General features: G+C 70.3%; 55 protein-coding genes (2 of these 55 cut by a window edge). 36 read left to right on the forward strand and 19 right to left on the reverse strand.

What is annotated here, in order from left to right:
* The 5 genes in view from ABD211_RS14395 to ABD211_RS14415 are tightly spaced (at most 44 nt apart) and all read right to left on the reverse strand, a layout consistent with a single transcriptional unit that may run on beyond the window.
* On the reverse strand, window positions 1-948 hold the 5' portion of the coding sequence (locus ABD211_RS14395) for an alpha-ketoacid dehydrogenase subunit beta (protein ID WP_344130791.1). 21 nt of this gene lie to the left of the window's left edge; the window shows 948 of its 969 coding nt (coding positions 1-948); its start codon is at window positions 946-948; the stop codon falls past the left edge of the window.
* The gene (pdhA, locus tag ABD211_RS14400) at window positions 945-1955 is read right to left on the reverse strand and encodes a pyruvate dehydrogenase (acetyl-transferring) E1 component subunit alpha (protein WP_344130793.1); all 1011 of its coding nucleotides are present in this window, start codon (window positions 1953-1955) and stop codon (window positions 945-947) included. Before pdhA ends, ABD211_RS14395 begins: the two co-directional genes overlap by 4 nt.
* Window positions 1952-3709, reverse strand: coding sequence for an acetate--CoA ligase (gene acsA, locus ABD211_RS14405; RefSeq protein WP_344130796.1), 1758 nt, complete (start codon window positions 3707-3709; stop codon window positions 1952-1954). The genes pdhA and acsA overlap by 4 nt, the downstream gene beginning before the upstream one ends.
* A gap of 44 nt (window positions 3710-3753) precedes the next feature.
* On the reverse strand, window positions 3754-5100 hold the full coding sequence (locus tag ABD211_RS14410; protein WP_344130799.1) for a nicotinate phosphoribosyltransferase: 1347 nt from the start codon (window positions 5098-5100) through the stop codon (window positions 3754-3756).
* A gap of 14 nt (window positions 5101-5114) precedes the next feature.
* Window positions 5115-5453 carry a DUF5335 family protein gene (locus ABD211_RS14415; protein WP_344130802.1) on the reverse strand — a complete coding sequence of 113 codons (339 nt, stop codon included), beginning with the start codon at window positions 5451-5453 and terminating at the stop codon, window positions 5115-5117.
* Window positions 5454-5681: 228 nt separating this feature from the next.
* On the opposite strand from ABD211_RS14415, the gene ABD211_RS14420 reads away from it, so the two are divergent.
* On the forward strand, window positions 5682-6110 hold the full coding sequence (locus ABD211_RS14420; protein ID WP_344130805.1) for a universal stress protein: 429 nt from the start codon (window positions 5682-5684) through the stop codon (window positions 6108-6110).
* On the opposite strand, the gene ABD211_RS14425 is transcribed toward ABD211_RS14420, so the two are convergent.
* The gene (locus ABD211_RS14425; RefSeq protein ID WP_344130809.1) at window positions 6107-6940 is read right to left on the reverse strand and encodes a universal stress protein; all 834 of its coding nucleotides are present in this window, start codon (window positions 6938-6940) and stop codon (window positions 6107-6109) included. The two genes, ABD211_RS14420 and ABD211_RS14425, sit on opposite strands and share 4 nt — an antisense overlap.
* A gap of 258 nt (window positions 6941-7198) precedes the next feature.
* On the opposite strand from ABD211_RS14425, the gene ABD211_RS14430 reads away from it, so the two are divergent.
* The 19 genes from ABD211_RS14430 to ABD211_RS14520 all read left to right on the forward strand — a co-directional run bounded on the left by ABD211_RS14430 (window position 7199) and on the right by ABD211_RS14520 (window position 21875).
* Entirely contained in the window at window positions 7199-7597 is a 399-nt protein-coding gene (locus ABD211_RS14430; RefSeq protein ID WP_344130811.1) for an Hsp20/alpha crystallin family protein, read from the forward strand.
* Between the two features lie 6 nt (window positions 7598-7603).
* Window positions 7604-8296, forward strand: coding sequence for a hypothetical protein (locus tag ABD211_RS14435; protein ID WP_344130814.1), 693 nt, complete (start codon window positions 7604-7606; stop codon window positions 8294-8296).
* An 83-nt stretch (window positions 8297-8379) separates the two neighbouring features.
* Entirely contained in the window at window positions 8380-8823 is a 444-nt protein-coding gene (locus ABD211_RS14440) for a universal stress protein (protein ID WP_344130817.1), read from the forward strand.
* Window positions 8824-9027: 204 nt separating this feature from the next.
* A complete protein-coding gene (locus tag ABD211_RS14445; RefSeq protein ID WP_344130820.1) occupies window positions 9028-9504 on the forward strand; it encodes a hypothetical protein in 477 nt (158 codons plus the stop codon).
* On the forward strand, window positions 9501-10418 hold the full coding sequence (locus ABD211_RS14450) for a hypothetical protein (protein WP_344130823.1): 918 nt from the start codon (window positions 9501-9503) through the stop codon (window positions 10416-10418). The genes ABD211_RS14445 and ABD211_RS14450 overlap by 4 nt, the downstream gene beginning before the upstream one ends.
* Window positions 10405-11805 carry a V-type ATPase 116kDa subunit family protein gene (locus tag ABD211_RS14455; protein WP_344130825.1) on the forward strand — a complete coding sequence of 467 codons (1401 nt, stop codon included), beginning with the start codon at window positions 10405-10407 and terminating at the stop codon, window positions 11803-11805. Before ABD211_RS14450 ends, ABD211_RS14455 begins: the two co-directional genes overlap by 14 nt.
* A 3-nt stretch (window positions 11806-11808) precedes the next feature.
* A complete protein-coding gene (locus ABD211_RS14460) occupies window positions 11809-12240 on the forward strand; it encodes an ATP synthase subunit C (RefSeq protein ID WP_344130827.1) in 432 nt (143 codons plus the stop codon).
* 3 nt (window positions 12241-12243) lie between these two features.
* On the forward strand, window positions 12244-12528 hold the full coding sequence (locus ABD211_RS14465) for a hypothetical protein (protein ID WP_344130830.1): 285 nt from the start codon (window positions 12244-12246) through the stop codon (window positions 12526-12528).
* Window positions 12525-13094, forward strand: coding sequence for a hypothetical protein (locus ABD211_RS14470; protein WP_344130832.1), 570 nt, complete (start codon window positions 12525-12527; stop codon window positions 13092-13094). The genes ABD211_RS14465 and ABD211_RS14470 overlap by 4 nt, the downstream gene beginning before the upstream one ends.
* Window positions 13091-14806 (forward strand): V-type ATP synthase subunit A, encoded by a 1716-nt coding sequence (locus tag ABD211_RS14475; protein WP_344130835.1) that lies wholly within the window; start codon window positions 13091-13093, stop codon window positions 14804-14806. Before ABD211_RS14470 ends, ABD211_RS14475 begins: the two co-directional genes overlap by 4 nt.
* A complete protein-coding gene (locus ABD211_RS14480) occupies window positions 14803-16194 on the forward strand; it encodes a V-type ATP synthase subunit B (protein ID WP_344130838.1) in 1392 nt (463 codons plus the stop codon). Before ABD211_RS14475 ends, ABD211_RS14480 begins: the two co-directional genes overlap by 4 nt.
* The gene (locus ABD211_RS14485; RefSeq protein WP_344130841.1) at window positions 16187-16810 is read left to right on the forward strand and encodes a V-type ATP synthase subunit D; all 624 of its coding nucleotides are present in this window, start codon (window positions 16187-16189) and stop codon (window positions 16808-16810) included. The genes ABD211_RS14480 and ABD211_RS14485 overlap by 8 nt, the downstream gene beginning before the upstream one ends.
* Before the next feature lie 83 nt (window positions 16811-16893).
* Window positions 16894-17928: an Acg family FMN-binding oxidoreductase gene (locus ABD211_RS14490; RefSeq protein ID WP_344130844.1), complete on the forward strand. Its 1035-nt coding sequence runs from the start codon at window positions 16894-16896 to the stop codon at window positions 17926-17928.
* Between the two features lie 61 nt (window positions 17929-17989).
* Complete coding sequence (locus ABD211_RS14495; RefSeq protein WP_344130970.1) at window positions 17990-19123, forward strand: 4Fe-4S dicluster domain-containing protein; 1134 nt, start codon at window positions 17990-17992, stop codon at window positions 19121-19123.
* Window positions 19124-19262: 139 nt separating this feature from the next.
* On the forward strand, window positions 19263-19550 hold the full coding sequence (locus tag ABD211_RS14500; protein ID WP_344130847.1) for a hypothetical protein: 288 nt from the start codon (window positions 19263-19265) through the stop codon (window positions 19548-19550).
* Entirely contained in the window at window positions 19550-20362 is an 813-nt protein-coding gene (locus ABD211_RS14505) for an NADH-quinone oxidoreductase subunit B family protein (RefSeq protein WP_344130850.1), read from the forward strand. The genes ABD211_RS14500 and ABD211_RS14505 overlap by 1 nt, the downstream gene beginning before the upstream one ends.
* Window positions 20359-21114, forward strand: coding sequence for a hypothetical protein (locus ABD211_RS14510; RefSeq protein ID WP_344130853.1), 756 nt, complete (start codon window positions 20359-20361; stop codon window positions 21112-21114). Before ABD211_RS14505 ends, ABD211_RS14510 begins: the two co-directional genes overlap by 4 nt.
* Window positions 21114-21587: a hydrogenase maturation protease gene (locus tag ABD211_RS14515; protein ID WP_344130973.1), complete on the forward strand. Its 474-nt coding sequence runs from the start codon at window positions 21114-21116 to the stop codon at window positions 21585-21587. The genes ABD211_RS14510 and ABD211_RS14515 overlap by 1 nt, the downstream gene beginning before the upstream one ends.
* 21 nt (window positions 21588-21608) lie before the next feature.
* The gene (locus tag ABD211_RS14520) at window positions 21609-21875 is read left to right on the forward strand and encodes a hypothetical protein (RefSeq protein ID WP_344130976.1); all 267 of its coding nucleotides are present in this window, start codon (window positions 21609-21611) and stop codon (window positions 21873-21875) included.
* A 187-nt stretch (window positions 21876-22062) separates the two neighbouring features.
* Here ABD211_RS14520 and ABD211_RS14525 read toward each other — a convergent pair whose 3' ends face one another.
* Genes ABD211_RS14525 through ABD211_RS14540 form a run of 4 tightly spaced genes read right to left on the reverse strand, consistent with a single transcriptional unit; the run spans window position 22063 to window position 25886 of the window.
* Entirely contained in the window at window positions 22063-22332 is a 270-nt protein-coding gene (locus ABD211_RS14525; protein ID WP_344130856.1) for a DUF1876 domain-containing protein, read from the reverse strand.
* A complete protein-coding gene (locus tag ABD211_RS14530) occupies window positions 22329-22745 on the reverse strand; it encodes an acetate--CoA ligase family protein (protein WP_344130859.1) in 417 nt (138 codons plus the stop codon). Before ABD211_RS14530 ends, ABD211_RS14525 begins: the two co-directional genes overlap by 4 nt.
* Entirely contained in the window at window positions 22697-23095 is a 399-nt protein-coding gene (locus ABD211_RS14535; RefSeq protein WP_344130862.1) for a hypothetical protein, read from the reverse strand. The genes ABD211_RS14530 and ABD211_RS14535 overlap by 49 nt, the downstream gene beginning before the upstream one ends.
* 13 nt (window positions 23096-23108) lie before the next feature.
* Complete coding sequence (locus ABD211_RS14540; RefSeq protein ID WP_344130865.1) at window positions 23109-25886, reverse strand: cation-translocating P-type ATPase; 2778 nt, start codon at window positions 25884-25886, stop codon at window positions 23109-23111.
* A 252-nt stretch (window positions 25887-26138) separates the two neighbouring features.
* Here ABD211_RS14540 and ABD211_RS14545 point away from each other — a divergent pair, with 252 nt between their 5' ends.
* Entirely contained in the window at window positions 26139-26330 is a 192-nt protein-coding gene (locus ABD211_RS14545; protein ID WP_344130868.1) for a DUF1918 domain-containing protein, read from the forward strand.
* A gap of 168 nt (window positions 26331-26498) precedes the next feature.
* Here the strand turns inward: ABD211_RS14545 and ABD211_RS14550 are convergent, their stop codons facing one another.
* On the reverse strand, window positions 26499-28844 hold the full coding sequence (locus ABD211_RS14550) for a heavy metal translocating P-type ATPase (RefSeq protein WP_344130871.1): 2346 nt from the start codon (window positions 28842-28844) through the stop codon (window positions 26499-26501).
* Between the two features lie 59 nt (window positions 28845-28903).
* Here ABD211_RS14550 and ABD211_RS14555 point away from each other — a divergent pair, with 59 nt between their 5' ends.
* From ABD211_RS14555 to ABD211_RS14595, 9 genes are all read left to right on the forward strand, one after another.
* Window positions 28904-29092: a hypothetical protein gene (locus tag ABD211_RS14555; RefSeq protein ID WP_344130874.1), complete on the forward strand. Its 189-nt coding sequence runs from the start codon at window positions 28904-28906 to the stop codon at window positions 29090-29092.
* Window positions 29093-29396: 304 nt separating this feature from the next.
* Entirely contained in the window at window positions 29397-29840 is a 444-nt protein-coding gene (locus ABD211_RS14560; protein WP_344130877.1) for a CBS domain-containing protein, read from the forward strand.
* Window positions 29837-31135, forward strand: coding sequence for an ArsB/NhaD family transporter (locus ABD211_RS14565; protein WP_344130880.1), 1299 nt, complete (start codon window positions 29837-29839; stop codon window positions 31133-31135). Before ABD211_RS14560 ends, ABD211_RS14565 begins: the two co-directional genes overlap by 4 nt.
* 51 nt (window positions 31136-31186) lie before the next feature.
* Entirely contained in the window at window positions 31187-32110 is a 924-nt protein-coding gene (locus tag ABD211_RS14570; protein ID WP_344130883.1) for an ABC transporter ATP-binding protein, read from the forward strand.
* Window positions 32107-32883 carry an ABC transporter permease gene (locus tag ABD211_RS14575; protein ID WP_344130886.1) on the forward strand — a complete coding sequence of 259 codons (777 nt, stop codon included), beginning with the start codon at window positions 32107-32109 and terminating at the stop codon, window positions 32881-32883. The genes ABD211_RS14570 and ABD211_RS14575 overlap by 4 nt, the downstream gene beginning before the upstream one ends.
* 115 nt (window positions 32884-32998) lie before the next feature.
* The gene (locus tag ABD211_RS14580; RefSeq protein WP_344130889.1) at window positions 32999-34000 is read left to right on the forward strand and encodes a calcium/sodium antiporter; all 1002 of its coding nucleotides are present in this window, start codon (window positions 32999-33001) and stop codon (window positions 33998-34000) included.
* Between the two features lie 112 nt (window positions 34001-34112).
* A complete protein-coding gene (locus ABD211_RS14585; protein ID WP_344130892.1) occupies window positions 34113-35039 on the forward strand; it encodes an ABC transporter ATP-binding protein in 927 nt (308 codons plus the stop codon).
* Window positions 35017-35805, forward strand: coding sequence for an ABC transporter permease subunit (locus ABD211_RS14590; RefSeq protein WP_344130895.1), 789 nt, complete (start codon window positions 35017-35019; stop codon window positions 35803-35805). Before ABD211_RS14585 ends, ABD211_RS14590 begins: the two co-directional genes overlap by 23 nt.
* Before the next feature lie 59 nt (window positions 35806-35864).
* Window positions 35865-36920: a PucR family transcriptional regulator gene (locus tag ABD211_RS14595; protein WP_344130898.1), complete on the forward strand. Its 1056-nt coding sequence runs from the start codon at window positions 35865-35867 to the stop codon at window positions 36918-36920.
* Window positions 36921-37219: 299 nt separating this feature from the next.
* On the opposite strand, the gene ABD211_RS14600 is transcribed toward ABD211_RS14595, so the two are convergent.
* From ABD211_RS14600 to ABD211_RS14630, 7 genes are all read right to left on the reverse strand, one after another.
* Entirely contained in the window at window positions 37220-37960 is a 741-nt protein-coding gene (locus ABD211_RS14600; RefSeq protein WP_344130901.1) for a cellulose binding domain-containing protein, read from the reverse strand.
* Window positions 37961-38454: 494 nt separating this feature from the next.
* Window positions 38455-40485: a right-handed parallel beta-helix repeat-containing protein gene (locus tag ABD211_RS14605; protein WP_344130904.1), complete on the reverse strand. Its 2031-nt coding sequence runs from the start codon at window positions 40483-40485 to the stop codon at window positions 38455-38457.
* 59 nt (window positions 40486-40544) lie between these two features.
* The gene (locus ABD211_RS14610; RefSeq protein WP_344130907.1) at window positions 40545-40928 is read right to left on the reverse strand and encodes a hypothetical protein; all 384 of its coding nucleotides are present in this window, start codon (window positions 40926-40928) and stop codon (window positions 40545-40547) included.
* A gap of 159 nt (window positions 40929-41087) precedes the next feature.
* A complete protein-coding gene (locus ABD211_RS14615; protein ID WP_344130910.1) occupies window positions 41088-41642 on the reverse strand; it encodes a DUF624 domain-containing protein in 555 nt (184 codons plus the stop codon).
* A gap of 138 nt (window positions 41643-41780) precedes the next feature.
* A complete protein-coding gene (locus ABD211_RS14620; RefSeq protein WP_344130913.1) occupies window positions 41781-42740 on the reverse strand; it encodes a carbohydrate ABC transporter permease in 960 nt (319 codons plus the stop codon).
* A gap of 9 nt (window positions 42741-42749) precedes the next feature.
* Window positions 42750-43802 (reverse strand): ABC transporter permease, encoded by a 1053-nt coding sequence (locus ABD211_RS14625; protein ID WP_344130916.1) that lies wholly within the window; start codon window positions 43800-43802, stop codon window positions 42750-42752.
* Window positions 43803-43895: 93 nt separating this feature from the next.
* Window positions 43896-45590 (reverse strand): type 2 periplasmic-binding domain-containing protein, encoded by a 1695-nt coding sequence (locus tag ABD211_RS14630; protein WP_344130919.1) that lies wholly within the window; start codon window positions 45588-45590, stop codon window positions 43896-43898.
* A gap of 559 nt (window positions 45591-46149) precedes the next feature.
* Between ABD211_RS14630 and ABD211_RS14635 the strand changes: the two genes are divergently transcribed.
* The 6 genes from ABD211_RS14635 (at window position 46150) to ABD211_RS14660 (ending at window position 56447) form a co-directional block, all read left to right on the forward strand.
* Complete coding sequence (locus ABD211_RS14635; RefSeq protein WP_344130922.1) at window positions 46150-47145, forward strand: LacI family DNA-binding transcriptional regulator; 996 nt, start codon at window positions 46150-46152, stop codon at window positions 47143-47145.
* Between the two features lie 148 nt (window positions 47146-47293).
* A complete protein-coding gene (locus ABD211_RS14640) occupies window positions 47294-48820 on the forward strand; it encodes an alpha-N-arabinofuranosidase (protein ID WP_344130926.1) in 1527 nt (508 codons plus the stop codon).
* Window positions 48820-50436: a glycoside hydrolase family 43 protein gene (locus ABD211_RS14645; protein WP_344130928.1), complete on the forward strand. Its 1617-nt coding sequence runs from the start codon at window positions 48820-48822 to the stop codon at window positions 50434-50436. The genes ABD211_RS14640 and ABD211_RS14645 overlap by 1 nt, the downstream gene beginning before the upstream one ends.
* Window positions 50429-52087, forward strand: coding sequence for a GH39 family glycosyl hydrolase (locus ABD211_RS14650; protein ID WP_344130930.1), 1659 nt, complete (start codon window positions 50429-50431; stop codon window positions 52085-52087). Before ABD211_RS14645 ends, ABD211_RS14650 begins: the two co-directional genes overlap by 8 nt.
* Before the next feature lie 203 nt (window positions 52088-52290).
* Window positions 52291-53490, forward strand: a complete 1200-nt coding sequence (locus ABD211_RS14655) for an RCC1 domain-containing protein (protein ID WP_344130933.1) — start codon at window positions 52291-52293, stop codon at window positions 53488-53490.
* Window positions 53491-53579: 89 nt separating this feature from the next.
* Window positions 53580-56447, forward strand: a complete 2868-nt coding sequence (locus ABD211_RS14660; RefSeq protein ID WP_344130936.1) for a helix-turn-helix transcriptional regulator — start codon at window positions 53580-53582, stop codon at window positions 56445-56447.
* Here the strand turns inward: ABD211_RS14660 and ABD211_RS14665 are convergent.
* A protein-coding gene (locus ABD211_RS14665) for an aminotransferase-like domain-containing protein (RefSeq protein WP_344130939.1) crosses the window boundary here: on the reverse strand, window positions 56371-56627 show its 3' portion. Its footprint extends 1261 nt past the window's final position; 257 of the gene's 1518 nt are visible here — the last part of the coding sequence; the start codon falls outside the window, past its right edge — the gene reads right to left on this strand; its stop codon occupies window positions 56371-56373. The genes ABD211_RS14660 and ABD211_RS14665 overlap by 77 nt on opposite strands.

A 56627-nucleotide genomic window follows, 5' to 3' on the forward strand; every position in this document is an offset into this window, starting at 1 on the left:
CGCGGCAACGACGTCGTCGGGCTGCGGCAGCGCGGCTTGTTCGAGGTGGTGGGCGTACGGGACGGGTACCTCGGCCGAGCAGACCCGGGCGACGGGCGCGTCGAGGTCGTAGAGCGCCTGTTCGCTGATGCGGGCGCTGATCTCGGCGGCGATGCCTCCGGAGCGCCAACCCTCGTCGACGATGACGGCCCGGTGGGTGCGTCCGACCGAGCCGAGGATGGTGGCGTCGTCGAGCGGACGCAGGGTGCGGAGGTCGATGACCTCGGCGTCGACGCCCTCGGCGGCGAGGTCGTCGGCGGCCGCGAGCGCGGTGGCGAGCGTGCCGCCGTACGCGATGACGGTCACGTCGCGGCCGGTGCGCCGTACCGCGGCGGTGTCGATGTCCACGTCGGAGCCGTCCGTGTCGCCCGTGACGTTGTAGAGGCCGCCGTGTTCGAAGATGAGCACCGGGTCGGGGCACTGCAGTGCTGGCCACAGCATGCCGCGGGCGTCGTCGACGGTGGCCGGGGTGAGGATGCGCAGCCCGGGTATGTGCGCGTACCAGCCTTCGAGGCTGTGTGAGTGCTGGGCGGCGAGTTGCCGGCCCGCGCCGGTGGTCATGCGGATGACCAGGGGGACGTTGAACTGGCCGCCGGACATGTGCAGCAGGGTGGCGGCGTTGTTCATGATCTGGTCGAGCGCGAGCAGGCTGAAGTTGACCGTCATGATCTCGACGATGGGTCGCAGCCCGCCCAGCGCGGCGCCGATTCCGGCGCCGACGAACGCCGACTCCGACAGGGGAGTGTCGCGGACGCGGTCGGGCCCGAACTCCTCCAGTAGGCCCAGGCTGACGCCGAAGGCGCCGCCGTAGGGGCCGACGTCCTCGCCCATGAGGAAGACGCGCTCGTCGCGTCGCATGGCGTCGCGGATCGCCTCGCGCACCGCTTCCCGGTAGGTCAGTTGGGTCATCCGGTGGTTCCGTAGCCGGCGGGGTCGCGGTAGACGAATCGGGTCAGGTCGTCGACCTGTTCGACGGGCGCGCGGTCCGCGGCCTCGACAGCGGCGTCCAGCTCGTCGGCGAGTTCGGATTCCAGGCGGGCGACGGTGGCCTCGTCCAGCTCCCCGGCGTCGGTCAGGTGGGTGGTGAGGGCGTCGATGGGGTCGCGTTGCTGCCACTGCTCGATCTCGGCTTTGTCGCGGTAGCGGTCGGGGTCGTACATCGAGTGCGCCCGGTACCGGTAGGTCCGCAGTTCCAGGAAGTACGGGCCGTGCCCGGCGCGGATCTGGGCGACGGCGTCGCTGGCGGCGTCGGCGACGGCGAGGACGTCCATGCCGTCGACCACGCGGGCGGTCATCGCGTACGAGGCGGCCCGTTCGGACAGGTTCGTGGCCGCCTGCGCCCGATCCAGCCGGGTGCCCATGGCGTACAGGTTGTTCTCGCAGCACAGCAGTATCGGCAGCCGCCACAGGGCGGCGAGGTTGAGGCACTCGTGGAACTCGCCCTCGGCCACCGCTCCGTCGCCGAAGAAGCACGCGGTCACCACCGGACGGGCGGTCATGCGGTCGGCCAGTGCCAGGCCCACGGCGAGCGGCAGGCCACCCGCGACGATCGCGCTGCCGCCGTAGAACCGGGTGCCCGCGTCGAACAGGTGCATGGACCCGCCGCGGCCATGGCTGCACCCGGTGGCCTTGCCGTACATCTCGGCCATGACCGATGGCATCGACAGGCCGCGGGCCAGGGCGTGGCCGTGCTCGCGGTAGGTGGACACCACCGCGTCGACCGGGGTGAGCGCGCTCATCACTCCGACCGCGACGGCCTCCTCGCCGATGTACAGGTGCATGAACCCGCGGATCTTCGTCGCGCTGTACAGCTCGACGCAGCGCTCCTCGAACCGGCGGATGCGCAGCATCTGCCGCAGCAGCCCGATCCGGTAAGCGGTGTCCGGTGCCGCCTGCGCGGGTGCGGTCGTGGTCATACCGGGGCCTCCAGTGTGGATGTGTCGCCCTCGTCGAGCCCGAGTTCCCGCGCGCGCAGCAGCCGGCGCATGACCTTGCCGCTGCGGGTGTGCGGCAGGTGCTGGTCGAAGGAGATCTCCTTCGGGGCCACGCCGCCGAGGTTGCGCCGGCCGAACGCGAGCAGGTCCAGCCGCAGTTCGTCGGACGCCTCGTGGCCCGGCTTGAGCGTGACGAACGCCTTGACGAGTTCGCCGGCGACCGGGTCGGGCTTGCCGATGACACCCACCTCGGCGACGGCCGGATGCGCCATGAGGGCGCTCTCGACCTCGAACGGGCCGATGAGGTGCCCGGCGGACTTGATGACGTCGTCGGCCCGCCCGACGAACCAGTAGTATCCGTCGCGGTCGGATCGGGCCAGGTCGCCGGTCAGGTACCACGCCCCGGCGAAGCAGCGGGCGTAGCGCTCGTCGTCGTGCAGGTAGCCGCGGAACATCGACGGCCAGCCGCGGCGTACCGCGAGTTCACCGACCTCGTCGGCGGCCGCGACGGTCACCTCGCCGCCTTCGACGCGGGCCCGGCCGTCGTCGCCGCGGCGCAGGACGGCGACGTCGACGCCGGGCATCGGCAGGCCCATGGCGCCGGGTCGGATGTCCACCGCCGGAAAGTTGCTGATCATGATGGCGCCGGTCTCGGTCTGCCACCAGTTGTCGTGGATCGGATGCCCGAGCGCCTGCGCACCCCAGACCACGGCCTCCGGGTTGAGCGGTTCGCCGACGGAGGCGATGTGACGCAGCGCGGACAGGTCGTACTGGTCGGCCAGGTCGGCGCCGTGGCGCATGAGCATCCGCAGCGCGGTGGGTGCGGTGTACCAGACGCTCACGTGCTGGTCGGCGAGGTTGGCGTACCAGCGCTTCGCGTCGAACTCCGCCGCGTCGACCACGACGGTCGCGCCGTGCGTGAGTGGCGCGATGATCCCGTACGAGGTGCCGGTGACCCATCCGGGATCGGCGGTGCACCAGAACACGTCATCCGGCCGCAGATCCAGGGCCCAGGCCGCGGTGACGTGGTGCGCGACCACCGCCTCGTGCACGTGCACGGCGCCCTTCGGCGCGCCGGTCGTGCCGCTGGTGAAGTGCAGCAGCGCCATGTCCCGCGCCCGGGTCGGCGCGACGTCGAACCTGTCCGGGCACCGCGCCAGCTCGTCGGCCAGGCTCACCGTGCCCGGCGGCGGGTCGCCAAGAACGAGGACGTGACGCATCCCCGGCAACTGCTCACGCACCGGTGCCACCTTGCGCTCATACAACTCCGGCGTGGTAACCAGGACGGCACCGTCGCCCCGGGCGATGCGTTCCCGTACGGGGTCGGGGCCGAACGCGGCGAACAGCGGCGAGTACACGCTGCCGTGGCGCAGGGTGCCCAACGCCGTGACGTACAACTCCACGCCCCGTCCGAGCAGGGAGAACACCCGTTCGCCCGGTCTTACCCCGAGGGTGTCCAGCAGCGAAGCGAACCGGCTCGTCAGGCGCAGCAGGTCCTGGTACGTGACGTCGGTCGTACCGGTTGCGCTGAGACACCGTAGGGCGGTGGCGTCACCGCGCGGCCCCGTGGCGTGCCGGTCGACGGCCTCGTACGCGATATTGAGCCCGCCGCCCGGTACCCCCGACAGGCGCGTGCGGGCCTGCGCCCAGTCGAACGTCTCCCGCATGCGTGGATAGTCCGAGAGGTTCGCCGCCGCGCGTTGGGCGGGGGTCTTGGTGATCAGGTCCCACCCCATACAGGCAGGATCCCACTCGAACCCTACCCAGGAGGGCACACCGGTCACAAGGGGGGCACCGGCGGAGGGGTTAGGCCCGCGGTGAGCCGATCGCGCAGATCGGCCAATGGGGCGCTCGGCGTGGCGGTCACGGGCTGCGGGTCGTCGAGGCGGCGGGCGGCAGCGGGCAGCCATGCCAGGTCGGCTTCGAAGCGTTCCCGCGCGGCCCGCACCTGCGCGGCGGGATCCGCCGGCGACAGCCGCACGCCGCCTACCATCACCGGCTCTAGTATGGGCCGCAGCCCGGCGGGGGCGGGCTCGCCGCGCAGCGCGATGACGTCGGGCACCCCCGCCGACGCGGCCCGGTAGACCTGCTTGGCGCCGGGCAGCGTCGCCTTGCCCGGGGACAGTTTGAGCACCGGCCGGCCCGCGTAGTCGACCAACTTGTACGCGCTGTCCAGCGACGGCGCGTCGCGGGACACACCCATACGGGTACCCACCCCGTACGCGTTGATCGGCGCGCCCCCGGCCACCAGCGTGGCGATCGAGTCCTCGTCCAGCCCACCGCTGGCGATGATCCGCGCGCTGGAGTGCCCGGCGGCGTCGAGGATGGCACGGCTCGCCCGGGCCAACGCGTCGAAGTCGCCGGAGTCCAACCGGATGCCCACCGGCCCGACGGGACGGACCTCGTCCACGACCTCCACGGCGTGGTGCACGCCGGCAAGCGTGTCGTACGTGTCGACGAGGAATACCGGACGGTCCGGAAAGTCCAGGGCGAACGCCCGGAACGCCGCCCGCTCGTCGCCGAACGCCTGCACGTACGAATGGGCCATCGTGCCCGCGGCCCGCAGTCCGTATCGGCGGGCCGCCTCGACGTTGCTGGTGGCAGCGAACCCCGCGATCGCCGACGCGCGCGCCACCGCCATCGCCGCGTCCACGCCGTGGGTACGGCGGAACGCGAAGTCGATCAGGTCGGCTCCGCCGGCCGCGATCCGGCAGCGGGCCGCCTTGGTCGCCACCACTGTGGCGAAGGTCAGCACGTTGAGCAGTCCGGTCTCCACCAACTGCGCCTGCGCGATCGGCGCGGTCACCTCCAGCAGCGGCACGTCCGCGCCCACCACGCGGCCCTCCGGCACCGCCCACACGTCACCGGTGAACCGCAGCCCGCCCAGCGCCCGCAGCGCGCCTTCGTCCAGGCCCACTACGGTACGCAGGTAGGCCAGCTCATCATCGTCAAAACGGAACTGTTCCAGAAAAGCCAGTGCGTCGGACAGGCCGGCGGCGACAAGGAACCCGCGCCGGCGGGGCAGACGACGGGCGAACAAGCTGAACGTGGCCGGTGCGGTCATGCCGCGGCGCAGGTAGCTCGCCGCCATCCGCACCTCGTAGAGGTCTGTCAGCAGGCCGGTCACAGCGACGTGCGGCCTCAGCCGCGATGGAAGCTTACGATCATGGTGCTGCCTTCGGTGGTGACGCGCAGCGCCGCGCCCGCGCTCGTCTCGTAGATGTCGACACCGGTCGGGTGGCCGACGAGGTGCCGGAGCATCCCGGGACTGTCGCCCGACGCCGCGCCGACGGCCACGACGACCACGTCATCGCGCGGGTCGTAGACGACGGACGACAGCGGCACGCGCTCGGCCTCGTCGAGGTCGCCGTAGGTGTCGTCAAGCAGTTCGATAGTGACCGCGTCGCCCGCGTGCCGGGCGGTCAGCTGCTCCAGCGCCGATACCCAGTTTGCCCGGTCGACGGATTCCGTTCCCGGCATCTGTCCTCCAGTGGGTCCGACGCGCTGACACGGCGTCGCCAAGGTCGATTCCAGCCGTGGGTGGTGGCCCGACATCAAAGATAATCCGCACTTGCCCCGAAATAACCATAATGGGTACGGCGGCCGGCTTCCGGATCAGGGAAGGCTCGCTCCGGCCCGACCGTCGCCAGGGATGCGGTGAGCGGTCGACCGGCGTCGGTCAGCCGGCGCAACCGCAGGGAGGCGCAGATGACCAGTACAGCCGAGACGATCGTGGTGGGAGTCGACGGATCCGGTTCGTCGGTGCAGGCCCTGCGCTGGGCCGCCCGGCAGGCCCAGCTGACCGGCGCCACCGTGCACGCGGTCACGGCGTGGACGTACCCGGTGCACTACGGGCTCGGCGGGTACCACGATCTGGCCGACGAGGCCGGGAAGGTGCTCTCGGCCGCCGTGCGCGAGGCGCTGGGATCGCAACCGGCCGTACCTGTGCGGGAAAGCGTCGTCGCCGGCCACGCGGCACAGGCGTTGCTCGACGCTGCGATCGGGGCGCAGTTACTAGTGCTGGGAAGCCACGGTTACGGCGGCGTCACCGGAGCGTTGCTCGGCTCGATCAGCCAGCACTGCGTCCAGCACAGCCCGTGCCCGGTCGTCATCGTCCGAGGCGAACCGCGCGGCTAACACCCCTGCGCGAGTGGTGCTGCGCGGAGAACCCCATGGGCGACCAGGACGGGACACTGAGAATAGTCGATGACACATCGGGTCACCGGGCCGAGGACCTGGGAGTGGATCGGGCCGTGCCCACGGGCGCCCAGGACGATCAGATCGGCGTGTCCGGTGGCCTCGATCAGGGCGGACGGGACGTCGGGCGAGTACATCGGCTCCGCCGTAACCGGCACCTGCGGGTACTCCTGAGACAAGGGCGTCAGGCTCGCGGTCAGCAGGTCATGGGCATGCGTCTGCGCGGTCGCGGCACAGTACTGGCCCTCCCGGAGAAGGGCATCGTGAGCACGCGGCGCGACGCAATAGATGGTTATCGCCCGCAGCGGCAGTCGCCGTAGCGCCGCGGCCTCGAAGGCGAGCCGCGCCGCGGCGGCGCCGCAGTCAGATCCGTCCACCCCGACCAGGATCTGCCCACGCGACGTGGGCCACCCGGTGTTCCCGTGACCAGGGACCATAACCGGGCAGCGGGCCTGGACGAGGACACGATCGGGCAGCCACACGTCGAGTACGGGATGACGCCCACCCGCCAGCGCCCGGGTGACCGCTAACATCGCGGCGTCGCTGGACGCCTCGATCAGACGGTCCGACACCGGACCACAGACGTACTCCACCACGATGTCGACCGCTGGGAATCGGGATCGCAGCGGTGGGACCACCCGGCGCGCGACCGTGCCCGATTCCTCGCCGCGCAAAGCCTGCGGGATGAGAACGCGTAGGCCCACGCTGCGCCAGTTGGCCTCCGACACCGCCAGCGACGCCACCACGAACCCGTCAGCGGAGTCGTCCACGCCGGCCACGATTCCCGGTCGGGCGTCCATCGTCCACCCCCTGCGATCCGGTCAAGGTGCGTGCGCCCACCTACCAGCATGGTGCGGATCGGCAGATGTCGGTGGACGAAACGGCTTACGACGCCGGACCGCAATGCGGTGGTTGTGCGCTTGACCTGCTGGTAAGCCCGCTGTGGACGCCTGTGCGGCATATGATGACCTGTTGTGAGCCCGGTGGGCCGGGCTCGGTATGGGTTCACCTCACGGGGAGGAGGGGAGATGACTACCACGCTCGTGCCGCGCATGTTCGGCGACCTGTTCGACTGGTTCGAGATGGAGCGGCCCAAGATGACCGGTCACATGATCCGGGTAGAGGACTCGCTGACCGACCAGGAATATCACGTTCGGGCGGAGCTGCCGGGGATGGACCCCGCGAAGGACATTTCGATCTCGGTCGAGGACGGGACGCTGACCATCCACGCCGAACGCGAGGAGCGCGAAGAGGCCAAGGGGCGCTCCGAGTTCCGCTACGGCGTCCTGGAACGCTCGGTACGGCTACCCGGTAACGCCGACCGGGACAGCATCAAGGCGACGTACGACAAGGGGATCCTCGACGTGTCGGTGCCGTTGCGCAAGCAGGAGACCGTCGGACGGAGCATTTCGATCGAGGCGAGGTAGACCGCCATGAGCCACGACGTACGGTGGGGCGGTTTCGCCGGGGCGGGGGCGGTCGTCCTCGTCGTGGCGAGCCGCCTCATCGAGGGCTCGGCGCCAGGTATTGACGCATCACCGGAGACGATCACGGCGTACGTGGTCGACCACCGCGATCAGATCCTGGTCGCCTCGGTCCTGTTCGCTGCCGCCATGCCGTTGGTCGTCTGGTTCGGCGCTACCCTGGCCGCCATATTCCGCCGCGCGGGTTCCACCGGTGTTCTACCGGCGCTCGTGCTGGCAGGCTTCGCCGTCCTCGCCACGCTCGGCGTTGTTGTCACGTCGATCCTCGCCGGGATGACGTACGCCGTCACCGCCCACCCGACCCTGCAACCGATGACCGCGGCCCCGTTCACCGCGCTGACTATCGCGGGCACCATCGCCGGCGTGGTGAGCGCGCTGCCACTGGCCGCGTCCGCGATGGCGATACTGCAGACCGCGGCGTTCCCGAGGTGGCTGGCCTGGCTGGCCCTCGCCGCCGCCACCGCAAGGGTTCTGGGCGCGTTCGCCGTCGGCGGCACGGGAGCCCTCCTGCCCGGCGGACTGCTGGTGTCGTACGTGCCGGCCGTGCTGGCGCTGGTGTGGGTGGTCAGCACGACCGCTCTGCTCATCCGCGAGCACCTGCCTGTCATCACTGCAGCGACCCAGCCGCTTCGCCACGCCTAACCCGCACGGGGACGTCGTCGTGAAGGAACCGCTTGGTGCCCTGCACGCAGTCGATGGTGAAGACACCCAGCCGGGAGGTCAGCATGTCCAACGGCGAGGAAACGCCACGGCGAATCGTCGTCGGCTTCGACACCTCCGCAGCGTCCGTGGAGGCACTGCAGTGGGCGTTAGCGCAGGCACAGGTCACCGGCGCGATCGTGGAAGCCGTCATCGCCTGGGACATCTACTCAGGGTTCGGCTCCGGTCCGACCGTGGTCGACGGCGAGGATATGGCCGGTGCCGCGCAGCAGTCGTTAGCCGCCGCGGTTGAGAAGGTTTCCGCCGCGTACCCCGGTGTCGTGGTTGAGCAGCGCGTGCTGCGGGGCCATCCGGCCGCAGTGCTCATCGACCGGGCCTCGGGGGCGGATCTGCTCGTGGTCGGCAGCCATGGCTACGGCGGCTTCGTCGGTGCTCTGTTGGGGTCGGTCAGCCAGCACTGCGTCCATCACGCAACCTGCCCGGTCGTGGTGGTCCGCGCCGAGCACTGACAGAGTGCTCGTGACCGGCAAGCAACCGGCCTCGTCCGCCGGACCAGCGATGGGCCGCCCGGCTGGGACGATCGTGGTCGGCGTCGCCGGCTTCGGTTCGTTCGGGCAGGCGGTAAGCGGCCTGGTGGACACCGATGGCACGAATTAATCATCAATGTAGTGTTTCGGTACACTTCGGCTGCCTCGGCGCGGCACCATGGGGTGGTGCCCGGCGTCTCGCACCTGCTCGATCGGTTCCGGCCGGCTGGTGTTCCCGGGCCGGTCGCATCGGTGGGCGCGCCGGCCGATCGTCGCCGGGACGCGGCCGCGGAGCTCGCGCCCATCTTCGAGGTCCTGACCGCCGCCGTACAGGAGGCCGACCGGATCCGTGCCGACGCCCACGCCTCGGCGGACCGGTGCCGCGCCGCCGCCGACCGTTCCGCAGGCGAGATCGTCGCCCGCGCCCGGGAGGCCGCGCCGCGTGAGCGCGCCGCTGCCGCGGCCCTCGAGCGGGAGGCGACCGCCCGCGAACTCGCGGCGCTGGCGACCGCCGCCGATGAGCGGGCGCGGGAGGTCCGGCGTGCCGCCGAGGCACGTCGGCCCGCGCTGGTCCGCGAGATCCTCGACGAGGTCCGCATGGTCGTGGCCGCCGCGTGCGGGTTGCCCGTGGACCGGGTGCCGGCCGTGGGGTCGCGGCGATGAGCGCCGGTTGGGTGGGCGGCAGCGTACGGGCGCTCGCGGTGGCCCGTCGTTGCGTCGGCGCTGGCGCGGCCCGTGACCTCGCGCGGAGGCCGGTGGTCGACGCGGTGCGTACGCTCAGCCACACGGTCTACGGCTCCCGGGTAGCGGTCGGCATGCCGGATGCCGGGGTGGAGCGCGGTCTGGCGGAAACCGTGGTGTGGCACCTGCGTGTACTCGCCGGTTGGCAGCCGCCGGCGGGCGTACGGGCCCTGCGCGCGCTCGCCGGCTGGTTCGAGATCGCCAACGTGGATGAGCGGATGGCCGGGTGGGCGGGTACGCCGGCCGATCCGCCGTTCGCGCTGGGCGCCCTGGCCATTGCGTGGCCACGACTGCACCGAGCCAGGGACGGCCAGGAGCTGCGTGCCGCGCTCGCCGCCTCGCCGTGGGGTGACCCGGGTGGCACGGACGCGCGGACCATCGGTCTGCACATGCGTGCGGCATGGGCACGTCGGGTGGGCGTACACGTGCCCTCCGCCCGGTCGTGGGCGGCGGGTGGCGTCGCCCTCCTTGTCGCCCGCGAACGGCACGTACTCGTCGGCGTCCTGCCGGCCGCCGCCGCGGCCACGGCGGCCCGTTCCATCGGTCGGACGGCGGCTGGTGCGCCGTCCTGGCCGTCGTTCGTGGCCGCGCTCCCCGGACCCGCCCGGTGGGTGTTCGAGCCCGGAGACGGGCCGGGTGAGCTGTGGCGGGCCGAGGCGCGGTGGTGGCGGCGGGTCCACGCCGACGCGGCCGCGTTGCTGGCCGCGCCACGGGAGGGCCAGCACCGGGTCGTCGGCGCGGCAGTGCTGCTCGCCGTGGACGCGGTCACGGTACGGGCGGCGCTGGCCGCCGCCGTGCGGTGCGGCGGTACGGAGCTGGTCGATGCGTTGGCGTGAGGCGTTCGCGGCGGTGCCCATGACGCGTGTCGCGGTCGTGGCTCCCGCCGAACTGCTGCGCACCGCCCTGGTCCGCGTCGCGGACGCGGGATGCCTCGACATCGACCGCCTGGTGCCGGCTGCCGATCAGCCGGCCGCCAGCGCCGCACAGGCCCTGCAACGCCTGGCCCTGCCCGATTCGCCGGAAGCCCGGCTGCTGGAGACTCCGCCCGATATCGCGACTCTCGTGGAGGAGCGTCGCGCGGACCTGCTCGCGGGGGAGACGCAGTTGGCGGACCTCAGTGCCCAGGTCGTCGATCGCGACGGTGTGGCGGCCCTGCTCGGCTGGGCGCCGACCGCGACGCTACCCACCCTCGCGGCAAGGCTGCGACCGGCCGGCGCCACCGTGGTCACCCTGCCCGCGCCGCGCGGCGTGCTGCCCCCGACCGTCGTGGACCGGCCCGGACCCGGACGGACGTTTGCGCCCCTGGTGAACACGTACGCGACCACTCCGTACGTGGACGTGGACGTGAGCGTCCCGGCCGGGCTGGCGTACGTGGTGATGTTCGGGGCAATGTTCGCCGACGTCGGGCACGGTGTCCTGCTGTTCGCCGGTGCCGTGGTGGTCCGGCTCGGCCTAGTGCGCCGGCTCGCGCCGTTGTGGCCACACTGGGCGTTCCTCGCCGCCGCTGGCGTCAGTACCGTGGCGTTCGGCCTGGTGTTCGGCGAGTGCTTCGGACCTACCGGCCTGGTCCCCGCAGGGTTGGTGGCACCCCTGGAGCAGCCGGTGGCGATGCTGCTCGGGGGCATCGCGTTGGGCGCCGTCCTGCTCGCCGGGGCGTTCGCCCTCGGTACGGTCAACCGCTTCCGCGAGGGCGGCTGGGCACTGGCCCTGTACGCGCCCTCCGGCGCGGCGGGCGCGCTGTTGTTCGCCGCCCTCGGCACGGCCGCCGCCGCCTGGTATGCGCACAGCGCGACCCTGGCAACGGTAGCGGCCGGGTCGGGCGCCGCTGGTCTTGCTTTGGCATACGCCGGCCTGTTCGCGGCGGCGGGCGGCGGCTGGGCGGGCGCGGCGCAGGCCACGATCGAGACGGTTGATCTGCTCGTGCGGCTCGCCGCCAACGTGGTGTCCTTCGCCCGCATCGCCGCATTCGGGCTCACCCACGCGGTGCTCGGCTCGATCGTCTGGGCGGCCACCGTCGGACTCTGGCACCGGGGCGCGGCCGGGTCGTCGGCGGCGGTCGTGGTGTTCGCGCTGGGCAACACGGTGGCGTTCGCGCTGGCGGCGCTCGTCGCCGGCGTACAGGCACTACGGCTGGAGTACTACGAGCTGTTCTCCCGGGTGTTCCAGATGGAGGGCCGGCCGTACCGGCCCTGGCACGTACCGCTCGCGTCGACGAAGGAGTGACGTATGTCCCCCTGGATCCTCGCTGTACCCGCCCTCGTGGGCGGGTGGCTGGCCACGCTCGGTCTGCTGCGCCGGCGCGGTGCCACCGCGCGGCGGATCGCGGCCGTACTCGCGATGGTCGTCCTCGTCGCGGGCGCGGGCGCGCTGGCCACCGCGCTGGCCGCCGGTCCCGCCCACGCGGACAGATCCACGCCGGCCACCGTCGCGCTGGCCGCCGCGCCCGCGAACGGCATGGCACTGCTGGCTGCCGCCATTGCCGTCGTGGGCTCGTCGATCGGCGCAGCCATCGCCGTCGCCTACACCGGCGCGGCGGCACTGGCGGCGATGAGCGAGCGACCGGAGATGTTCGGCCGCGCCATGGTCATCGTGGGGCTGGCCGAAGGCATCGCCATCTACGGCCTCATCGTCGCGATCATCCTGATCGGACGGGCCTGAGGCGTGGGCGGCGTCGTCGCGATCGGGGAAGCGCAACTGGTGGCCGACTTCGCGCTGGCCGGGGTGGCCGTCCACGTCGCCGACAGCCCGGCGGACGCGGTCGCCGCCTGGCGGGCGCTGGCGGACAGCACCGCCCTGGTCATCCTCAGCCCGACCGCGGCACAGGCGATCGGGCCGACCTCGCCAGGTCCGGGCCGGCCCGTCGTGGCGGTGTTACCGGCCGACCCCAGCCGCCCGGATCCGGAGCTGACCATCGTCCGGACCGCTCACCCCGACACACCGCGATGAGCGTCTCCGCGTCCGCCACCACCGTGCCGCCGCTGGGCGGGGCGGACGTCGCCCTGGAGACCGACCTGGCGCCCGTGGTTGAGGCCCTGCTGGCCGCCGCCCGACACGACGCCGGACACATACTGGCCGCAGCGCGGGCCTCGGCCGAACAGACCACCACAGCCGCGGCCGGACGAGCCGCGCAGATCCTCGCCGACGCCGCAGCGGCCGGCACCGCGGACGCCCGGGCGGCCGGTGCCGCACAGCGCCGGGCGGCCCGCCGTAGCGCCCACGGCATCGTCCTGGCGGCGCGGCGGCGGGCGTACGACGCGCTTATCGAGCAGGCCCGCAAGGCGGTGGCCGGCCTGCTCGACGGGCCTGCCGCCGAGCCGGTGCGTCGGCAGCTCAGCGAGGCCGCCCGGCAGATTCTCGGACCGGACACCCAGGTACGGGTGACGAGCGATGGCGGCATCCTCGCCGACAACGGCCCGCGCCGGCTGAACCTCTCGCTTGCCGCGTTCGTCGACCGGGCCGTGGCGACCGTGCTGGCCCGCGATGCCGCGCAGCCGCCCGGGGCCGGGCCATGATCGGCGCGGTTCGGCGCGTCAGCGGACCGCTGGTCGAGATCGACCCGATCCCCGGGCTGGCGATGGCAGACCTGGTCGAGGTCGGCCGTGGCGGCCTGACCGCCGAGGTCGTCGCGCTGACCCGCGACGCCGTCACGACGCAGGCGTACGAGTACACCGGCTCGCTCGCCCCCGGCGACCCGGTGCGTACCCTCGGCCGGCCGCTGTCCGCTCTGTTGGGCCCCGGGCTGACCGGCGGCGTCTTCGACGGGCTACTGCGCCCGCTCAGCTACGCGGGCACCTGGCTGCTACCTGGCACCAGCGCGGCCGACCCGGCCCCGGCGGACGGCCCTGCCTGGTCGCTGCGGCCAGCGGCGTCGCCCGGCCTTACGGTCGGCCCGGGGGACCTGCTCGCCACCGTCGACGACGCCGGTTCGGTCATCCACCGTGTCCTCGTGCCGCCCGGCGTGGCTGGCCCGCTGGACTGGCTCGCCCCGCCGGGCCGGTACGCGGCCGCCGACCGCGTCGCGCAGGTGGCCGGCCGGTCGGTGACCCTGGCCGAGTGGTGGCCGGTACGCAAGCCACGTCCGTACCGGCAACGCCGGGCCGCGGCGGCGCCGCTGGTGACCGGTCAACGCGTCCTCGACGCCCTGTACCCCCTCACCAAGGGCGCCTGCGCCGCCGTACCCGGCGGATTCGGTACGGGCAAGACCGTGCTGCTGCAGCAGGTCGCCAAATGGTGCGCGGCCGACGTCATCGTCTACGTCGGCTGCGGCGAACGCGGCAACGAACTGGCCAACGTACTGACCGAACTGGCCGAGCTCACTGACCCGCGCACCGGCGGCCGGCTGGCCGAGCGCACCGTGCTGATCGCCAACACCTCGAATATGCCGATCATGGCTCGGGAAGCCAGCATCTACACCGGCGTCTGCGTCGCCGAGTACTTCCGCGACATGGGGTACGACGCCGTCGTCATCGCCGACTCGACGTCGCGGTGGGCGGAGGCACTGCGCGAGTTCGCCTCCCGCACCGGCGCGTTGCCGGCGGAGGAGGGCTACCCGGCCGGCCTCGCGTCCGCGCTCGCCGCCTTCTACGAACGCGCCGGCATCGTCACGACCCTCGGCGGGCAGGTGGGCTCGGTGAGCATCATCGGTGCGGTATCCCCGCCCGGCGGTGACATGACCGAACCGGTTACCGCCCATACCCAGCGCTTCGTCCGTACGCTGTGGACGCTGGACCGGGAGCTGGCGTACGCGCGGCACTATCCCGCGGTGTCGTGGCACGGCTCGTACTGCCGCGACGCCGAGGCTGTCGGCGACTGGCACGCTACCCGCGGCGACCCCGGGTGGGCCGACCGGCGCGCCCGGATGATGCGCCTGCTCACCCGCGCCGACGAGCTGACCGAGCTGGCCGACCTGGTCGGCCTCGCCGCCCTGCCGGCAGGCGAACGGATGACCCTGCTCGCCGGGCGGCTGCTGCGCGAGGCCGTCCTGCAACAGAACGCCCTATCGGCCACCGACGCGTTCTGCTCCCCGGACAAGTGCGCCGCCCTGGTCGACGTGCTGCTCGCCGTCGCCGACCGGCTGGCCGATTTGGCCGCTGCCGGCGTCGACCCACAACGACTGGAGGACCACGACTTCGCCCCGCTCGTCCGCGCCCGCGAGGACACCGGACCGGACGACGCCGACGACGTACGCCGCCGCGGCGCGGCCGAGCTGGGCCGGCTCGGATGAGCGCCACACCCGTCGAATACCGCACGGTCAGCGACGTCCGCGGCCCCCTGCTCGTCGTGCGGGACGTGGCCGGCGTCGGTTGGGACGAGTACGCCCACATCAGCCTCCCCGGCGACCGCCGCCACGGCATCGTCCTCGAGGTCGACCGCGACCTGGCGGTCGTACAGGTCCTGGAAGGCACCGACGGCATCGACCCGGCCGCCACCACCGTGTCGTTCGGCGGGCAACCGCTGCGGATCCCGGTCGGACCCGGGTGGCTCGGGCGGGTGTGCAACGGCCGCGGCGAACCCATCGACGGCGGGCCACCCATCCTCGCCCCGCACACCGCCCCCGTGTCCGGCAACCCCATCAACCCGACCGCCCGGCAGGCACCCGCCGAACCCGTACTCACCGGCGTATCCGCCGTCGACGCGCTGACCACCCTGGTGCGCGGCCAGAAACTGCCCGTCTTCTCCGTCGCCGGCCTGCCACACCTGCGGCTGGCCACCCAGATCGCGGCCCAGGCCGCCGCCGGCGACCAACCGTTCTGTGTCGTCGTCGCAGCCATGGGCCTCAGCCACGCCGACGCCGACGCCGCCCGCGACGTCCTCGAGGAGCGCTCCGCCGCCGGTGAGCTGGTGCTCCTGGTCAACCTGGCCGACGACCCGGTCATGGAGCGCATCCTCGCCCCGCGGGTGGCCCTGACCATCGCCGAACACCTCGCGTACAGCCTGGACCGGCACGTACTGGTCGTCGCCGCCGACATGACCAGCTACTGCGAGGCGGTACGCGAGATCTCCGCCGCCCGCGGCGAGATCCCCGCCCGCCACGCCTACCCCGGCTACCTCTACAGCGACCTGGCGAGCCTGTACGAACGGTGCGGCCGCATCCGCGGCCGACCCGGATCTGTGACGATCATGCCCGTGCTCACCATGCCGGCCGGCGACATCACCCACCCCGTCCCCGACCTCACCGGCTACATCACCGAAGGCCAGATCGTCCTGTCCGCACGGGCCCACGCACGGGGCGTCTACCCTCCGGTGGACCCGCTGTCGTCGCTGTCGCGGCTCATGCGCCACGGCGCCGGCCCCGGCCACACCCGCGATGACCACCTCGACGTCGCCGCTCAGCTGCTGGCCGCCCTCGCCCGCAGCCGCCAGGTACGCGACCTCGCCGAACTTATCGGTACCGACGCCCTGTCGCCCACCGATCAGGCATACCTGACGCTGGAACAGGAACTCGCCGACCGGCTGCTGACCCAGCGCCCGGACCGGACGCGCGGCCTCGACGACACCCTCGACCGGGCGTGGGCCGTGTTGGGCACGCTGCCCCGGCGCGAGCTGACCATGATCAGTGCCGCCCAGGTGGCCGCGCACCTGCCGCCCGACCCCGCCGCCGACCATGCCTGACCTGCGCGGCGTCCCACCCGGGCGGGCCGGTCGGCTGTGGCTCACCGCCCGGCTCCACGCCGCCGAACACGCCGCCGAACTGCTGCAACGCAAACTGCGCCTGCTCGGCGCCGAACGCGAACGCTTGGCCGCGCACCTCGCGCGCGCCGAGGCGCGCTGGCGGGACGCGTGGCGTATGGCTGTCACGTGGAGCGCCCGGGCGGCCGCGCTCGGCGGACCACGCGAACGGCGGCTGTCTGCCCCACCCGTAACAGCGACGGTGACCATCGCCTGGCAGGGACCCATGGGCGTGCGGTACCCCCAACTGTCCGCCTGCGTGCCAGCCATCGCGGCCGACGACACCCGCGCCCCGGGAACAGCGGCCCTGCTCGAGGCGGCCACCGCCTACCGGGACGCCCTCGCGGCCGCCGCGGAACACGCAACCACCCGGGCCGCCGTCCACGTCATCGACGCCGAGATCTCCGCGACCCGGCGACGGGTACGCGCCATAACCGACCGGCGCATCGCCACACTGACCCGGATCCTTCAAGATCGAATCCGCGACCTGGACGAGGAGGAACGCGCATACGCCGCCCGGCTACGCTGGGCCGCCGACCACCGACCCCTGCCCGGCTAAGCCCGATGGGAAGATCCACGGTCACCGCCGCGCCGGGCGGCTTTCGCCAGCGGATCGCCGGCTGCGCGGCATACGCTCGGGTGATGGCGGACCGCAGCCAGTACGCGGCCGAGGAAGCCGTGCTTTTGCGAGGCGCTGTGAGTGCCGCGCTGCACGCGCCATCAGTGCTCAACACGCAGCCGTGGCGTTGGCGTCTGACGGGGTCGAGTCTGGAGCTGTTCCGGGATCCGTCCCGTCAGTTGCATGTTCTGGATCCCGACGGTCGGCTCGCGGTCCTCAGCTGTGGGGCAGCGCTTCACCACGCTCGCGTCTCGCTCGCTGCGGCCCATCGGCGGGCACTCGTCGATCGGTTTCCCGATCCGGTGATCATCGAACTGCTCGCGCGACTGAGCGTCGCGCCGGAGGTGTACACGGATCAGCGCGAGATCGCGATGGCCCACGCGATCAAGCAGCGTCGGACCGATAGACGCCTGATCGCCTACGCCCGTTACCTCGGCAAGGAGGATATCGCCTTGCTGTCGATGGCCGCCGTGAGTGAGGGTGTGACACTGCATCGAGTCACTCCGGGCCAGCGTCATCTCGTGGCCATGGCGGCCGATCGGGCGCAGCGCATCGAGAACACGAACGGGGCGTACGGCCGAGAAATCGCTGAATGGACGCGACGTCGGTCGGTGGGCAGTGGTGTCGGCTCCGCAAGCCTGGTCGCGCCCGTGCCGCGGCCGGTGCCGCTGCGCGACTTGTCGGGTGGTGGCCAGACGGGTTTGCATCCCGGGTTCGGCGATGACGACTATGCGGAGTACCTGATCGTCGCCACGGGCGGTGATATCGCACTTGACTGGTTGCGCGCCGGCGAGGCTGCCAGTGCTGTGTGGCTGACCGCGACCGTGCACGGACTTGCCATGTCGGCCATCAGTGAGGTTGTCGAGATTCCTGAGGCACGTGCCGTGCTCAGCGGCCTGCTTGACCAACCCGGTCATCCGCAACTGCTCCTGCGTACGGGGCTCCAGGGCCACTCGGCGCCGCCACCGGCAAGTTCGCGGCGACCCCTTGGTGACGTGTTGGAGGAGATACCCGTCAACGCGCCGGATAGAGCCAATACAGAGCCACGTTCAGCGTGAATGCTCATACTGGGTATTGCGGTCTGCTCGGTCGATGTCGGCGGGAGAGGTGAGGGCCGTGATGGTCGAGCCTGCGTCCACGATCATCGACGTGTCGGGCCTTGGTCTCTTGGTTGAACTTCTTCAGGCGCAGGGGTTCACCGTGGTCGGTCCGACGGTGCGCGATGGTGCGATCGTGCTCGCCGAGCTTGGTTCGGCCGCCGAGCTGCCGTACGGCTGGGGCGTGGACACCGAGGCGGGCCGCTACCGGTTGCGTGAGCGGACCGATCGCGCGGCCTTCGGGCACTCGGCCGGTCCGCAGTCGTGGAAGAGCGTGCTGCACCCGGCCCGGGCCCGGATGTGGTCGGCGGACCGGGTGACCGGCGAGGTGGTTGCGGGGGAGACGGGGGAGTGGCCGCGTTACGCGTTGGTCGGTGTGCGCCCGTGTGACCTGGCGGCGATCCGGACGCTGGACCAGGTGCTGGTCGGTGGGGCGCACCGCGATCCTGCCTACGACCGCCGCCGCGACGGCACGTTCGTTGTCGCGGTGGAATGCACTGAACCGGGAGCCACGTGCTTTTGTGCCTCCATGGGATGCGGTCCCGGAGCCGTTGCAGGGTTCGATCTGGCCCTGATCGAGCTCGTCGACGTCGACGCCGAGGAACACCGGTTCGTGGCCCGAGCCGGCACCCCGGCGGGCGTGGAGGTCCTTGCGCGGCTGCCGGGTGCCCCAGCCGATGACTCGACCCTGGAGCGGGCGAGGGACGCGGTGGCGGGCGCGGCGGGCCGGATGGGGCGTGCCATGCCGGACGCCGACCTGCACCAGCTGATGATCGACAGCCGGGAGTCGCCGCATTGGGACGATGTCGCTGCCCGCTGTCTGACCTGTGGCAACTGCACGATGGTGTGCCCGACGTGTTTCTGCGTCACGACCGAGGACGTGACCGACCTCGTCGGTGACCACGCGGAGCGGTGGCGGGTGTGGGACTCGTGTTTCGCGCTGGACTTCAGCTACCTGCATGGTGGCGGGGTCCGGGCCAGCGGCCAGAGCCGGTACCGCCAGTGGATCAGTCACAAGCTGGGTACCTGGTACGACCAGTTCGGCACGTCCGGCTGTGTGGGGTGCGGCCGATGCATCGTGTGGTGCCCGGTCGGCATCGACATAACCCAGGAGGCGGCGGCGCTCGCCGCCCTGCACCCGGTGGACGCGGGATGACCACTGGCATGGGGGAGCGGGTCGCCCGGCATCCATTCCTCGCCGGGCTGGTTCCCCCGTACCGGTGGGCCTTCGGCGCGCAGGTGTGGGAACCCACGGACGCCTTCGCGGCGCCTGGCCCGACTGTCGGAGCACGGCCATGACCACCGCCATCGCCCCGATGGTCGCCTGCCGGCCCGACGCTGCCCTGCCACGCCCGTACCGGGTGGTCTCCCGCCTGCGGCACACGGACGACACCGCGACCATCGAGATAGCGCCGACCGTCGAGGCGGCCCCCGCGTTCGCGCCCGGCCAGTTCGCCATGGTTACCGCCTTCGGCGCCGGCTGGTGCGGGCACTGCCAGCTCGGACCATTGCTGCTGTGCCGGGACGGGCCGGTGGTCGGCTACGACGTGTCCGCGCCGCTGCTGCGGGTGCGGGAGCTGTGATGGAACCACCGACGTTGGCGGTGTGGAAGTTCGCTTCCTGCGACGGCTGCCAGCTCACGCTGCTGGATTGCGAGGACGACCTGCTCGCGCTCGCGGGCCGGGTGCGCATCGCGCACTTCCGCGAGGCCACGTCCGACAGCCTGCCCGGGCCGTATGACGTGTCGCTGGTGGAGGGTTCGGTCACCACGGCCGAGGACGCGCAGCGCATCCAGCACGTACGCCGGGTGTCGCGGACGCTGGTCACGATCGGCGCCTGCGCGACCGCGGGCGGTGTGCAGGCCCTGCGCAACTTCGCCGATGTGGAGGAGTTTCGATCGGTGGTGTATGCCCGTCCCGACTACATCGACACGCTTGCTACCTCGACGCCCATCGCGGCCCACGTGCCGGTTGACGTCGAGCTCCGTGGGTGTCCGATCGACCGGCGCCAGCTGCTGGAGGTGATCACCGCCCTGCTGGCCGGGCGACGGCCCAATGTGCCCACCCACAGCGTGTGCTTCGAGTGCAAGCAGCGGGGAAACGTGTGCGTGGTGGTCGCGCACGGTACGCCGTGCCTGGGCCCGGTGACCCAGGCGGGCTGCGGCGCCCTGTGCCCCAGCCACCACCGGGGCTGCTACGGCTGTTTCGGGCCGGTGGAGACGCCCAACGGCCCCGCTCAGGCCGGCCTGTTGCGCGCCACCGGTATGTCGGCGGGCGACATCGGGCGGGCGTACCGGACGTTCAACACCGGTGCGCCCGCGTTTGTCGCGCTGTCGTCGGTGACCGTCGGGCCACCGCCGGGTGCCGGCCCGTCGGACGTGGCGGTGCCGCGATGACCCACCGGTCCGACCGCACGCTCGATGTGCGCTCCCTCGCCCGGGTCGAGGGTGAGGGCGCCATGCGCGTCCGGGTGCGTGACGGTCCGGTCGAGGACGCCTGCGGGGTGACGGCGCTGGACTGGGCACTGGACACCGCCCGCTGGGTGGCCACCTTCGAGTTTCCGGACTTCCGCCACGACCACGAGATGGCGCTGACCCACCCCGACCGGTACGCCATCGAACGCGGCACCGTCGTCACCGCCGGCGGGCTCGCCTTCCGGGTGGACGACTTCGAGAAATACGTGGTCGAGGACCAGGTGCCGCACTCGACCGCGCTGCACGCCCGGCTGAGGGATCGGGGGCACTACCTCACCGGCCCGGCCGCCCGCTACACGCTCAATCGTCACCTGCTGTCCCCGTTGGCGTTGGAAATCGCGGCCGCGATCGGGCTGGGCCCGTGCTGCGACAACCCTTACCGCAGCATCCTGGTCCGTGCCGGGATCGGTCGCGGTGCCACCGAGGCGACCCGAGGAACGCTGTTTCACCGGTACGCCCTCGACGCCGACGGCCTGATCGTCTCCGCGCGCATCGTCCCGCCCACCGCCCAGAACCAGGCCAGCATTGAGGACGGCCTGCGCCGGTTCGTCGCCGACCGGCTCGACCTCGGTGACCACCGCCTCACCCACGCCTGCGAGCAGGCGATCCGCAACTACGACCCGTGCATATCGTGCGCCACCCACTTCCTTGACCTGACCGTGGAGCGGCTGTGATGGGCGGCCGGGTGGTCATCGGGGTCGGCAACGACCTGCGCCGCGACGACGGCGTCGGCCCCGCCGTGGTGGACGTGCTGCGCTCCCTGTCGCCCGTCCCGCCCGACCTTGCCGGGGCGACGCTCGCGGTGACCGACGGCGAACCTACCCGGCTGATTGACCTCTGGGCCGATGCCGACCTCGCGGTTGTCGTCAACGCGGTGCGCTCGCCCACCGACCCGCCCGGGCGCCGCTATGAGCTGAACCTTACGGAGATGGCGGGCACCGACGCGCCGCCGGTCAGCTCCCACCACGTTGGTTTCGGCGACACCGTTGCGCTGGCCGGCACCCTGGACCGGCTGCCGCGCGAGCTGGTCGTGCTGGCGGTCACCGGCGCCGACTTCGGGTTCGGCTCCGGGCTGACCAAGGAGGTCGCCGACTGCGTCGTACCCATCGCGCTACGGGTACGAGAGGTGCTGAGCGGCCATGACTGACGAGGACTGGTCGACACCGATCTGCTCGCCCTGACCGCGCGCGGCGCGGACGTACGGGTCGTCTACTCCCCGATGGACGCGCTCGCTCTTGCAGTGGCCCATCCGGACCGGCGGGTCGTGTTCCTCGCCGTGGGCTTCGAGACCACCGCGTCGGCCAACGCGATGGCGGTCCTGCGCGCCGCGGCGCTGGGCCTGACCAACTTCAGCCTGCTGGTCAGCCACATCCTGGTGCCCTGCGCCGCCTACTTCAACGCCGGTCGAACACCCACCTCGGAGCGTGTCCCGTGACCGCAGATCCCGCCCAGGCCGCGGAGTACGTTCCCGTCACGGGTGCCGACCAAGCCGATACCCTCGGCGACATGCAACGTCTGGCCGAGCGCGTGAGCGTGCCAGTTGGTGCGTGCAGCCGGTGCGAACCGCACGAGCGGCAAGTAGGTGTATGTTCTCGTCCTTACGCGTACAGCGTCCGGCGAAGTCAACCGGACAGGCGCACAGGCTCCTCGGTGACCTGCTCGATGTCGCCCGCGGCAGTGATCAGCAGGCGATGACCGAGGTCCGTCAGCGCTCGGGCGACGGCGACCTCGTCGCCGATCTCCGGGATGTCGTAGTCGTCCGGGCTCAACCACGCCCGCCCGGTGCCCAGTAGCCGGTCGCCCAGCTCGGTGCGCAGGCGTGCCTCGGCGTAGGTCTGTCCGTCGTTCTCTCCGATGAAGATCTCTACGGACCAGCGTTTCATGGTGGTCATGGCGACCTCCTCGATTGGTGTTCCACCTCCCAGTCTTCTCGTCTCGCAAGCGGCGCGCAGGGCCTTTGGTCCCGACTCGCGTGACCCTCGTCAGGCGGCTGGCTGTAGGCGCCGCGCGACAGGGTCGGGCTCGACGCCGTCGCTACGAGCCGCGCCGTGGCGTCGACGGCCACCACACCGCCGGGACCGGAGATGACCGGGTTGAGATCGAGCTCAGCAACCTGCGGGTGGTGCTCCGCCAGTAGCCCGAGACGTAGCAGGACCTCCTCCAGGGCGGCCGTGTCGGCGACAGCGCTGCCTCGGTAGCCCGTCAACAGCGGAGCTGCGCGCGGCGACCGCCACATCCGTGCCGCGTCCAGATCGGTCAACGCCACCAGCCGGAAGACACGGTCGCCCAGCACGTCGGTGAACACGCCGTGGCCAACCCGACGCGCACTGTGCCATCGTCGCGGTGCGGCACGATCTTGCCCGCGATGTTGGTCGTCACGCGTAGCATGGCCGCGTTTCCCGCCAGGACCTCGCCGGTCAGCTCCACGATGCCGCGTGTGCGTGCGCGGGCCCTACCTCGGCCGAGACGGCTGACGACCCGGGCACGGAGAAGAACCGGCTGCGCAAGGCGTCCACTGACCCACGCAGGTGCAGATCGGTGATGGCAAACCGTGTCTGCCACTGTGGCCGGCCCGATCACGATGACCGCGCCGTCGGCGGTCAGGACATCGACCTGGTCGCCGCCATCCCCGGCCAGCAGCGGGGCATCCGTCACACCCCCATTGTCGTCAGGCCGAGCCGATGCCGGGCGGAATTCGGTGCCGTCGTCGTCGCGCGCCCCGCCACAACTCGTCGGCACCCCACACCAGCACGGGGAAGGGCAGCAGCAGGGCAAGTTGGCTGGTCGTGGGCAGGGCGGTGTCGAACACGCGTTGCAGCGGCGGCAGCGTCACCACGGCGGCGGCGAAGGCGATCTCGAAGGCGATGCCCCACAGCAGCAGCCGGTTGGTGGTCACCCCGATCGACCGCAACGACGCGGTGTGCGTACGGGCGGCGAAGGCGGTGCCGATCTGGCAGGCGACGATGCCGAGAAACGTCATCGTGGTCGCCTGGTGCCACACGTGGTGCAGCGGGCTGCCCTCCTCGACGGAGGCGCCTGGCCGCCAACCGCCCTGCCACAGGGTCAGGAAGAACCCGGCGAGTACGAGCACGGCTGAGACGCCGCCGAGCAGCAACCAGGCGCGGGTGAGTATGCCGGCCCGGATCACGCCCTCGCCGCGCGGCCTCGGCGGACGGTCCATGAGCCCGGGCTCGGCGCGCTCGCGGCCCAGCGCAAGCGCGGGCAGCGTTTCGGTGCCCAAGTCGATCGCCAGGATCTGCAGCACCGTCAACGGCAGCGGCACCGTACCGCCCGACAGCGCGTACACCAGGAACGGAACGACCTCCGGGGTGGCGTGGGCGAAGATGTACAAGATGAATTTCCGCACGTTGTCGTAGACGCGCCGGCCCTCGCGTACGGCGGTGACGATGGTGGCGAAGTTGTCGTCGGTAAGCACCATCGTGGCCGCCTCGCGGGCCACATCGGTGCCGGTAGCCCCCATCGCGACGCCGATATCCGCGCGGCGCAGCGCGGGGGCATCGTTGACGCCGTCGCCCGTCATCGCCACTACGTTTCCCTCGGCGCGCAGCGCGTCAGCGATGCGCAGCTTGGCCTCAGGCGAGCTCCGCGCGAAGATCAGCTCCTGGTGGTGTCGGAGGAGTTCGTCGAGCTGGTGCTCGCTCAATGCGTCGAGTTCGGCGCCGGTGACGGCGCGGATGTGGCCGCCACGACCGATGCCCACCATCCGGGCGACCTCAGTGGCCGTCGCGGCGTTGTCACCGGTCACGACGATCAACCGAAGCCCGGCCGTATGGCACTGGGCGACCGCCGCGGGAACCTCCGGGCGAGGTGGGTCGAACATGGCGACCAGGCCCAGCAGCGTCAGGTCCCGCTCGACATCGTCGCGGTCCGTCGGTACCGGCGCGTCCGACAGCAGCGATCGGCGGGCCACGGCAAGCACGCGTAGTCCACGCCCGGCGTATCCCGCAAACGCTGCGGAGGCCGCCGTGCGGGCGTCGGGGGTCAACGGCTCCGCCGAGCCGTCCGCAGCCGTGACCTCGGTGCACCGGGCGAGCACCTCCTCGGGGGCGCCCTTGGTGTGGACCCAACGGTGGCCATCGACGTCGTCGATCGTGGACATCAGACGCAGCGCCGGGTCGAAGTGGAACTGCGCGCGACGTTTGGCCAGCCGTGCGCCGTGGTCCACGTCGTCGCCGAGAGCGGTCGCGGCGTTCAGCAGAGCGATCTCGGTCGGGTCACCAGTCGCGCGTTCGGGTGCCTCGCGGTCCAGTTCGGCGTTGTTGCAGGCGGCCGCCGCCCGTACCAGATGGTGTGCCACCATCGGCGCGGCCCGAAGCGTGGCCGCGTCGTTCAGGGCGACCGGGCTGGCCGGTGTCCACAAATCCGTGACCCGCATCCGGTTCTGCGTCAGCGTGCCCGTCTTGTCGGTACAGATCACGGTGGTCGAACCCAGCGTCTCCACCGCGCTGAGCCGCTTGACGACGGCGCCACGTCGGGCAAGCACACGTACGCCCACCGCCAGCGCGAGGGTGATCGTCGGCAACAGTCCCTCGGGCACGTTGGCGACGAGCAGGCCGATCGCGAAGTTGGCCGCGTCGGTCAGGGTCAGGCCGGCGCCCAGCATGGCCAGCGGCAGGAATGCCAGCCCAACGCCGATCGCCACCGCCGCGATCAGCCAGGCGACCCGGGTCACCTGACGTTCCAGCGGCGACGGCTCACGGCCCACCCGCTGGGACAATGCCGCGATGCGGCCCAGTTCGGTGCGCATGCCGGTGGCGAACACCAGCGCCGTCGCCTCGCCGCCCGTGCACGACGTGCCGCTGAACACGAGATCGCGCGCGTCGAGTAGCGGCCCGGACGCGTCCTCGAGCCGGGCCGACCGCAGCGCTGGCAGCGACTCGCCGTTGAGGGTCGACAGATCCACTTCGACCACGCCGTCCAGCAGCCGGGCGTCGGCACACACCCGATCGCCCTCGGCGATGACGAGTACGTCGCCCGGAACCAGCTCGCGGGCCTCAATGACCTGCTGGTGGCCGTCGCGAACCACGGTCGCGTGCGGCGGCAGGTACGCCGCGAGCGCCTCGACTGCCCGCTCGGCCTGGCGCTCCTGGGCGAACGCCACTACCGCGTTCAGGCCGATCACCGCCACGATCGCCACCGCGAGCGGCATCGTGCCGGACACCGCCGACAACAGCGCGGCCAGCCACAGCAGCAACGCCAGCGGGTGCGTCACCTGAGCCAACAGCTCGCGCGGCCATTGCCGGCCACGCTGACGGGCCAGCTCGTTGGCCCCGTACACCGTCATCCGACGCCGCGCCTCGCGCCCGGACAGGCCGCCACGTCCGGTTCGTAGATCGCGCATCAGCAAGTCGACCGGCTCCAGCGGGTTGCCGACCGGCTCGACCTCAACTCCGGCCGCTACACCCGCCCTCGCGCCATCCGACACGCTGCTCACCCGTCCATTAACGCTGGCCCGGACTGATTCCCGACGCGGATCCACCGCCCGCACAGACACCGCCTACCGGTTTCCAACCCTCCTCCGCGTCAGGTGGGGCACCAGGGGCTATTGGTCCTGATGTGCTGGCCGCCCGTTGCCGACGGTTGGTCGCCGAAGTGATCGAATGACCGGCGCCCGGTGCCGCCGTGGCGCACGCTGGGGGTGCTGGCAGCGCGTCGCGGATAGTGCGAGGAGATCGGCGTGAAGGCCAAGGTAGGAGATCGTCTTGTGCTCGAGCCAACGCACCCCGGCTCACCCCGGCGCGTCGGCGTCATCACCGAGCTCCACCACGACGACGGCAGCCCGCCCTACACCGTGCGCTGGCTTGACGACGAGCACGAAACCCTCGTCTATCCCGGACCGGAGGGACGGGTGGAAGCAGGACACAGGTAGTGGCGGAGGGAAACCAGCAACGGCTGGAAAGTCGGTGGGCAGCGCTGACTCGACGTTCTGCTCCTACGATGGCGGAACGGCATCTTCCGCGGCAGGGCACTTGGTCTCCCGCGACCGGGACCATCGTCGTCCGGCGAGGCGACTGCTCGCGCTGTCAGCTTTGCCGGATCAGCCGGGAACGTCATATCGGGCGGCCGCTGCCGGCATGAGGCTGAAGGCGGTCTCCTCCTCCTGTGCGTTGTGCAGCCGCAGGATGGCGTACAGGCCGTAGAGCAGTCCCCGCAACTCGACGACGTCCTCCGGGTCCGAGCTGTCGCCGATCTCGTCGAGTACATACCGAAGCCGGGTGATCTGGTGCTCGATCTCGGCGTGGGTGCGACTGATCGCGCCGACGGTCTCCGGTCCGCCCAGCGTCCGCGCCACGATGGGGAGCAGTTCCGCCTCATCGGCCCGCTCGTGCGCCAAGAGGTCGGACTCCAGCCGGTCCTGCAGGCTCCGTGCGGGGGCGAGATCACCATCCGTTGTCAGCGTGGCGGCGACGGTCCGCACCTGCTCGACGATCGGTCGTACGGCATGGTGTTGCGCGAAGAGTCGGCGGGCGGTGACCAGATCCCCGGGTGGCAGGACGACCGTGTGGGTTCGGGCCGGCAGCAGCGCCCGCAGGGCGAGCGCGATCGCCACGATGTCGATCGCCTCCTGTGTCAGCGCACCGACGGCGGGCGTTAGCAGACCCACCGCGGCGGCCGCCATGCCGATCAGCGACAGGCCCATACCGACGACAACAGCCTGCAAGGCGATCCGACGGGCACGTCGGGCGATGATGATCGCGTCGGCTAGCGCGTCAATCCGGTCCGCGGTGAGGACAATGTCAGCGGCTTCGGCGGAGGCCGTGACGCCGCGCGCCGCCAGCGCCACGCCTACATCCGCCGCGGCCAGCGCGGGCGCGTCGTTGATGCCGTCTCCCACCATGACCGTCGGCTGGTTTGCCTGCTCGGCCCGGACGATCGCGAGCTTGCCGGCTGGGTCGCGTTCGGCGTGCACGGCGTCGACACCGACGATGCGGCCGACCATCTGGGCCACGTCGGCCCGGTCGCCGGTGAGCAGGACCATCCGGTTGATACCGGCGGCACGCAGCGCGCGCACCATTCGCGGCGCCTCTGGACGCAGCGGATCCTCAAGCAGGAGGACACCGGCCGGAATGTCGTCGACTGATGCGAAGACGGTCAACGACCCGTCCATGGCTGCCCGGCGGCGTGCGTGGCGAACCCACGCGGGCGCCTGCCCGTCGACGACCCACGTCGCCTTGCCAAGTCGGACGCGGTGCCCGTCGACAACACCCTCGACGCCGTACCCGTGCCGCTCGACGACCTGCGTCGGCATTGTCAGCGGCAAATCGCGGGCCGCGGCGGCGGTCACGATGGCGCTGGCGAGCACATGTGCGGACGTCTGGTCGAGTGAGGCCGCGAGGCGTAGGAGTTCAGTGGCGTCCGCTGAGCCGGTCGTGATGATGTCGGCGACCGTGGGCCGGCCACGCGTCAGCGTCCCGGTCTTGTCGAACAGCAGTACCCGTCCGGCGGCGAGACGCTCCAGGGCCGAGCCGCCCTTGATCACCACGCTGGCACGCGCGGCTCGGGAGAGCCCTGACATGATCGCGATGGGAGCGGCGAGGAGCAGTGGGCATGGAGTGGCCACGACGAGGACCGCGACCGCCCGCACGGCGTCGCCCGTGAGGGCCCACGCCACCCCGGCGAGCGCGAGCGTCAGCGGCACGAACGCGACCGCGAACCGGTCGGCGACACGTACGAACGGCGCGTTGTCCGCGCGTGCGTGTTCGACCAGCCGTACCAGCCCGGCGTACGTCGACTCGCCCGCCGTCGCGGTCGCGCGCATCTGCGCTGGCGAACCGGCATTCACGACACCGCTGCGTACGTCCTCGCCCGCGCGGCGCTCGACCGGCCGGGCCTCGCCGGTCAGCGCGGACTCGTCCAGGACCGCCGGGCCGAGCAGACGCCCGTCCACGGGAACGATCTCGCCGGAGCCGACGATCAACGCGTCGCCCGCGACTACCTCGTCGACGGGGACCTCGTCTACACCCGACGGGGTGAGCCGCCGGGCCACCCGGGGTGCTCGCGCGGCGAGCAGGCTCAGTTCCCGGCGCGCACGGGCCTCGGCTCTCGTCTCGAGCAGTACGCCGCTGGCCAGCATCACCGCGATGACCGCACCCGCGAGCGGCTCGCCCACCGCGAGCGCGCCGACGAGTGCGAGCCATGCGATGACGTCGACGCTCGGGCGGCGATGGCGTACCGCATCGACGAGCGTGACGGTGGAGTAGGCCATTCCCAGCAGGGTCGCCGATACCCACAGCCCGACCGCGACCGAACGGGCACCCGCCGCGGCGGCGGCGACGCCGGCGAGGAGCAGCAGCGTGGACACCGCGAACAACAGCGGGATCGCGACATCGGCCAGCCGGCGCATCCCTGGGTGAGAGCGCCACCAACCCACACCTTCGGACATCCGGCTCACCTCAACTCCTATCGTCGCGCAGACGGGTACTCCGATTGGATCTTGCCCACATGCCGCGCCTGTTGCAGATCGAAATCAACACCCGCGAACGGCTCGACGAAGCCCACCGGATGCAGTGGCTCGGTGAAGTCGCTGCACGTGAGGAGAGCCTACGGCACATCGCGAGCAAGAAAACGCAGGCCGACCGACTGCGCCGCCACGCCGAGCAGGGCGAGGCTGAGCCATCGGCGCTGTCGTGACCTGTCGATCGCGATGCGGTATGCCCTGGCCGGCCGACAAGAACTCACCGTGCGCCGGACACCGAAGAAGTGAACACGGCGAGCAACCAGGGAAGCCGCTGAAGCAATGGCTCGCCGTCAGACCCCGCCCGGCGACAGTCTGAGCACCCTACCGACGCACGCCATCGACGATAGGGGGCCGGGAGTCCTATCCGCGATGCTGGAATGTCGGGGCTTTGGGTAAGGTGAACTCCTGGTGTGCCGGGAAGTCTGGTCGGCGTTGTTCGTTGGTGCGACGACGCGGAGGCTTCAATGAGGGACCACCATGCGGGCCGCTGACCTTGCGGTTTCCTACCCGACCGTGGGGTTGGGCACCTCGGCGTTGGAGGCGGCCCGGCTGCTCGCCGGGGCTGATCTGCCTGGGCTGATCGTCGTTGACGCGGCGGAGCGGCCGTACACGATCCTGCCGGGAACCCAGGTGCTGCGGCTGGCCGTTCCGGCGTACTGCCAGGAGGACCCGGCCCTGGCCCGGGTGATCGACGAAGCGCACGCGGACACGTTCCTGCGCGACCTGGCTGACCGTACGGTCGCCGAGTGCCTGCCGACCCCGGAGCGGGAGCTGGCGGTGGTGGCGCCGGACGCGACGGTGCTGGAGATCGCCGCGCTCATGGCCCGCACCCGCAGCCCGCTCGTGGCCGTGGTTGACGGGCGGACGATGCTCGGGGCGGTCACCCTGGACGCGTTGCTGGACCGGATGCTCGCCTCGTGACCGCGCTGTCGTGGATCACGGTGGCGGTGTTCGTCACCGTGTACGTCTTCATCGCCACCGAGTGGGTACACCGCGTCGCCGCCGCGCTCGCCGGTGCGGTCGTGGTCCTGCTGCTGGGAGCCACGGATGCCGAGCACGCGTTCTTCTCGCCCGAGGCCGGCGTCGACTGGAACGTCATCTTCCTGCTCGTCGGCATGATGCTCATCGTCGCGGTACTCAAACGGACCGGCGTGTTCGAGTACCTGGCGATCTGGGCGGCCAAGCGCGCCAAGGGCCGACCGTTCCGGGTCATGGTGATCCTCGTCCTCGTCACCGCCGTCGTCTCCGCGGCACTGGACAACGTGACGACCGTGCTGCTCGTCGCGCCGGTGACCTTCCTGGTCTGTGAACGGCTGGGTGTGCCGGTGGTGCCGTTCCTCATCGCTGAGGTGCTGGCGTCCAACATCGGCGGCGCCGCGACCCTCGTCGGCGACCCACCCAACATCATCATCGCCAGCCGGTCCGGGCTCACGTTCACCGACTTCCTGGTCGTCCTCGGGCCGTTCGTCCTCGGCGTTCTGGTCGTGTTCCTCGGGCTGTGCCGGTGGCTGTTCCGGGCGGCGTTCCGCTACGACCCCGACCGCGCCGCCCAGATAGCCACACTGCGCGAACGCGACGCGATCCGCGACCGGCGCCTGCTCATCGTCAGCCTTATCGTGCTGGCGGTCGTGCTCGTCGCGTTCCTGGCCCACAACGTGCTGCACTACGAGCCGTCCATCGTGGCGGTCTGCGGCGGGCTGCTGCTGCTCGGCCTGTCCCGGCTGGACGCGGCCGAGGTGGCCCGCGACGTGGAGTGGCCCACCCTGGTGTTCTTCGCGGGCCTGTTCGTCATGGTCGGCGCCCTGGTCAACACCGGCGTCGTCGACACCGTCGCGCGCGCGGCGATCGACGCCACCGACGGCCGGCTCTGGCTGGGGTCGATGGTGCTGCTGTGGGGATCGGCGGCACTGTCGGCGATCATCGACAACATCCCGTACGTGGCCACGATGAGCCCGATCGTCGACCAGATGGTCGACGCCGGCCCGGACAGCGGTCAGGCGCGGGCACTGTGGTGGGCGCTCGCGATCGGAGCGGACCTGGGCGGCAACGCCACCGCGGTCGGCGCCTCAGCCAACGTGGTGGTCCTCGGCATCGCCGCCCGCGCCGGCAAGCCCATCTCGTTCTGGCAGTTCACCCGCTACGGACTGATCGTCGCCGTGATCACGGTTGCGCTCGCCGTGCCGTATCTGTACCTAAGATTTTTCGCTTTTGCGTGATACCCGTTTCGGAGCCTGTGGCTGCTACGTCGCATTGACGGGGGAGGACCCATGCAGACGTCACCAACGCCGGTGGTCGCCGTCCGGGAGCTGGTGAAGCATTACGGTGCGGTGCGCGCCGTGGACGGGGTCGACTTCACCGTGACCGCCGGGGAGATCTACGCGTTGCTGGGGCTCAACGGGGCCGGCAAGACGACGACGATCAGGATGCTGTTGTCGATGATCAGCCCTACCTCCGGATCGGTGTCCCTGTTCGGCGAGCCGGTCACGCCCACCGCGAGGCACCTGTGGTCCAAGGTCGGCTATCTGGTCGAAACCCCGGCCGCCTATCCGGAACTGACGGTGCGCCAGAACATCGCGGTCATGGCACGCCTCAAGCGCATGCCCGCCCACACCGTCGACACGACGGTTGAGCGGTTGGGCCTTACGCCCTATGCCGACCGCAGGTCGCGTGAGCTGTCGCTGGGCAACCAGCAGCGCCTCGGCCTGGCCAAAGCACTGCTGGGCCAACCGGCTCTGCTGATCCTCGACGAACCGGCCAACGGACTCGACCCCGCCGGTGTCACCGAGATCCGCCAGCTGCTCAAGGACCTGGCGGCGGCCGGGGCCGCGATCCTGCTCTCCAGCCATATCCTGGCCGAGGTCGCCAAGCTGGCCACCCGCATCGGCATCATCCACCACGGCAAGATGATCACCGAAATCGCCGCCAGCGACCTTGCCCTGCACGCCCGACGCCGGCTGGAGATCGGCTCCCGCGACCAGCGAGCGGCCGCCCGGATCCTGGCCGAAGCGGGCTACCCGCCACAACCAGCCGGGCAGCTGCTCGCGCTCACAGCCGACGACGCGGTGACATCCCCGGACCGCATCGCCACCGTACTCGTGGCAGCCGGCTGCCCACCGACGCATCTGGCCATCCGAGAGGACGACCTCGAGACGGTGTTCCTGCGCCTGACCCGACAGGAGACGCACCCATGAGCGCCGCCCTGCACATCGAATGGATCAAACTGGTCCGGTCACGGCTGTGGTGGATCACTGTGCTGGCCATCACCGTCGGCGCGGCCGCGGGCGGGCTGTTCATGTTCATCTCGCTGCATCCCCTGAAAGCCCGCGACCTCGGTCTGCTCGGCGCGAAAGCGCAGCTCGCGACGCTGGAACCTACCTGGCCGTCGTACTACGGGCTGCTGGCGCAGACCGTCGCCATCGGCGGATTCCTGATCTTCGGAATGGTGGTGCTGTGGATGTTCGGGCGGGAGTTCGCCGATCACACCGCCAAGGATCTCCTCGCCCTACCGACCAGCCGGACAACCATCGTGATCGCGAAATTCGCGATCGCCGCCGCCTGGTGCCTCGTGCTGACCATCTTCCTGTTCACGCTCGGCACCGCCCTAGGCACGGTGTTGGGCATACCCGGGTTCGGGTTGCGCGTGTGTGCGTCCGGGGCAGGCCGGGTTGTGGCCACCGCGGCGTTGACGATGGCGCTGGTGACCGTCCTGGGCCTGGCCGCCAGCATCGGACGCGGCTACCTGGCCGCCGTGGGGGTGCTGTTCGCGGTGCTGTTCACCGCCCAGATCGTCGCCGCCCTCGGGTACGGACCCTGGTTCGCGTTCTCCGTGCCGGCCATGCACGCCGGGATCACCGGCGACCAGGACCGGCCCACCGCGTTCGGATACGCCACCGTCGCGCTCGTCGCGGGCATCTGTGTGTCAGCGACGGCCCGCTGGTGGCAGCGTGCTGATCACGCCAACTGATCCTCCAGTCTCGCCGGTTCCCCTTGTTGGTGGGCGTGGGGTATGTTGTGCGCCGGTGTGCCGGGAAGCCTGGTCGGCAAAGTGATGTTTGCCGGATCCTGCCGTGGAGCACGCCTTGACGATTCAAATCCTGCTCGCCCTCGCCGGTCTCGCGCTGCTCACCGTGGCTGCTGACCATCTCGTTCTGGGCTCGTCGCGGCTGGCCGCGCGCATGCGGATCAGCCCTGTCGTGGTCGGCGTCGTCGTGATCGGGCTGGGCACCTCGGCACCGGAGTTCCTCGTGTCAGGTGTGGCCGCCGCCCGCGGCGACGCTGGTATCGCACTGGGCAACATCACCGGCTCGAACATCCTCAACCTGACCCTCATCCTCGGCGTAGCCGCCCTGATCGCCCGAGTCGCCGTCGCATCCACGGTCATCCGCCGCGAGGTGCCGCTGGCTGTCGCGGCGGTGATCCTGTTCGGGCTTCTCGCCTGGCTCGGACTGACCGTGATCAGCGGCATGGTCCTCGTGGCCGCCGCCATTGGCGCACTGTGGCTGCTGGTGCGCTGGGCGGGGGAGGGCCGCAACGCCGAACTGGCCGAACAGGCCGTGGAACACACCGAGGGCGACCCCGAAACCGGTGAAGGCCCCGCCATGCTCACCGCGCGCGCCGAGCGCGTGCGGTGGCGACCGCCCGCATGGTTCGAGCCGGTCCGCGCCGTGCTCGGGCTTGCCGGCGTCCTGGCCGGTGCACAGCTACTGGTCGCCAACGCCTCGGCTATCGCCACGGACCTGGGCGTACCACAACTGATCATCGGGTTCACGCTCGTCGCGTTGGGCACCTCCCTGCCGGAACTGGTCACCACGATCCAAGCGCAGCGGCGCGGCGAATCCGACCTCGTGGTCGGCAACCTGTTCGGGTCGAACCTGTTCAACAGCCTCGCCGGCGGCGCCGTGGTCGCCTTCGCCGCCCCCGGCGCCGTCCCCGCCGCCGGCGTCGCACTCATCCTCACGATGATCCTGACCGGGGCACTGGCGTGGGCACTGCTACGTCGCGGCCTCGCACTGACCCGGGTGGAGGGCGCGGCCCTGCTCGCGGCGTACGCGCTTACGGTGCCGCTGCTGCTTGCCGGCTGAGCTCAGGCGCGGCGTGAACTGGCGAATTGCCGAAGCCCAGCAAGATCATTACGTGGTAGTCGTCCGCGCGTCGACCTAGAACCACAGCAGGAGCGGACCGATGCTGTACGGCATGACCAGCGATACCGCCGTGCTGACCGAGGACTTGACCAAGTTCTACGGCTCCCAGCGCGGCATCGAAAAACTCAACCTCGACGTCCGCACCGGCGAGGTGATGGGATTCCTCGGTCCCAACGGCGCCGGGAAGACCACCACCATCCGGCTACTACTGGACTTCCTGCGCCCCGACCGGGGCCACGCCCGCATCCTGGGCATGGACCCGCGCCGGGACAAGGCCACCCTGCACCGCCAGATCGGCTACCTGCCCGGCGAACTCGCCTTTCCCGGCCGCGAGACAGCCGCCGACCTGCTGCGCTTCTTCGCCGACGCGCGCGGCGACGTGCCGTGGACTGCCGTCACCAGCCTGGCCGAGCGCCTCGACCTCGACCTGTCCCGTCCGGTGCGGGCCATGTCGAAGGGCAACAAGCAGAAGGTCGGGCTGGTGCAGGCGTTCATGCACCAGCCGGCGCTGCTGATCCTCGACGAGCCGACCAGCGGCCTGGACCCGCTCATGCAGCAGGAGTTCCTCGCCATGGTCCGCGAGGCGCGCGACGCCGGCCAGACCGTGTTCATGTCGTCTCACGTACTCGCCGAGGTCCAGTCGGCCGCCGACCGGGTCGCGATCGTCCGCAACGGGCAGTTGGCCGCCGTGGAGAAGGTCGAGTCGCTGGGCCGTCGGGCCGTCCGCTCGGTCGAGATCCACTTCGGTGACCCGGTGCACGCCTCGGAGTTCACCGGCCTACCGGGCGTGACCGGAGTGGAGGTCGCCGGACCAGTGCTGCGCTGCACCGTCGACGGCCGCCTCGATCCGCTGATCAAGGCGGCTGCCCGACACGAGGTCATCGACCTGCTCTCGGCCGAGCCTGACCTGGAAGAGACGTTCCTGTCCTACTACTACACCGGGGAGGGTACGAGCGATGCTGCCGCCGCTGGTGCGTAAGACCTGGCGCGACGACCGCCGCGCCATCATCGGCTGGGCGCTCGGTGTCGGCGTGTTCACCGCGATCTACACCGGCTTCTACAGCCAGTTCCAGGGCGCCGCCGAGCTCAAGCAGAACGCCTTGCCCAAGGGCATGCTGGACTTCCTCGGCATTGCCGACATGCTGTCCCCGGCCGGCTACCTGCAGGCCACCGTCTTCTCCCTCGTCGGGCCGCTGCTGGTCCTCATGTGCGCGGTCACCCTGGCCGCCCGCACCATCGCCCGCCCCGAAGAGGACGGCGGCATGGAGCTGCTGCTGGCCAACCCGCTCTCACGTACCGCGTTCGCCGTTCAGCGGCTGGTAGCCGCCGCGGCCGCGATCACCCTGGTAGCTGTCATGCCATGGATCGTGCTCAGCGTGCTCGTCCCGGCGATCGGCATGGACGTCCCCGCCGGCAACGTCGCCGCCGCCTGTGTCGGCCTGCTCCTGCTGGCCTGGTGTTTCGCCGGCATCGCCTTCCTCACCGGCGCCCTCACCGGCAAACGCGGCGCTGTCCTGGCCGTCACCGGCGTGCTCGCCGTGGCCACCTACATGGCCAACGCCCTGTCCAACCTCAGCGACAACGCGACCTGGCTCAAATACGCCTCACCGTTCTACTACTTCATCGGCACCGACCCACTACACACCGGCTGGCACCCCGGAGCCCTGCTGCTGCTCGCCGGGATCGGCATCACCACCGCCCTCACCGGAGTGATCCTGTTCAACCGACGCGACGTCGGCGTCTAACCCACCTGCAGGTGGCCGCCACCGCACGGCGGTGGCCACCGCTCGCCAAGGAAGACCCGATGAGCAATCATCCCGAGGAACTCACCGAGCAGTGCGAGGCGTTGCTGCTGCTGCCACCCGGGGCCCACCGCGAGCGACAGGCGACCATCCTCGGTCGCAGCGCCGCCGACGCGACCGACAGCCTCGACGACCTCGTGACGGCCATGCTCAGCGCAGCCACCACCATGTGGACCCGGCGCAGCCCACAGCCCGACGAGACCCCCACCGCCGTGCACGCCCACGCCACGGACCTGCTCCGCACACTGACCGACGTCATCAACACCACCACCGCCGGCTTTCACGACCATATCCGCCGTCATCTGGCCGACCATGACGAACAACGCACCGGATTCGTCAACGACCTACTCACCGGACGCGCCGACCCCGGACACCTCGCCGAACGCGCCCACCGCTACGGCATCCGCCTTTCCGGCAGCCATGTTGTCACCGTGGCCTCCAGCCCAGCGTTCACCGACACCACAATCCGCGACATCGACGCGGCCCTGGCCTCCCGCTACGGCGCCGGAAACACCCTCACCACCCTGCGCGACGGTCAACTCATCTGCATCAGCACCAGCGGCCTTCGCGGACTACCCGCCGAACTCGCCCACCACCTACTCACCCGCCTCGGCACCAACACCTGGCAGATCGGCGTCGGCCGCGCACACCCAGGCATCAACGGCATCGCCACCTCCCTCGACGAAGCCCGCAACACCCTCGACCTCGCCGACAAGCTCGGCTTCACCACCCCGATCCTCAACGCCGCCGACCTGCTCGTCTTCCCCGTACTCCTTCGCGACCGCGACGCCATCACCGACCTCGTCACCACCGTCCTCGGCCCACTACAACACGCCCGCGGCGGCGCCCAGCCCTATCTCGACACCCTCACCGTCCTCTTCGACAACCAGGGCAACCACACCGCAACAGCCCGCCACATGCACCTATCCGTACGCGCCGTCACCTACCGCCTCGAGCGCATCCACGCACTCACCGGCTACCACCCCAACGAACCCACCCAACGGTTCACCCTGCACACCGCCGTACTCGGTGCCCGACTCCTCGGCTGGCCCCATTAAGGGTGAGCAGCGGCGCGGATCGTGTGCCAAACATCGCCGGGCACTTGCCGTCCCGGTCAGGGATCAGGAACCGTGCCCGGGTGGCACCCAGAATCCGAACCCGGCGGGTGGCGTGGTCGATGACCGCGAGGACATATCCGTTGGCCGGCAAGGGTCACCGTTTCGAATGGGTCGGGTCGAACCGATCATCGTCCGTACGCTGTGCGCTTGCGACCACCCGAACACGGTCTACGAAGTCGCCTGAACGCGACTACCGTCACCACGTCGGGTGGTGACGGTAGTCGCGCCGCTGGTTGAGCTCAGGGGGTGCGGGTGCACGTGGCCAAGGTGCCGCCACCGCCGCCCGTCCAGGTGCCCACGAAACCGAACGTGGTCGATGCGTTCGGCGCCAGTACGCCGTTGTAGGTCTCGTTCCTGATGATGTACGGGCTGGCCTTGCTGTCCGTGCGCCCACCCCACAGTTGGGTGATGATCGCGCCGCTCGGCAGGCTGAGCGTCACGGTCCACGATGTCGTCGTGTTGGTACCTGTGTTCTTCACGGTCACCTGGCCTTGGAAGCCGCCGGTCCAGATGTTGAGCGCGGCGGTCGCGGAGCAGGCGGGCGAGCCCGGCGCGGTTGTCGCCGGCGGAGTGGGGCTACACCCCGGCGGGAAGGTTACGAGCCTGCGCTCCGACGGCGCGGACACGTTGCCGGCGGCGTCGCGGGCGCGGACGTCGTAGTAAGCGGGTCCGACGATCTTCTCGGTAAAGGTCGTGGCGGCGGCGGTGGCGATCAGCGCGGGCGTGCCCGTGAGCGTGGATCGGTAGATGTCGTAGCCGGTGACGCCGACGTCGTCCGTCGAGGCGTCCCACGTCAGCGTCACTTGGAGCGTGCAGTTGACGAGGGCGCGGAGGTTGGTCGGGACACTTGGCGGTGTGGTGTCGGCGGCGGCCACGGCCGGCACGGGGACGTTGGCCGAGGCTGCAGCGGGAGCCAGGCCGGCCCCCAGGGCGACGGCGAGCGGGATGGCTACTGCGAGGACGGTTGAGCGTTTGAACATCATTGCCCCCCGAGATGGTGGAGACGCGTTGAAGGCCAGCTCACGCAATGGATGTTAGATACATTGAAGCAAGTCGACGTGACGACTTCAACTGATCCTAAGTGGCAATTGATCCATCGGATTCGATGATGATGCGGGCGACTTCGGCCGTGACCGCACAATCTGACAGGCGATGTCATCCGTGCGGGTTGCATGTTGCTACTCGTGGAGGATGCCGCCCGAGGCGATCGCGTCGGCGAATTCGCCGAGCCGGCGTGGTTCCCCAACGTTGACGTGTACGCGGAAAAGGGCTCCGCAGTGCCTACGGTAGTTGGCGCGACGCTGCCCAACCTGGAGGTTGGGCAGGTCCTGGACTTTGACACCGCTGAGCTGTTCGTCCGGGACGACGGCGATGGCAACCAGGAGGTCCCGGTGCCAGCGCAGGATGGTGTCGGGCCGTACCGTACCAGCCACTGGGCCCGACGCGGCTACCCGCCATAACTCCCGTAGCGGTACTAGCGCCGACCCGCCGGTTCTGGCGCGGTGAGTATCCGGGTGACGGGCGCCGATGCGGCGAACGGCCCGGGCACAACCTCACCTCGGGGCATCCCGCCGATGTCGGCGCTCAGGTCCAGATCAGACCCGTCGGGGTTGGTGTAGCCCATCTCGGCTTGGTAGCTGGTGCCGAGGCGCTCGGTGGTCACCGGGGCGACCACGTGGGTACCGCCCGGGTGGGCCACCTCGACGCGAAGGGTGCCGGCCGCGGCGTCGAGCACCTCGACCCGTACGGGTGATGCGCCTGTGATGATGGCGGTGGGTTCCGCGCGGAACGGCTCGGCGCCCTCCGCGTAGAGGTTGCCCTCGACCCAGACCGGGAGGCGCGGCCCGGCCAGCGCGCTGCCGTCCTCGTTCGGGTACTCCTTTGCCGTGGGGTAGGCGTCGTACTGCGAGGTGCCCACCGGGGTCGGCACGAAGGTGGCCTGCCCGGGCACGCCGTCCATGTCGATCGCGCCGGACCAGAAGCTCGCGAGCGTCGGCTCCGACTGCGGTTCGGTGTGCTCGGCGCGCGCCCGGTCGCCGACGAAGACGTTGTTGTAGAACCGGTTGTCTCCACCGAGGATGTTCGAGACTCCGTAGACGGCTGTGGAGTGCGGCAGGTGGTACGGGGTGTACCGCTGGTGCTCGGTGCAGTTCGCGATGCGACCCACGATGTAGTTGTGCACGTAGGCGCCGCCGGTGGACATGTCCTTGACCGCCCACGGCGACAGGAAGAGGTTCGAGTCCACGAGGTACGGGCCGTGGCAGACCTCGACCATGAAGTCCTCGGCGGTGGAGGCGTAGAAGACGTTGCGCCGTACCAGGGTGCCCTGGGCCTGCCAGTCGAGCCACAGGGCCCGGTGCGTGTGATGGATGGTGTTTCCGCTGATCACGGTGTCGATCGCGGCATGCAGCTTGATGCCGGCCACCTCGGCGCCGTGCCACTGTCGCTTCACGTGGATGCGGGAGATGTGGTTGTCGCTGATGGTCGAGAACGCCGCCCCCAGGTGCCCGACGATGCCGGCCTGCTCGCAGTCCCGGATCGTGTTGCGGCGCACCGTGTGGGAGCCGACGTGGTCGGAGTCCCACGGGTGCGGCTCGCCCGCGGCGGGCCCGCGCAGGGCGAGCGCCCGCTGGATCACCTCGCGCTCGCGCTGGGTGCCGCCCTTGGCGCCCTTCGGGCCTGCGGCCGCCTCGTTCTGCCCGGTGCTGGCCTCTTTGCCCAGCGAGACGCCGACGTTCTTCGAGTCGGTGATGGTGTTGTCCTCGATCACCCAGCCCTTCGACCAGTGCGGGCCGATCAGGCCCTCCTGCAGCGCCGTGGGCGGCGCCCACTGCGTGGCGGCCTTTGTCAGGGTGAAGCCGCGCACCGTGATGTGGTCGATGCCCGTGGCGGCGGGCCAGAAGACGAACGTGCGCGCGTTGATCTCGATCTGGTGCTCCGCCGGGTCGGCGCCCCCGAAGTTCGCCCAGATCGTGGTGACGTCGTCGCCCACCTCGCAGTACCAGGTAAGCAGCGAGCCCGCCTGGTCGAACGAGTCCACGGTGACCTCGGGGTGCTCGACGCCGGCCAAGGTCTGCGACTCGTACAACGACGTGCCGTCGAGATACACCTCGCCCGTGTGCCAGGTGTTGACCTGGTCGAAGAACCAGTCCCCACCGATGCGTTCGCGGTACGGGTTGCGCGACCCGAACAGGGAGTTCGGCACCGTCGCCACCCAGACCCGGCCGGCCGGGCCCGCGTGCGGATGCCAGTCGGCGATCACCTCGGCACCCGAGATCGTCACCGTCTCGAACAGGCCGTCCGCGCCCAGCGCAGCCTGGTAGGTGATCGGCGCGGCAGCCGTACCGCCGCGCGGCGGGTTCACCCACTCGCGGTACACGCCTTCGTGCACGACGACGGTGTCCCCCGGCTGGGCCAGCGCCGCGGCGGCACCGATCGTGAGCAGGGGGGCCTCCGCGGTTCCGGCGGCGGTGTCGGAACCAGACTTCGCGACGTGCAGCTCCACGCCGGGAACCTTAGCCTCAGGGACGGGGAAAGTAGGAGCGCTGCTCACCATTGATGATCTCAATTTAGACTTTCTCGATCTGCGTGAGCACCAATGCCGGCTGCGCCCGATTGCCACCGCAGATGGTGTTCGACGAGGCACCCTTGGTGCGTGCGCAGGAGGGTCACGACCGTGACACCGGCATCGGTCCTGTCCTCGCGCTGCGACTCGAGGGTGAGCGTGGCGACGGTGCCACCGTTGCGCAACGAACGACCGGCCGAACCGCCCGGGTATGTGTCACCGACGGTCTTGATCTGGACGAGCGAGTCGAGGGCAGACGACTTCTCGGCGATCTGGCCTGCCATTGCGGCCGGGAAGAGCGTCAATCCCACAGGCTCGCCCGGACCAGGCTGCAGGTAGCGGGCGATCGTGTCGCCGAGGATGTAGTCCTTCAGGATCTCCACGGCTACTCCTTTCAACGACCGTGTCGACGTAGCACCCAGCGGTGGCCGCGATTGAGCGCACGAAAGCCAACGACGGACTGCCGCATGGCTGTGCGCGCCTACGGTTACCCCTTGACGGAGCCTCACCCCGAGACAACTCAGGTCCATGGCTGGAGAGCGTCAGACCTCCGCCTCCTTCGGCTCCGGTTGCACGTACCCCCGGGCGACGAAGAACCGCTCGAGCAGGTAGCACCACCACAGGAGGAGCAGGCCGGGCACCACGAACACCGCGGGCATGAAGTTCCAGATGGCGACGCCCCCGAGGACCACGGCGATCCCGAGCAGGAACGTCAGGCTGGGCGTCGTCAGCCCCAACGTGAGCCCGTTGCGCACCTGGCGCCAGGTGGGGTTGGTGAAGCGGGCTACGAGGGGGAGGCACCAGAAGACCAGGACCAGGAGGAAAAGTCCGGCGACCATGAGCGGCACCCAGACCTCGGCCAGCCCGAGAGTGGGCAGGTAGGAGAGCGTGAGGATGCCGACGGCCGCGACCAGGGCGGCCAGCAGGCCGATGACGGTCGCCTGCCTCCAGCTCTGCCGCAACGCCTTCGTGGCGATGGCCCAGGGGCCTGCGTCCTTGCCCAGGACGTACCGGCGGCAAAGCTCGTAGGCGACAACCGTTCCCGCTCCCGCCGTCACGACAAGGCCGAGGCTCACGAGCCACAACAGGCTGATCACGATGACGGAGCCGAGCGAGTCCAGGATGCGCCACAGTCGCGACGCGGGGTTGAAGCGGAAGATGATCGGTGCCTCTCGGTGCGGAGTTGCGGGTCCTGAGGACGGGGGGGCTCCCGCGTGTGCGGGAGGCCGACGCCATCAGCCCTTCACGGAGCCGATCATGAGACCGGACACGAAGTGCTTCTGCAGGAACGGGTAGACGAACAGGATGGGGACGGCCGCCACCATGGCGATCGCCGACCGCAGCGCGATCGGTGTGGTGATCTGCCCGCCGTGTGCCCCGGCCGCGTTGCCCGCGGAGCTCGCGACGTTCACGCCGGCGTTCATCGAGTTCGCCAGCAGCTTCTGCAGCTCGTACTGCAGGGTGGTCAACGCCGGATCGCCCGAGTTGTAGAGCAGGGTGTCCAGCCAGGAGTTCCAGCTGCCGACGGCCACGAACAGACCCACCACGGCCAGCGTGGGCTTGCACAGCGGCATCACGATCTGCCACCACGTGCGGAACTCGCCCGCGCCGTCCATTCGTGCCGACTCGTAGATCTCGTCGGGGATCGACTTCATGTACGTGCGCAGGATGATCAGGTTGAACGCGCTGATGATCGTCGGCACCCAGTAGGCCTGGAAGCTGTTCAGCATGCCCAGGTCCTTGATGAGCAGGTAGTTGGGGATCAGCCCGGCGTCGAAGTACATCGTCAGCACGAAGATCAGCGTGATCGAGCGGCGGAAGATGAAATCCTTGCGGCTGAGCGCGTAGGCGAGCATCGAGGTGAAGAACAGGTTTGTCGCCACCACCACGACCGTCTTCAGGACGCTTATGAAGAACGCCTGGTAGATCGTGTGCATATTGAACACGACCTTGTAGTTCTGCAGCGAGAAGACCCGAGGCCAGATGCCGATCCCGCCACGGACGGCGTCCGAGCCGTCGTTCAGGGAGATGGCGAGCGTGTTCAGCAGCGGGTAGATCATGAGCGCCGCGAGGGCCAGCAGGAAGGTCGTGTTGAGCGTCGTGAAGATGATCCGCTCGATCGTCCACTTGTGACGCGGTGAACTGTTTCGTGATGTGCGCCGCGCCGGAGGCTTCGCGACAAGGGTGCTTGACATGAAGTCCTCCTAGACCAGCGTCTCTTGGTTGAGGCGCTTGGCCGCTAGGTTCGCTGAGCCCACCAGGATGATGGCGACGATGGTCTTGAAGATGCCCGCGACGACGGCGAGGCTGTAGTTGCCCAGCTGGTAGCCATAGTGCAGCACGAAGACGTCGATGGTCTGGGCCCTCTCGGCGACCAGGCCGTTGCCGAGGAAGTACGGCAACTCGAAGTTCGTGGACAGGATCCAGCCGCTGTTGATGACGAGCAGCACGACGATCGTGGGCATGATGCCCGGGAGCGTGATGCTGAACATCTTGCGATAGCGGCCTGCTCCGTCGACCTCGGCGGCCTCGTACAGGCCCGGGTCGATCGCGGTGATCGCGGCCAGGTAGAGGATCGTGTTCCAGCCCAGCTCCTTCCACAGGCTCGTCCCGGCGACGATCTGCCAGAAGTAGTTCGGCTCGGTCAGGAACAGGACCGGCTGGTCGACGAGGTGCAGGTTCATGAGGGCCTGGTTGATGAACCCGCCGGAGGAGGGCAGCGAGAGCGCCACCGCTGCCAGGCTCGCCACGATCACCCAGCTGAGGAAGTGGGGCATGTACGTGATGTTCTGCATGATCCGCTTGAACGGCTGGTTCTTGACCTCGTTCAGCAGCAGTGCCAGGACGATGGCCCCGAAGGTCCCGACGATCAGGGTCAGGACCGACTGTCCCAGCGTGTTGACCACGACCCGGCGGAACTGCTCACCGTTGACACCGGTGAACAGGTTGACGAAGTTGTCGAGACCGACCCACTTCTGGTTCCAGATGCTGCCGCGACCCGGCTTGAAGTTCTGGAAGGCGATCGCCCAGCCGTAGACCGGGACGTACTTGAACAGGATCTGGTACAGCAGCAGCGGGACGGCCATCAGGAGCAGGGCTCGCTGCGCCCAGACCCTGTCCCAGGTGATCTTGCGCTTGGGATCCTTCGCTGCATTTTTTCGGGCCTTGCGGTTCTGGGCACGCGAACTGCTCGCGGGCTCCGGGGCCGGTTCGAGCCCGGTGGCGGTCACAAGGGTGCCGACCGTGGCGTCCGTCATCTGTCCAACCTCGTCGTCAGGAGCAGTGGGTGGTAATCGAGAACGCGTCGTGGTGGGGGGCGCACGCCCCCCACCACGATTGCTCGCGGACTGTTACCAGTCGGCCAGACGCTGCTTGATGCCAGCGTTGATGACGTCCTCGTACACCTTGATGTCGATCTTGTGGAGGGCGTCGACGTAGGCCTGCCATTTCGCCTCGAAGTCGGCGGGCTTGCCGGCGATGATCTTCGGCAGGTTCTGCACGCTGGCGTCGGTCAGCTGCTGGTTGACCTGGTTGGCTTTGTCGGTGAGCGTGATGTTCCACGCCGGGTAGTACTTGGGGTTCTCCGGCTGCGGGTTCATGAACTCAACCCAGGTCTTCTTGCCGTACTTCTCCATGAACTTCTTGTCGTAGTCGCTCAGCGTCGCGAAGAACTCGGCGGGCTGGTCGTCGGGGCTGTAGGCGTTGCCGTCGGAGAACTTGCCGTTGCGCTTGGGCAGCACGTCGAGCAGCGCGAGGAGACGGTTGGAGGCACGCCAGGTGAGGTCCTTGTAGTTCTTCCGCTGCTGGTCCGTGCGGGAGAAGACGCCGTCGGCGCCGACCTGGTAGTCCTCGCCCGCGACGCCCCAGGAGAGCGTCTTCTGCCAGTCCTCGCTGAGCATGATGTCGAGGAACTTCAGTGCCTTCTTCGGCTGCTTGCTGGAGACCGAGACGCCGAACCCCTGGTTGGTGTTCATGACGGGGCGGTCGGCGTAGTAGGGCTTCGCCCCGGGGTAGACGGGCATGAGGGGCACGTAGGTGTACTCGTCCTTGCCGGCGCTCTGCAGCGACTGGGTGGCGGTCCCGAAGTCCCAGCCCTGGTCGTGCATGCCGAGGACGGCGCCGGTGGCCAGCTTCGCGGTGTACTGGTCGTACGTCAGGGTGAAGGACTCGGGGTCGACGAGACCCGCGTTGTACTGCTGGTTGAGGACCTTGTAGAAGTTCTTAGCGATGTCCTTGTCGGCGAAGATGGTCGCGTTGTTCGCGCTGTCGACGATGACGCCACCGTTGTTCGGGGAGCCTGCCAGCAGCGCCGGCGGGTTGGTCATGCCCCACTCACGGCCCGTGGACGCCAGAACCTCGAAGCCGACGGTCGGGGCGCCGTCGGTCTGGGGGTGCTTCGCCTTGTAGTCCGAGATGAGCTGGAAGTAGCGGTCGAGCGTCATGTTGCTGAGGTCCGGGTAGCCGGCGTCCGCGATCACACGCTTCTGGATCCAGAACGCGGGACCGTAGTAGGTGCCGCCCGTGATGTCGCCGTAGAAGCGGTTGTAGTTCGGGAAGATGTACAGGCCCTTGTCCACCTCGTCGCCCGAGTAACTCATCTTCTTGTAGCCCTTGACGTACTCGGCGAGGTTGGGGTAGTCCCCGGTGGCCAGCATGTCGTCCAGGCGCAGGAGAGCCCCGCCCTCCAGGAGACGCAGCTTCAGGTCGGTGGTGCCGATGAGGTCGGGGTACTCACCGCCCGCGAGCATGACACCGATCTTCTGGTCCACGTTGTCCGGCGTGACGATCTCGTACTTCAGGGTGACACCGAGCTTCTCCTTGAGCAGCTTGGTGATCTTGTTGTCGGGTGCCGGTGCCTGCTCGGCCGACGTGATCCAGACCGAGAGCTCCGTCGGGTCGCTGGGGGTCAGCGTTCCCGACTTGTCCGCCCTGTCCGCGGTGTCCGGCGAGCAGGCAGCCAGGGCGATGAGTGCCGTGGCCGTGGCGGCCGCGGCGAGCCGCCTGCCGGCCCGGCGTGGGACGCCGAGTCTGAAATGACTCTTCATGTCTCTCCTTTGAGAAAACTGTCCGGGCGGTGGTGGCCGGACGTCGTGCGCTGCGGACGTGAGATCGGGGCTCGCGTCCTCATCCCGTCGCGATTTCGTCGCGATTTTAGCGATAAAGTAGAGACGGGATCGCGTGCCGTCAAGCCCTGCGTACGCACCAGACGACGACGTCTCGGTCCACAGGCAAGGAGCCGCATGCGCCACACCCTCCAGAACGACGCCCCGCCGACGGGTTCGCGTGGTGCTCCACGCCTTGGCGACGCGTGAGGTGACCATCGACGTGCCCGGAGACGGGCAGGTGCGCATCAGGCGCAGGGTGTCGCTGTAGGCCGGCGAAGCGGTGACCGTGGTGGCGCCGTAGGCGTGGGATGGCGCCGGACCCCGTCACTGGGTCACCAGAAGTTCGCCCCATCAGGCTCGGTGGACGCACTTGCCAAGCGGCATTTTATCGATAATATAACGGCGCCCCCGCGGTGTGGCCGGGCGGCGAGCGTCTCGTCAGAGGTTGCTGGGCTGGCAGAACGTCGGGGACAGGAGGATACACATGGCGAGGGTGAGGATGGCGGACGTCGCCCGTGAGGCGGGCGTCTCGGTCATGACCGTGTCGAACGTCCTCAACGAGCGCCTCCCGGTCAACGAGCCGACGCGTGCCCGTGTCATGGCCGCCGTCGAGGCTCTGGGGTACGAGGTCAACCTGACCGCGCGACACCTGCGCGCGGGACGGACCGACACCGTCGCCTTCATCGTGCCCAGCTTCCACGACTACTTCGGTGAGGTCGCCGACAAGATCGCGCCGCTGATCGAGGCTGAGGGGCGGCACCTCGTCCTTGAGCGGACGAGCGCCAGCCCGGAGCATGAGATGGCGGCGCTGAGCGTCGCGCGACTCCAGTTCTACGACGGCGTCCTGCTGTCCGTCGTCGGCCTCGACCGCGACCAGTTGGACCGCGTGCGTACGTCCAAGCCGATCGTGCTGCTCGGCGAGCGTGACGTGCCCGACCGCTTCAACCACGTGCGGCTGGCGAACGAAGAGGGCGCCCGCCTTGCGACGGCGCACATGATCGAGCACGGCTCGCGGCGCATCCTTGCGCTGGGCTGCACGTTCGACACCGCGCACATGATGTCGTCGGACCGCCGCATCGGCTGGGAGCGCGCATTTCGCGATGCCGGCCTCGACGTCGACGCACGCTATGTGGTGCCCGTCTCCACCTACACGTCGGCGGCCGCACGTGATGCCCTGCGCCACGTCATCGCGTCCGATCTGCCCTTCGACGGCGTCTTCGCCGTCACCGACGTCGTCGCGCTCGGCGCCGTCGCGGCCCTGGCAGAGAGCGGGCTTCGGGTGCCCGTCGACGTCCAGCTCGCCGGGTTCGACAACATCGACATGGCGAGCTTCGTCCCGCCTGGCCTCACTTCCGTCGACGCGAACCATGAAGGTGTCGCTGAGACCGCGGTGGGTCTGCTGCGCCGGCAGATGGCGGGCTGGACCGGCCCGGCTGAGCACGTCGTCACGCCCGTCCGTCTCGTGGTGCGTGGCTCCACCCGCGGTGGCGCGTAGGGCCCACCGAGCTCGGCGACGAGCACACGGTGACAGCGATCCCCTTCTCGACCTGGGGCAGCCGCGCCCCCGGCCCGACGCGGGTCTGGCTTCCGCGAGCTCCTCGCTGAGGCCCGCAATGACGGAACACGCAACTGATGGGAAGACAATGACGACGACCACGACCGCAGTGATCGACCTCGACCTGCCCGGCGCCACGATCAGCCGGCACGTGTACGGACACTTCGCCGAGCACCTGGGGCGGTGCATCTACGGCGGGTTCTGGGTGGGTGAGGACTCGCCGGTCGCGAACGTGCGGGGCATCCGCTCGGACGTGGTCGAGGCGTTACGGGCGATCTCGATCCCGAACCTGCGCTGGCCGGGCGGCTGTTTCGCCGACGACTACCACTGGCGTGACGGCATCGGCCCGCGCGGGAGCCGCCCGCGGATGGTCAACTCGCACTGGGGCGACGTGGTGGAGGACAACGCGTTCGGCACGCACGAGTTCATGGACCTGTGCGAGCTGCTCGGTGCGGACCCGTACGTGTCGGGGAACGTGGGGTCCGGGTCGGTGGCGGAGATGTCGGACTGGGTGGAGTACCTGACCCGGGCGGACGACTCACCGATGGCGGCGTTGCGGCGGGCGAACGGGCGCGAGCAGCCGTGGCGGGTGCCGTTCTGGGGCCTGGGCAACGAGGCGTGGGGCTGCGGCGGCAACCTGCGTGCCGAGCAGTTCGCCTCGCTGGCCCGGCAGTACGCGACCTACACCCGCAACCACGGCGGCAACCTGCTGTACCGGATCGCGGCGGGCGCGAACGGGGACGACCTGCACTGGACCGAGACGCTGCTGCGCTCGTTCGACGACCTGGCGGCGGACCCGGCCGGGTCGGCGGGCCCGTTCCAGGCCGTGTCGCTGCACTACTACACGATGGCCGGGTCGTGGTCGGACAAGGGTGACGCCACCGGGTTCAGCACCGACGAGTGGTACGTGACCATGGCCCGCGCCCGGCGCATGGAGGAGCTGCTCACCCGGCACTCCACGGTCATGGACCGCTACGACCCGCACCGCAAGGTCGGCCTGGTCGTGGACGAGTGGGGCACGTGGTGGAACGTGGAGAAGGGCACCAACCCCGGGTTCCTGTACCAGCAGAACACGCTGCGCGACGCCCTGGTCGCCGCCGTGCATTTCGACGCGTTCCACCGTCACGCCGAGCGCGTGGTCATGGCGAACATCGCCCAGACCGTCAACGTGCTGCAGGCCATGATCCTCACCGACCCCGACACCGGGGCGCTCGTGCTCACCCCGACGTACCACGTCTTCGCCATGAACACCGGCCACCACGACGCCGCCGCACTCGCGGTGCACCTGCGCGACGTCGAGACCCGCGCCGTCGACGCGACCGAACTGCCGCTGATCTCGGCGTCCGCGTCGGTCAAGGGCGACACCGCCCTGGTCTCGCTGTCCAACCTCGACGCCGAGACGGACCGCACCCTCGTCCTGGACCTGCGCGGCCGCGATGTCGTCGGGCACACCGCGCGGGTGCTGACCGCCACCGCGCTCGACGCGCACAACACCCCCGGACAGCTCGACGCCGTCGCCCCCACCGACCATGCCGGCGTGCGCCCCCACCCCCGCGGGCTCGAGGTCGACCTGCCCGCCCACGCCTACGTCACCGTGGCGCTCGCGCTGCGCTGATGAACCCGGTCATCTTCGCTGACGTGCCCGACCCGGACGTCGTCTTCGACGGCCGGTGCTACTACATGGTCAGCACGACGATGTACTTCGCGCCGAGCGTCCCGATCATGCGCTCGAGCGACCTGGTGCACTGGTCCATCGCCGGGTACACCGCGGCGATCCTCGACGACACGGACGCGCTGGCGCTGCGCAACGGCCAGGACGCCTACGGCCAGGGCAGCTGGGCAGCGAGCATCAGGTTCCATGACGGGACCTACCACGTATCGGTCGGCAGCCTCACCACGCAGCGGACGTACATCTACTCGACTCCGGACATCGAGCGCGGGCCGTGGCGCAGGTCGGTGCTCGACGGGTACGCCCACGATCAGTCGCTGCTGTTCGACGGCGACGACGTCTGGCTTGTCTACGGTGGCGGGTCGATCGACCTGCGCAGGCTGCGCCGGCACGACGACGGGACGTTCGCGTGGGACGGCCCGGCGACGCGGCTCGTCGACGACGCCAACGTCGACCAGACCAGCGGCCTGAACGCCGAGGGCGCTCACGCGTACAGGATCGGGGATTTTTACTACGTCTTCATGATCGAGTGGCCGTCGGGTGGCCTTCGCCAGCAGGTGCTGTGGCGGTCGACGTCACTGACGCCGCAGTCGGCGGGCGGCGTGTGGGAGGGCAGGGTCGTGCTCAGCCAGGGCGTGACGGTTGCGGGCCGACCCGGAACCGGCGTGGCCCAGGGTGGCGTCGTCCAGACGTCCGACGGGCGGTGGTACGCCATGCTGTTCCAGGACGAGGGCCCGCTGGGTCGTTCGCCTCAGCTCGTCGGCGTGACCTGGGACGACGACGGGTGGCCGGTGTTCGCTCTCCATCCTCAAGCGCCCGCGCGGACGCCTGGTGACGGGGCCGCCGTGGTCGCCTCGGACGACTTCGACAACCTCGGCGAGCGCGCGGGCCACTGGAACACCGCGAACACGGACCACCTAACTGAGTCCGCCGAGAACGCGTGGAACGGGTCGAACCTGGGGCTGCAGTGGCAGTGGAACCACAACCCGGACAACCGGTTCTGGTCGCTCACCGAGCGGCCCGGACACCTGCGGCTGACCACGGGCAGCGTCGCGTCGGGCATCCTCGACGCGCGCAACACGCTCACCCAACGCACGCTCGGACCCACGAGCTCCGGCACCATCTCGCTGGACGTCTCCCACATGAAGGACGGGGACGTCGCAGGCATCTCCGCCTACCAGCGCACGTACGGGTACATCGCCGTGACGATGGAGGGCGGGACCAGGAGCCTGGTGATGCGCCGGGCGGGCGTTGACGGCGTCATCGCCTTCACCAGTGCACCGGTGCCGCTGCGGGCGGACGTCGTCTACCTGCGCGCGGACGTCGACTTCCGGGACGCCGTCGATACGGCGTGGTTCGCGTACTCGTACGACGGCGGCAACTGGACGAGGCTGGGCGACACCGTGCGGATGCGGTACGACCTCGCGCACTTCACCGGGTACCGGTTCGCGATCTTCAACTACGCCACCGCCGAGCCCGGGGGATACGTCGACGTGGACTGGTTCCGGGTCAGCGACACCACCGGTACCCACCGACAGACCGAAGGAGCTGTCCATGACTGAGCAGGCGACGTCAGCCCTGCTGATCGACGGACAGGCACCCGCCGAGGTGCCGCTGCATCACGTGTGGAACGAGTGCGTCGGTGCCGGCCGCGCGAACGAGGCGTTGCGGGCGGACTGGCAGGCGCACTTCCGTGAGGCGGTCGGGGTGCTGGGCGCGCGTTACGTGCGCTTCCACGGCCTGTTCCACGACGACATGTTCGTGTACCGGACGGACTACGGCGGCGGCTTCGGCCCGAACCAGCCGCTGCCCGAGCCGGTCTACACCTTCGCGTACGTCGACAAGGTGTTCGACGCGATCCTCGACGCCGGCGCCCGCCCGTTCGTCGAGCTCGGGTTCATGCCCCGTGGGCTCGCCACACAGACCGAGACCCTCTTCTGGTGGAAGGCGCACTGCAGCCCGCCGAAGGAGATGAGTCGCTGGGTCGAGCTGGTCGACACGACGGTGCGGCACTGGATCGACCGGTACGGGATCGACGAGGTGCGGCAGTGGCCCTTCGAGGTCTGGAACGAGCCGAACCTCGTGCCGAACTTCTGGACCGGAACGCGCACCCAGTACTTCGAGCTGTACGAGGCGACCGCACAGGCGATCAAGGCGATCGACCCGCAGCTGCGGGTCGGTGGCCCGTCGACAAGCGTGTTCGTCCCGGACGCCCGCTACGGCGGGGAGTGGCACGACCGGTCGCTCGAGGTCGAGACCGCGGTAGCCGCCGACCCGGACGAGCTCGACTGGCAGCCGGTGTGGATCCGCGAGTTCATCGAGTACTGCGCGCAGCGGGGGGTGCCCATCGACTTCCTGTCGACGCACCTGTACCCGACCGACTACGCGGCGGACTCGCTGGGCAACGTCAGCGCGATCACGCGTCACAAGGACGCCACCTATGACGACCTGCGGCTGATGCGTAAGATCATCAAGGACAGCCCCTACCCGGACGCCGAGCTGCACATCACCGAGTGGTCGACCTCGCCGTCGAGCCGCGACGCGATCCACGACACGCTCTTCGCCGCCGCGTACATCGTCCGGGCGTTCCTCAAGGGCGCGTCGCTGGCCGACTCGATCTCCTACTGGACCTTCACCGACGTGTTCGAGGAGGGCGGCGGCGGCATCGGCCCCTTCCACGGAGGCTTCGGGTTCGTCAACGAGAACGGCCTGCACAAGCCGACGTTCCACGCGATGGCCATGCTCCACCGCCTCGGTGACCGCCTCCTGGCCGAGCTGCCCGACGGCGCCATCACCCGCTCGTCCGCGACGGGTGACGTGTCGGCCATCTTCTACAACTACCCCGCCGAGATGGGCACGACGGGGCTCGCGTCCCGCAACAGCTACGCCGAGACGCGAGCCCTCGCCGGGATGGGCCCCGAGCGCCGCGTCCGGCACCGGGTCGAGGGGCTGCGCCCGGGCACCGAACTCACCGTGGAGATCCTCGACTGGGAGCACGGGAACGTCGCCGAGGCCTGGTACCAGATGGGCGCCCCGCTCAACATCACGCGGGAACAGACCGCCGAGCTGCGCCACGTCGCCGACGGCCTCCACCGCGCCCCGCTGACCGTCGGCGACGACGGCGTCCTCGACATCGACCTCACGCTGCCCGGCTGGGCGGTCGCCTCGGTCGCGCCGACGCTCCCCGGCCGCCAGCGCCGGATCGGGGGGTGACGTTGCCCCGGTAGCCCGGACGGGTTGGCCGGACCGGCCGGGCAACGTCAGACCACCTGAGCATGGTCCATGGTGTCCAGCTACGCGATGCCCGTCCGCCCCGGCACTCGACTGGTGCGGCCGATCTGTGCCAGGAGTGGTCCAACCGGCGGTGTTGGGGGCTCATACGGTCGGTGCACGTCAACAGATCGAAGGGATGCGACGTGCACAACACCGACCAGCACAGCCGGCCGCGCCGGTGGCGGCGACTGCTCGCGCGCGGCAGCGCCGCCCTTGTCGCGGTCGTCACGGGAGTCGTAGCGATGATCTCCGGGGCGGGCCCGGCCGCCGCGGCCGCGCCGACCTGGTGGCAGATCGGCACCGGCCACGCGTTCACCTGCGGCATCCAGGCCGGGGGATCGCTGTGGTGCTGGGGCATCAATGACCACGGCAACCTCGGCGTCGGCGACACCGACCGGCGCGACCGACCGACCCGGGTCGGCACGAGCTACGCCTGGGTCCAGCTGACCGTGAACACCTACTCCGTGTGCGCGACCAACACCTCCGGTCGCGCGTACTGCTGGGGTTCGAACTACAACGGCACGCTGGGTGTGAACAGCTCCGCGGTGTGGGTGACCACTCCCACGGAGCTGAAGGGCGGCATCAGCTGGGACGTTCTGTCAATGGGCAGCGAGCACACGTGCGGCATCGCCAACCATGCCCTCTACTGCTGGGGCGCCAACGACTGGGGCCAGCTCGGCCATGGCAATGAGAACAACATCGTCACGACCCCGACCCGTGTGGGCACCGACAGCGACTGGCTCTCAGTGAGCGCGGGCAGCATGCACACCTGTGCTCTCAAGCTGACCGGCGCCCGGTACTGCTGGGGCAACAACAACCACGGTCGGCTCGGCTTGGGTGACACGGAACAGCGCAACAGCCCGACGCCGGCCGGCCCGGCGGACGGCGTCTGGTCGAGCATCAAGGGCGGCAGTGCCCACACCTGCGCCATCAACCGCGCCCACGAGCTCTACTGCTGGGGCACCAACTATGACGGCGAGCTCGGCGTCGGCGACAGAGAGGACCGCAGCCTGCCGACCCGGGTGGGTTCGCAGGCGAACTGGGCGTCCGTGTCGCCGTCCCCGAACTTCTCCAGCCACAGGACGTGCGGGCTGAAGACCGACGGGACCCGGTTCTGCTGGGGCAGCAACTATGCCGGCCAGTTGGGCCTCAACGACACGGTGATCCGCGTGTCGCCGACGCAGTGGCGCAACGAGGCGAAGTGGGCGTCGGTTGCCCCGGGGACCTACCACTCCTGCGGCATCCGCGTCGACAGCACCCTGTACTGCTGGGGCCGCAACAGCGGAGGTGAACTCGGCCTCGGCGACCTGACCGACCGCTGGCTCCCGACACAGGTGGTCTGACCAGGATCGACGGCGAGTGAGCTGACCCCGCGCGGCGCCGCCGCGCGGGGTCAGCTCGCTGTCGGTGACGTCGATGTAGCATGGCATCGATGCCGCCCGCTGTGACTGAGCCGCCGCTGCAGGAGCGGGAGGAGCACCTCGGCCACCTCACGGACGCAGCCCTCGCGACGAACTCGGACACCGGCGGAAAGATCATTGTGCTGGAGGGTCCCGCCGGGATCGGCAAGACCCGACTCCTCGCCGAGCTGCGCGACCAGCTGCGGTTGCGTGGGCGCCGCGTCGTCCTGGCCCGCGGTTCCTCTCTGGAGAAAGACTTCGCGTACGGCGTGGTGCGCCAGCTTTTCGAGCCCATGCTCGCCACGGAGGCGGCCGGCCCGTGCCGACCTGACCTGCTGACCGGAGCCGCCGCTCAGGCCGCGTCGGTGTTCCGGGTCGGCGCCACCGCTCCGGTCGGCGATCTCGCCGTGTTGCATGGGCTGTACCGGCTGGTGGTCAACGCGTGTGCCGAGGGCCCCCTGGCCGTCCTCATCGACGACCTCCAACACGTCGACCGGCCGACGCTTCGCCTGCTGGCCTACCTGCAACCGCGTCTGGACGGACTGCCGCTCACCCTGATCCTGGCGCTGACCTCCGGCGCCCCGGCGCCCGACGCGCTGACCGAGATCCTGCACCAGCCCGCGACGACGTTCCTGCGACCCCAGCCGCTGAGACCGCGTGGAGCGGGCGCCGTCCTCGGCGCCATCTTCGGCACCAGGCCCGACGACGCCTTCGTGACCGCGTGTCACCAGTCCACGGGCGGAAATCCGCTCCTGCTCACGGAGCTGGCCCGCGGTTGCATCGAGCAGCACATCGAGCCGGTCGCCGCGAACGCCGACGGGGTCGGCGGGGTGCGGTTACCGGCCCTCGTCTCCCGGGTCGCCGCCCGGCTGGACGCGCTTGCGCCCGAGGTGGTGGCGGTGGCGCACGCGGTCGCACTGCTCAGCGAGGAGTCGGATCTGCCGACCGTTGCGGCGGTTGCCGGAGTGACGGTCGAGACGGCGGCCTTCGCCGCGGATCCGCTGGTGCGTGGCCAGCTGCTGGCGCGCTCCACGGACACCGGGCGGCTGAGCTATCCGCACCAGTTGCTGCGCGCCTCCGCCTACGAGCACCTGGGCCCTGAGGGTCGCACGCGTGGCCACCGCGCCGCCGCGGTGCATCTGGCGTCGGTGGGAGCGGAGCCGGAACTCGTCGCGGCACACATTCTGCGGGTACCGCCGACGGAGGCGCCCGACGCGGTCGGCCATCTGCGGCGTGCTGCCGAGACGGCGTTGGGTCGCGGCGCACCGGACGTCGCCCATACCTACCTGGGCCGCGCGCTGTCCGAGGTCACCGATGCCGGTACGCGCGCCCCGCTGCTGGACCAGCTCGCCGACGTCGCGATGCACACCGATGTGGCGGCCGCTGCCCGGTACGGGGAGCAGGCGCTCGCCCTGGAGCCGTCGGCCGCCGGCCGCGCCACGATCGGGCTCCGGCTCGGCGAGGCACGGCTGTTCCAGGGCGACATCGCCGGCGCGGTGGGGGCGTGGCGGCAGGCGCGGGCAGCGCTCGCCGAGGCGGACGGCTCGCCGGGACTGACCGGGCTGGGCAGCGCGCTCGACGCGTACCTGGTGAACGTGACCGTGGTCGAGCCGGACCAGCTGCACCTGATGGACGAGGTCACACAGCAGGCTACCAACGGATCGCCGCCCACCGTGGGTGACCGCGCGCTGGACTGCGTGCTGGCGCTGCGCGCCGCGTTCGAAGCGCGCCCGGAAGCCGCCGCGCTCGCCGTCCGCGGGCTCTCCGACGGTCTGCTCGTGCGGCAGGGCACCGGCGACAGCCCACTCGTCTGTGGCTGGCTGGCGCTGCTGGCCGCGGAGAACGAACGGGCCGCCGCCAGCATCGACCACGCCCGCAGGGAGGTCTACCGGCAGGGCAGCGTGCGCGCGTACGGACCCGTGCACGCGTTCGCCGCGCTGGATGAACTGTGGCGGGGCAACCTCGCCGACGCCGAACGGGAGGCGCGGTCGGCGGTCGAGGCGGTCGAACGTTCCGGGGTACGCCTGGGACGGCCCTTCGTGGGGCCGTTCCTCGCGGACATTCTGGCCGAACGCGGTGACCTGCCGGGCGCGCGGGCGGCGCTGGCGTGGGCCGGCCTGCCGGAGGAGCCGCCGCGCGGCGGCCCCATGTACTTCTACGCCGACACCCGTGCCCGGCTGCTCCGTCGGACGGTGGGCGGCGAGCGCGCGCAGGCGGCGGCGCTCGACGCCGGCCGGCTTTTCGGCTGGTTCGGCGGGGACAACCCCGCGATCATGCCGTGGCGTACGGAGGCCGCGCGGACGCTGCGGCAGCTCGGCCGTGTCGACGAGGCGGCCGAGCTGGCGCTGGCGGAGGTGGACGTGGCCCGCCGTTGGGGTGCGCCCCGACCCATCGGCCGGGCGCTGCGGGTGGCGGGCGTCGTCCTCGGTCCATATGACGGGTTCGAGCTCCTGACCGAGGCCGTTGACGTGCTGGCCGGGTCGCTGGCCCGGCTGGAGTACGCCAAGGCTCTGGTGGACCTGGCGGCCGCCGCGTCCGAGCGCGGCCAACGTGGCTGGGCGCGGGAGCTGCTCGACACCGCCGCCGAGCTCGCCGCTCAGTGCGACTGCCCGCCGTTGCTCGCGCGGGTCGACGCGGTGCTGGCCACGCTCGGCGGCCGGCCGGCGGTGCAGCCCGGCGCCGCGGTCGTGCTGACGACCAGTGAGCGGCGCGTCGCCGAACTGGCGGCGACGGGCATGTCCAATCGCGACATCGCCGAGTCACTGTTCGTCACGCCGAAGACCGTCGAGCTGCACCTGACCAATACCTACCGCAAGCTTCACATCAGTGGACGCGTCGGGCTGGCCGCCGCGCTGACCGCGCGCGGTGCGCGGGCCGCGGTGGCAGGTCCGAGCCGGTGACCTGACAGCTGTCGTCGGTCGCGGGTCCCGCTAACGCCGTCACTACCGCGCGCACCGCCTGGATCCCGTAGCGCAGCTCCGCGTCGGGCAGATGGCCGAGGCCGAGCACGATGCCGGTCGGGGCGTCGGCGGGATCGATCGGGAAGAACTCGGCGAGCGGCACCACCGCGACGCCCCGGG

The organism is Luedemannella flava (assembly GCF_039528515.1).
GTDB lineage: Bacteria > Actinomycetota > Actinomycetes > Mycobacteriales > Micromonosporaceae > Luedemannella > Luedemannella flava.

What these genes read in the sequence shown, in the direction of transcription:
- pdhA (WP_344130793.1), bottom strand. Translation starts at nt 1,955, where the DNA reads ATGACCACGACCGCACCCGCGCAGGCGGCACCGGACACCGCTTACCGG.
- acsA (WP_344130796.1), bottom strand. Translation starts at nt 3,709, where the DNA reads ATGGGGTGGGACCTGATCACCAAGACCCCCGCCCAACGCGCGGCGGCG.
- ABD211_RS14415 (WP_344130802.1), bottom strand. Translation starts at nt 5,453, where the DNA reads ATGCCGGGAACGGAATCCGTCGACCGGGCAAACTGGGTATCGGCGCTG.
- ABD211_RS14420 (WP_344130805.1), top strand. Translation starts at nt 5,682, where the DNA reads ATGACCAGTACAGCCGAGACGATCGTGGTGGGAGTCGACGGATCCGGT.
- ABD211_RS14430 (WP_344130811.1), top strand. Translation starts at nt 7,199, where the DNA reads ATGACTACCACGCTCGTGCCGCGCATGTTCGGCGACCTGTTCGACTGG.
- ABD211_RS14435 (WP_344130814.1), top strand. Translation starts at nt 7,604, where the DNA reads ATGAGCCACGACGTACGGTGGGGCGGTTTCGCCGGGGCGGGGGCGGTC.
- ABD211_RS14440 (WP_344130817.1), top strand. Translation starts at nt 8,380, where the DNA reads ATGTCCAACGGCGAGGAAACGCCACGGCGAATCGTCGTCGGCTTCGAC.
- ABD211_RS14450 (WP_344130823.1), top strand. Translation starts at nt 9,501, where the DNA reads ATGAGCGCCGGTTGGGTGGGCGGCAGCGTACGGGCGCTCGCGGTGGCC.
- ABD211_RS14455 (WP_344130825.1), top strand. Translation starts at nt 10,405, where the DNA reads ATGCGTTGGCGTGAGGCGTTCGCGGCGGTGCCCATGACGCGTGTCGCG.
- ABD211_RS14460 (WP_344130827.1), top strand. Translation starts at nt 11,809, where the DNA reads ATGTCCCCCTGGATCCTCGCTGTACCCGCCCTCGTGGGCGGGTGGCTG.
- ABD211_RS14470 (WP_344130832.1), top strand. Translation starts at nt 12,525, where the DNA reads ATGAGCGTCTCCGCGTCCGCCACCACCGTGCCGCCGCTGGGCGGGGCG.
- ABD211_RS14475 (WP_344130835.1), top strand. Translation starts at nt 13,091, where the DNA reads ATGATCGGCGCGGTTCGGCGCGTCAGCGGACCGCTGGTCGAGATCGAC.
- ABD211_RS14480 (WP_344130838.1), top strand. Translation starts at nt 14,803, where the DNA reads ATGAGCGCCACACCCGTCGAATACCGCACGGTCAGCGACGTCCGCGGC.
- ABD211_RS14485 (WP_344130841.1), top strand. Translation starts at nt 16,187, where the DNA reads ATGCCTGACCTGCGCGGCGTCCCACCCGGGCGGGCCGGTCGGCTGTGG.
- ABD211_RS14490 (WP_344130844.1), top strand. Translation starts at nt 16,894, where the DNA reads ATGGCGGACCGCAGCCAGTACGCGGCCGAGGAAGCCGTGCTTTTGCGA.
- ABD211_RS14495 (WP_344130970.1), top strand. Translation starts at nt 17,990, where the DNA reads ATGGTCGAGCCTGCGTCCACGATCATCGACGTGTCGGGCCTTGGTCTC.
- ABD211_RS14500 (WP_344130847.1), top strand. Translation starts at nt 19,263, where the DNA reads ATGACCACCGCCATCGCCCCGATGGTCGCCTGCCGGCCCGACGCTGCC.
- ABD211_RS14505 (WP_344130850.1), top strand. Translation starts at nt 19,550, where the DNA reads ATGGAACCACCGACGTTGGCGGTGTGGAAGTTCGCTTCCTGCGACGGC.
- ABD211_RS14510 (WP_344130853.1), top strand. Translation starts at nt 20,359, where the DNA reads ATGACCCACCGGTCCGACCGCACGCTCGATGTGCGCTCCCTCGCCCGG.
- ABD211_RS14515 (WP_344130973.1), top strand. Translation starts at nt 21,114, where the DNA reads ATGGGCGGCCGGGTGGTCATCGGGGTCGGCAACGACCTGCGCCGCGAC.
- ABD211_RS14525 (WP_344130856.1), bottom strand. Translation starts at nt 22,332, where the DNA reads ATGACCACCATGAAACGCTGGTCCGTAGAGATCTTCATCGGAGAGAAC.
- ABD211_RS14550 (WP_344130871.1), bottom strand. Translation starts at nt 28,844, where the DNA reads ATGTCCGAAGGTGTGGGTTGGTGGCGCTCTCACCCAGGGATGCGCCGG.
- ABD211_RS14555 (WP_344130874.1), top strand. Translation starts at nt 28,904, where the DNA reads ATGCCGCGCCTGTTGCAGATCGAAATCAACACCCGCGAACGGCTCGAC.
- ABD211_RS14560 (WP_344130877.1), top strand. Translation starts at nt 29,397, where the DNA reads ATGCGGGCCGCTGACCTTGCGGTTTCCTACCCGACCGTGGGGTTGGGC.
- ABD211_RS14570 (WP_344130883.1), top strand. Translation starts at nt 31,187, where the DNA reads ATGCAGACGTCACCAACGCCGGTGGTCGCCGTCCGGGAGCTGGTGAAG.
- ABD211_RS14575 (WP_344130886.1), top strand. Translation starts at nt 32,107, where the DNA reads ATGAGCGCCGCCCTGCACATCGAATGGATCAAACTGGTCCGGTCACGG.
- ABD211_RS14585 (WP_344130892.1), top strand. Translation starts at nt 34,113, where the DNA reads ATGACCAGCGATACCGCCGTGCTGACCGAGGACTTGACCAAGTTCTAC.
- ABD211_RS14590 (WP_344130895.1), top strand. Translation starts at nt 35,017, where the DNA reads ATGCTGCCGCCGCTGGTGCGTAAGACCTGGCGCGACGACCGCCGCGCC.
- ABD211_RS14595 (WP_344130898.1), top strand. Translation starts at nt 35,865, where the DNA reads ATGAGCAATCATCCCGAGGAACTCACCGAGCAGTGCGAGGCGTTGCTG.
- ABD211_RS14600 (WP_344130901.1), bottom strand. Translation starts at nt 37,960, where the DNA reads ATGTTCAAACGCTCAACCGTCCTCGCAGTAGCCATCCCGCTCGCCGTC.
- ABD211_RS14620 (WP_344130913.1), bottom strand. Translation starts at nt 42,740, where the DNA reads ATGTCAAGCACCCTTGTCGCGAAGCCTCCGGCGCGGCGCACATCACGA.
- ABD211_RS14625 (WP_344130916.1), bottom strand. Translation starts at nt 43,802, where the DNA reads ATGACGGACGCCACGGTCGGCACCCTTGTGACCGCCACCGGGCTCGAA.
- ABD211_RS14630 (WP_344130919.1), bottom strand. Translation starts at nt 45,590, where the DNA reads ATGAAGAGTCATTTCAGACTCGGCGTCCCACGCCGGGCCGGCAGGCGG.
- ABD211_RS14635 (WP_344130922.1), top strand. Translation starts at nt 46,150, where the DNA reads ATGGCGGACGTCGCCCGTGAGGCGGGCGTCTCGGTCATGACCGTGTCG.
- ABD211_RS14640 (WP_344130926.1), top strand. Translation starts at nt 47,294, where the DNA reads ATGACGACGACCACGACCGCAGTGATCGACCTCGACCTGCCCGGCGCC.
- ABD211_RS14645 (WP_344130928.1), top strand. Translation starts at nt 48,820, where the DNA reads ATGAACCCGGTCATCTTCGCTGACGTGCCCGACCCGGACGTCGTCTTC.
- ABD211_RS14650 (WP_344130930.1), top strand. Translation starts at nt 50,429, where the DNA reads ATGACTGAGCAGGCGACGTCAGCCCTGCTGATCGACGGACAGGCACCC.
- ABD211_RS14660 (WP_344130936.1), top strand. Translation starts at nt 53,580, where the DNA reads ATGCCGCCCGCTGTGACTGAGCCGCCGCTGCAGGAGCGGGAGGAGCAC.